This window comes from Pseudoxanthobacter soli DSM 19599, from assembly GCF_900148505.1.
GTDB lineage: Bacteria > Pseudomonadota > Alphaproteobacteria > Rhizobiales > Segnochrobactraceae > Pseudoxanthobacter > Pseudoxanthobacter soli.
The window spans coordinates 115,344-172,743 of sequence record NZ_FRXO01000001.1 but is presented as its reverse complement, the minus strand read 5'-3'; the positions used below and the strand labels follow the sequence as shown (position 1 = coordinate 172,743).

Below are 57,400 nucleotides of genomic sequence, written 5' to 3'. Positions count from 1 at the left end.
CGGGGAACGTGCGGCCTCTACGCGGCACCGCAGGCGCATGGTCCGCCGCACGACGGCGGACCCGGAAACAGCGTATCGTTGCACAAAAGATGCCGCTTTGCGCGGGTTGGGGAAAGCGTCACCGCGCCGCATGCCCGCTCACGGCCCGCGAAAGCTTGACCCGTGCGGCGGAATGGGCGGAAAAACCGGCATCTGGCTGCCTTTCCGATGTGCTTTGCCATCGCCTCGCCCCGTTCGGCAGCTTCCTTTGCGCGCCGTCATCGGCCAATGTCGGCGCAATCGCCGGGTTCGGTCCGCACCTGATTCGTATTCGTCGGGCGCCGGGACCGCGCCGGTCTCCCCGGAGGTGAGCTTTGTTTCGTCTGAAGTCCGCCGCGCGCCGTGCGCCGGCCGCCCTGCTCCGAAAGGTCCTGCCGATGAAGGCATCTCGGCCGCGTCGCGCCCCAGCCCTCGCCGTGGCGCTCCTCGCGGGCCTCTCGGCCTTCGCCGCCACGGACGCCGCCTTCGCGCAGGGCGTGGTGAAGTCGGTCTCCGGAGACTGGCAGCTGAGGTGCGACACCATGCCCGGTGCGCAGACCGAACAGTGCGCGATGACCCAGGCGGTCGCCGCCGCCGACAAGGAATATGTGGGCCTGTCGGTGTTCGTGCTGAAAACCGCCGACAAGCGCGCCAACATCCTGCGCGTGCTCGCCCCGCTCGGCGTGCTGCTGCCCTACGGGCTCGGCCTGCACATCGATAACGAGGATCTCGGCCGCGCCGCTTTCGTTCGCTGCCTGCCCAACGGCTGCATGGCGGAAGTCACGCTCGACGAGAACCTGCTGTCCAAGATGCGCGGCGGCAAGGAAGCGCTGTTCTCCATCTTCGAGACGCCCGAGGAAGGCATCGGCATCCCGGTTTCGCTGAAGGGCTTCGGCAAGGGCTTCGACTCGCTGCCCTGAGCGGCCGTGCGAATCGGCATCGGACGCGACCGGCACGGCCAGACGGGCACAGGCAAATGGCACGCATCACAACCACCGCCGAGTTGCGCCGGCTCTACGGCGAGCCGAGCCAGATGGTGCTCGACAAGGAGATCGACCGGCTCGACCGCCATTGCCGGACGCTGCTGTCGCTCGCCAGCTACTATGTGATCGCAAGCCGCGGCGCCGACGGCTATTGCGACGCCACACCCCGGGGCGATGCGGCGGGTGCGCTTCACATCGCCGACGACCGCACTCTCGTGCTGCCGGACTGGCCGGGCAACCGCCGCCTCGACACACTGACCAACCTGCTCGCCGATCCCGCCATCGGGCTTCTGTTCGTCATTCCCGGCCTGCGCGAGACGCTGCGCATCAACGGCTCGGCGGAAGTCCGCGACGACGAAGACCTCCGCGCGGTGTTCGAGACCAACGGCAAGCGACCGGCGACCGTCATCGTCGTTCATGTGCGCCAGGCCTACATCCAGTGCGGCAAGGCCAGCATCCGCGCCGGATTGTGGGATCCGTCGACGTGGCCGGACCGCTCCGCGATTCCGCCGATCACGGACGTTCTGCGCGATCACGCCCGGCTCAAGGAAGACGTGCTGACCGCCGAAGACCTCGAAGGCGCCTACCGCGACACGCTCTATTGAGCCGTCGAACGTTGAGGCCGAGCTACCGCACCCCTACCGTTCGGCGCAGAAAATCCTAAGTGTGGGCAAACGGCGGGACCGACCGGTCGCCTTCCCGTGCCCGTTGCGGCGCCCGCCCGGAGAATGATCATGACGGATGTTCTGACCACGGATCTCTTGAGCGAGGCCGGCCTCGACGCCGGCGAGGTGCGGACCATCGTCGCCGACGCGCTCGACGGCGCCGAGGACGGCGAGCTGTTCGTCGAAGCCCGCCAGACCGAGGCGCTGGTGTTCGACAACGGCCGGCTGAAATCGGCCTCGTTCGACGAAAGCCGGGGCTTCGGGCTGCGGACGGTCGTGGGCGAGGTGTCCGGGTTCGCCAATTCCGGCGAGTTGTCGGTCGCGGCGCTGAAGCGCGCGGCGGAGGCGACCTCCGCCGTGAAGCGCGGCCGCAGCGCCACCTATTCCGAACCGCCGCAGGGCACCAACGCGCAGCTCTACGGGCCCGAGAACCCGCTCACCAGCGAGGCGTTCGAGGACAAGGTGCGCCTCCTCGCCGAGATCGACGCCTATGCCCGCGCCCGCGATCCGCGCGTTCGTCAGGTGACGGCGTCGCTCGCGGGAACCTGGCAGCGCGTGGAAATCCTGCGCGCCGATGGTCACCGCATCACCGATTTTCGCCCGCTGGTTCGCTTCGGCGTCTCCGTGGTGGTGGGCGACGGCGACCGCCAGGAACAGGGTTCGTTCGGTGCCGGCGGCCGGGAAGGCTTCGCCCGCTTCATCGACGCGGCGCATTGGCAGTCGGGCGTCGACGAGGCGCTGCGGCAGGCGCTGGTCAATCTGGACGCGGTCCCGGCACCCGCTGGCACGTTCGACGTCGTGCTTGGTCCCGGCTGGCCGGGCATCCTCCTGCACGAGGCGATCGGCCACGGCCTCGAAGGCGACTTCAACCGCAAGAAGACCTCGGCCTTCGCCGGCCTGCTTGGCCAGCGCGTCGCCTCGCCCGGCGTCACCATCGTCGACGATGGCACGATTGCCGCCCGGCGCGGATCGCTGACGGTCGATGACGAAGGCACGCCGACGTCCTGCACGACCCTGATCGAGGACGGCATCCTCGTCGGCTACATGCAGGATCGCCAGAACGCCCGGCTGATGGGCGTTAAGCCGACCGGCAACGGAAGGCGCGAGTCCTATGCCCACCAGCCGATGCCGCGCATGACGAACACCTACATGCGCGCCGGTGACAAGGACCCGGCGGAGATCCTCGAAAGCGTGAAGGACGGCATCTACGCGGTGTCGTTCGGCGGCGGACAGGTGGACATCACCTCCGGCAAGTTCGTGTTCGGCTGCACCGAGGCCTACCGCATCCGCGACGGCAAGGTGGCCGAGCCGATCAAGGGCGCCATGCTGATCGGCAACGGACCGGATGCGCTGACCCGGGTGAAGATGATCGGCAACGACCTCGAACTCGATCCCGGCATCGGCACCTGCGGCAAGGCCGGCCAGGGCGTGCCGGTCGGCGTCGGCCAGCCGACGCTGCGGATCGATGCCCTCACCGTCGGCGGCACGCAGGCCTGAGAGGCTCCCTGCGAACGCCGCCCCGCGTCGGTATCTGGCTTGCCGAAAGGCAAGCCGGTTTCCGTAACGCGCGATCGCCGCTATGATCGACCATCAGATTTCTTGAGAACCGCGATGAACCGATACGAATCTCCCCGTTCCGCCGGAGAAGCGCGGGTGCGCTATCTAGACGGCGACTTCCAAGTGCTGTCGCCGGGCGGCTTCGTGCGCTGCGCAGTGACGGGCGTACCGATCCCGCTCGATGAACTGCGCTACTGGAACGTGGACCGCCAGGAAGCCTATGCAGACGCTGCGATCGCGCTGAGGCGCTTTCAGGAACTTTCCGCGGCCCGCTGACGGCCGGACAGCGCCGCCGGATTGACGGCACGGATACGCGACCGCGCATCGAGCGCCTGATCGATTAGCACGTCGAGCGCATCCGACCGGGCGCCCGGCGTGCTGTCGTGACGGTCGAGGATGAGATCGACGGCGACGACGACCGCGCTCGTCGCAAGCCTCCCCAGCGCCGACATACCCGGCCCGTCACGCTGCAGCAGGCGAACATGATCCTTCGCCGTCGTGGCGAGGACGGCGCCGGCTGCATCCGCCGCCGCCAGCAGCCCGGCGGCGTCGGCTTCCGTGAACGGATGATGGTCGGGAAAGGCATGGCGGCCGACGAGATCCGCGCCAGCCTGCTCCAACGTCTCGAAGAATTTGGCGGGCCGGCCGATCCCCGCAAAGCCGATCACGCGGCGGCCGGCAAGACCGTGCGCGTTCGAGGGCACGAGCCGCCCGGAGGCCGCCGGAATCCCGCGGGCGGCCGCGCTCGCCACCAGAACGCCCGCCGGTCCTGCGGCGACGTCCTCTGTCCCCCCGATGACGAGAACGAGATCCGTCTTTTCGAGTTGCGCGCCGAGGGGCGCGCGCAGCGGTCCGGCTGGCAGGCAAAGGCCGTTGCCGACGCCGACGCCACCGTCGACCACGACGACCGAGGCGTCCTTGGCCAGCGTCGGGTTCTGGAAGCCGTCGTCCATCAGGATCAGTCCGGCGCCGCGGTCCGCCGCAAATGCCGCACCCGCGGCGCGGTCCCGCGAGACCACCGTCGGCGCCGCGCGGGCCAGAAGCAGCGCCTCGTCGCCGACCGCCCGCGCATCGTGCATGGCAGGATCGACCAGTTCCGGACCGGCCAGCCGCCCGCCATATCCGCGCGTCAGCACGAACGGCGACAACCCGCGCGAGGCCGCGCGACGGGCGATGGCGATGACCGTCGGGGTCTTGCCCGCGCCGCCGGCGACGAAGTTGCCGACGCAGATCACCGGCACGGCGGCGCGAAACGATGGCGGACGGGCCATTCGGCGGGCCGCCGACGCGCCCACGAGCGCGCCGAAGGGAGACAGCAGGCGGGCCTGAAGACCGGCCGGCCTCCACCAGAAGGCCGGAGCCGTTCTCACGCGGCCCGCTCCGTGGCGGGGCCCAGGAAAGGCGTCAGCACATCGAGCGTGCGGCCGACGCTGCCGGAGTGCTGGTCGAGCACGGCCTTGGCGAGCGCGACGGAGGCCTGCGCGGACTTCGGATCGCTGAGAAGCCCGCCGACGGCATGGGCGAGCATGTCGCCATCCTCGACCGAGACGATGCCGCCGGCATTGCCGAGGTCGGCATAGATCGAGCGGAAATTGGCGACGTGGGGACCGGAGACGACGGCGGCATCGAGGCGGATCGGCTCGATGGGGTTGTGACCGCCGATATCGACCAGCGAGCCGCCGACGAACGCCACCGGCGACAGCCGGAAGAACAACCCGATCTCGCCGATGGAATCGGCGACGTAGAAACGGGTGTTCGGCGTGATCGGATCGCGGCGGGAGCGCAGCGCCACGCTGTCGCCCTGCCCGGCCGGATTGAGCCGCTGGGCGATGGCCGGCCCCCGCTCCGGATGGCGGGGAACGACGAAGGTGAGGAGATCGGGCCAGCGCGCCGAGAGCCGGGCATGGGCGAAGGCGACCATGTCCTCCTCACCGGCATGGGTGCTGGCGGCGACCCAGCAGGGCCGACCGTTGAGCGCCGCCTTGAGCGCGGCGAGTTCCGCCTCGTCGATCGGCAGCGGCGCGACGTCGAACTTGAGGTTCCCGGAGATGTGGACGTTCTTCACCCCGAGATCGGAAAAGCGCTCGGCGTCGGCCGAGGTCTGCGCGAGGCAGGCGGTGAGTTCCCCGAACAGCGCCCTGGCGGCACCCGGCCAGCGCCGCCAGCCGCCGTGGGAGCGTTCGGACATGCGTCCATTGACCACGATGCGCGGAATGCCGCGGCGCTCGAGTTCGCCGATGGTGGTCGGCCAGATCTCCGATTCCACGAAAAGCGCTGCCGACGGGCGCCAATAGTCCAGGAAACGGCTGAGATAGGGCACGATATCGAGCGGCACGAACTGGTGGACGGCACCGGCCGGAAGCCGTTCCGCCGCCACGCGGGCCGAGGTGACGGTGCCCGTGGTTGCCAGCACGTTGTGGCCGCGGGCAGTCAGCGCCTCGACGAGCGGCAGTGCGGCCGTGATCTCGCCCACGCTCGCGGCGTGGACCCAGACCAGATTGCCGGCGGGCCGGGGCGCGGAGGCACGTCCGAAGCGCTCGCCGCGGCGCGCCGGGTCTTCCTTGCCGTTCGCGGTGCGCACGGCAAGGACCAGCTTCAGCGCGGGACGGGCCACGAAGCCGGCATAGCGCCAGAGCGGCAGCAGGCCGCCGGCGGCATCAGCCATCTTTTCCATCCACGATCGCATAAGCCCGCGCCGTTACTGCATTGAGGCCCGCTTCCACGGCAAGCCTCACCGCCTCGCGTTCGCTCTCATCCTTCGGCGGCGCGATGGGGTCCCCGACGATGAAGGCTCCGCGCCCGAACGGCAGGTTTAGGGTCATCTTGTCCCACGTGTCGAGATCAATCCGGCGGCTCGAGGCGAAAGCCACCGGCAAGATCGGCCGGCCCGATCGCTCGGCGATCATCACGATGCCCTCGCCCGCCACGCGAGCCGGCCCCTTGGGGACATCGGCCGTCAGCGCAACCGTCACACCATCGCGCAGAAGGTGTAGCATTTCCACCGTACCCCGGATGCCGCCGCGCTTGCGGATCTCGCGCGGCGTGCGCCCCCCGGAGCCGCGGACGAGGCCCATGCCGAGCCGCTTCGCCGCCACGGCATTGATCTCGCCGTCGCCCGACATCGAGATCATCACCCGCATGTCCCAGTCCGGCTGGCGACCGAACGGAATCATGAAGTGCTGGCCGTGCCACATCGTCACGATCACCGGCAGTTCCGCCGAGACGCGCGGCACATAGTCTGCCGGCTCGAACACCACCTTGTTGGTGTGCCAGACGAGCTTGAGATACGCGGCCGCCATCTCGCCGAGGAAACGGCGCACCCATTGGGCGCGCATCAGGCGTTTCAGCATGATTCGACGGTCCCTTCACCCGCAGGGCGGGCGAAGGTCACCCCGCCGGTCCGATCGGGGATGCCGCTGTCGCGCGGGGCGTCGACGATGGGAAGGCGATCAGCCATGAGGCTCCGTGTCGGGATCGAGCAGGCGGTGCAGGTGCACCACGAAATAGCGCATGTGGGCATTGTCGACGGTCGCCTGCGCCTTGGCCTTCCAGGCCGTCTTGGCGCTCGCATAGTCCGGGAACACGCCGACGATGTCGAGCTTGGACAGATCGCGGAATTCCGTGCCGCCGAGCGACTTGAGTTCGCCGCCGAGCACGAGGTGAAGGAGCTGCTTGCCTTCTGGCATCGTCGCCTCGCCGTTGATCGTAACTGGTTGCAGTGCGGAATCGCCTTCGCAGGCGCCGCACGCAACGCTCTAGCAGCAACGTCCGCGTGCCGGAAGCCGCTCCCGTCGCCGCACCCGCTTCCGAAGCGCTGCGGCGACCGCGCCGATTACGAACGGGGCTGGCCGTCCGCCGCCATGTGTGTCGAGAAGAACGACAGCAGCGGGCCTGAAAGAGCCTCGCCGCTGGCGATCAGCGGCGCGTGGCGGACATCGGCCGCATTGTAGCGCACCGGCCCCCCCGAGAGTTCGACGAGACGGCCACCGGCTTCGGACACCAGGAGGTCCGCGGCCGCCAGGTCCCAATCGCACGCCCGCCCGCTCGCCGCAGCGCCATCGATGCGGCCGCACGCGACCAGCGCCAGCCTGTAGGCCAGCGAGTGCACGAACGGCACCGCCTCCATGCCGGCGCGCGCAAGCAGTTCGCGGCGCACGAAGCTCTTCGGCGCGGCGATGCGCGCGCCCTCGAGCGTGGCCGCACGGCCGGTCGAAAGCGGCACGCCGTTGAGGCGCGCGCCGAGGCCGCGGCCGGCGAGAAACATCTCGTCCCGCGGCGGGCAGAACAGCGCGGCAGCGACCGGTCGGCCGTTCTCGACCATGGCGAGGCTCACGGTCCAGTCCGGCAGGCCGGCGATGAACGCCCGGGTGCCGTCGATCGGGTCGACCACGAACAGCCGGTCGTGGGAAAGCCGGGAGCCGTCGTCGGCGGTCTCTTCGGAAAGCCAGCCGAGATCAGGCCGCTCGCCGAGCAGGCCGTTGCGCAGGAAGGCGTCGACGGCGAGATCGGCCTCGGTCACGGGCGAGGAATCGCCCTTGGTCCAGATCTGGGGGTCGGCCTGAAAATAGCCGAGCGCGATCCGGCCCGCCTCGCGGGCATAGGTGTCGAGCAGGTCCAGGTCGGCGGCGCGAGCGTTCTCGTCCTCAACGTCCGGCAACGGTCATTCCCTCGATGGCGACGGTGGGTGCGTTCGTCGCGAAGCGCAGTTCGAGGTCGTTCGCCGGCCGCGCGGCCACGAACATGTCGCCGAGCCGGCCCGCGATGGTGACCTCGCTCACCGGATACGCGATCTCGCCGTTCTCGATCCAGAATCCGGCAGCACCGCGGCTATAGTCGCCGGTGACGATGTTGGCACCATGGCCGATGAGGTCGGTGACGTAGAAGCCGGTGCCGATTTCCTTGATGAGGTCCTCGGGCGACACGCTTCCGGGCGACAGCGTGAGATTGGTGGTGCCCGGCGAGGGCGCACCGGCTCCACGCGCGGCGCGGCCGTTGGTGGCAAGGCCGAGTTCGCGGCCGGTGGCGGAATCGAGCAGCCAGCACTGCAGCACGCCGTCCTCGATGAGCGACAGCGGGCCACCGACGATGCCCTCGCCGTCGAACGGCCGCGAACCGAGGCCGCGCGGCCTCGTCGGATCGTCGGTGATGCGGATGCCGGCGGCGAACACCCGCTCGCCCATCCGTTCCTTCAGGAAGCTCGTGCCACGGGCGATCGAAGCCGCGTTGATCGCGCCGGCGAGGTGGCCGATCAGGCTGCCCGCGGCACGCGGCTCGTAGACGACGGTGGTGCGTGCCGTCGGCACCTTGCGCGGCGCGAGCCGGCGCACCGCGCGCTCGCCGGCGATGCGGCCGATGACATCCGCATTCTGGAGATCGGCCCCGTGGATCGCCGAGGCCGACCAGTAGTCGCGCTCCATGCCGGTGCCCTCGCCCGCGACCGCCGTGGCCGAGCGGCCGTGGCGCGTCGCGACATAAGAACCGGAAAAGCCGTCGGAGGTGACGAGCACGAGGCCACCGAGGCTCCAGGCCGCGCCGGCACCGCCGGACCGCGTTACGCCGGCGACGCCGAGCGCGGCGGCCTCGGCCTCGAGCGCGCTCTCCGTCAGCGCCTCCACGGCCGGAACAGCGGGATCGAACAGGTCGAGCGCCGCCGCGGCGGCCGAGACGGCTTCGCGAGACGCGATCAGCGCCCGGTCTGCAAGCCCGGCGAAACGATCCTCGGGGGCGACGCGCGCCATGGCGACAGCCCGCTCGGCGATCGCCTTGGGATCACCGAGAGCGTTGGTGGAAACGCTGGCGCTGCGGCGGCCGACGAACACGCGAAGCGCGAAATCGTCGCCCTCCGACCGCTCGCTGTCCTCCACCGCGCCGTCGCGCACCGAGACGGAGACGGACACGCCACGCACGACAACCGTGTCGGCGGCGTCGGCGCCGGCCTTGCGGGCGGCCTCCACGAGCGCGGCGGCGGCATCTTCAAGGCGCCTCGGATCGAGATAGTCGGTGCCGGTGCGGTCGAGTTCGGTTGCGGCGGCCATCGCGGAAGCAACTCCGGTTCGGCGCGGCGCCGCGGCCATGCGGCCGGGTGGCACCACGCGAGGAAAGCGCGGGACGGGCGAGCGGCAAGGCCAAGTCACCGGCCCAAGTCGCGAGGCGACCTGCCGGCCCGTTTCGCATGACCCGGGATTTACGGTTCCAAGCGCGGCGGAACAAGGCCCGCCGCCGCGATAATCCCGCTGGTTAAGAGGCTTTTGCCGGCAACGCCCGCAATTGGAAGCGGACAGGGAACCTTTTCCTAACCCTCCGGTTTGGAACCTTCGCGCGGCGGGCCGACGGGGGCCGCGCGTTAAGACCTGCAAAACTCTCCGGAGCCTAGCGTCGGCTCATCGAAAGCGCCCACAGGGGCATGGCGGGACAGCCGGTCACGCCAGGGGAAAATCGGCGCGCCGACCGGGTCTGCCGGTCGACCTGCCGGGGCGATGAAGTCGAGGAGAACGGCCATGAGCGGACACAGCCACGCGAGCGTGCCGCAGAGCGACCTGCAGGTCCGCAGCACGGAAGCCGAACGGCTGCTGCCGCGCGAGGGCGTGCGCGCCGCAGATGCCGGCCCGGTCTATCTCGGCGACACCGGCGCGGTGTTCAAGCGCCGGCTCTACGGCCTCACCACAACCGTCGTGGTGCCGTTCGAGAGCTTCACCGGCGTCGCCGTGCGCTTCGAGCCGGAGGGCGGCGTCGTCCACATCGAGTTGATCCATCCGGCGCCGGCGATGAACGTGCCGCTCGACACCGTCTACGATCTCGACCAGGCCGCCCGGCTGTGGCGCCGGTGGTCCCAGACGCTGGCGCTGCCGATGATGATGTTCGAATCCGACGGCAGCCTCATCCGCGCGCCGCTGGAAGACCGGCCCGACGACGTGCGCCCGCCGGCCCCGCGCCGCTTCGGCCGCCAGACGACCCGCCGCCGCCCCCGCAGCGTGTGGACCCGCGGCCGCTTCACCCCGGCCTCGTCCGCCGTTCACGCCGAGGAACGCGAGATCATCGCCCGGGACTGAAACGACGAACCGGAAGGCCGCGGGCCTTCCGCTGAGGCCGTCAAGCCACTACCCTCAAGGCCACTGGCGGGCGAGGCAATCGGCAACGAGCCCGAGAAACAAGAGCCAGCCCGCAAACGAATTCGACTTGAAGATCGCAAGGCACAGGTCCGGATCGTCGATATCGAGCCTGACCACCTGCCAGCCGAGCTGGACGCAGAACGCGGCGAATCCCACGAAGGCCGCGACGCCGGCCCCCGCGGTCCACAGCCCCGCCCCCATCAGCACCGCCGTCACTACGAACAGCATCGCAAGCGCCGGACGGGTCCTGCGCCCGAACAGAAGCGCGGTCGAACCGATGCCGACAAGGGCATCGTCCTCCCGGTCCTGATGGGCATAGATGGTGTCGTATCCGATGGTCCAGACCACGGCGCCGAGATAGAGCAGCACCGCCGGCAGGTCGAGGCGGCCGAACACCGCCGCCCATCCCATCAGCCCGCCCCATGAGAACGCGAGCCCCAGCACCGCCTGCGGCCAGTGCGTCACGCGCTTGGCGAACGGATAGGCCGCGACCACGAGAAGCGAGGCAAGACCGAGCCCGAACGTGAAACGGTTGAACTGCTGGAGCACCAGCGAGCCGACCAGGGCCTGGAGCACGAGGAACAGTCCCGCCTGCCGTGCGCTGACCTGCCCGCTCGGGATCGGGCGCGAACGCGTGCGCGCCACCTGGGCATCGATCTTGCGGTCGACGATGTCGTTGTAGGTGCAGCCGGCGCCGCGCATCGCGATGGCACCGACAAGGAACAGCACCAGATGCCACGGGTCCGGGAACCGCGCGCCCGATGCCCCCGCGGCGAGAGCGGCGGACCACCAGCACGGCCAGAGCAGCAGCCACCAGCCGATCGGCCTGTCCCACCGCGCGAGCCGCGCATAGGGCTTCACCGCCGCTGGCGCGAAACGGTCGACCCAATTGCCCCGCGGTGCGTCCGCCACCGCATCGTCGTTCGTGCGCACCATCGCGACGCCCTCTCCGGCTCCCGGATCCATCAACCGAACCGTGCTTAAACCCGTCCGTCCCGCCCTTGTCCATCAGCCTTTTCCGGACGGTCGCGCGGCGGCCGGGTTCCGTCGCGAACGAAGCAACGTCGAGGAAAGGCCTTCATGTTCCGATGGACGGACGCAGCGATCCCCGCAATCCGCAGTCATGCCGTCGGCGTGCGCACGCGAGGTCAAAATCCGATTGCAGAAGCCCCTCTGCGAAAGCTCCGCCGTGGCCTGGAAAGACTGACACGACTCGATCTTAAGTCGCATTTGCCAAGGAGCCGGTCGCATTTACCAACGACGGGCTGTTCCTCCGCGCATAGTTTGCGTGCGAATGTCATATGGCAGCGATACCATGAGGCTGTGCGGAGGAGACGATGAGAAAAGAACCGGGAAAGAGACGCCTTTATCCGGGAGAGAAGCTCGTCGCCGCCGCCGGCTATCCCGCGCTGACGAAGTTCGTGGACGGCGACGGCAGCCGCCCGCTCGTGGTGTTCATCACCGGCGGCGGCGTGCTGGCGCGTATCGCCTATGGAAGCCCGGAAGGCTGCCCGCGTGATTTCCTCGCCCATTGGCTTGCCGAGGCGGGCCACCCGTTCCTCGCCCTCTCCTATCCGCTCGACAACCCGGTGTTCGATTCAGTCCATCCGGCGTTCTCGGTCCGCGACTGGGGCGCGCAATCGGCCGAAATCATTGCGAAGACGGTGAAGGCGAACAGGTTGCCGGCGGATGTCGTCGTGCTCGCCTGGAGCATGGCGGGACGGATCGCCGAGCCGCTCGGCAGGGCACTCGGGCGGCACGGCATCGGGGTGGAACTGTTCGTCGCGATGGCCGCAGCCGCCCCGATGCCGGGCCTGCTGCCGGGCCTCGACCGCCTCCGGCCGACGGCGAACGGCCTCGGCGACCTCTCCGGCGGATTCAACGAGTGGCTCGTCGCGAACCTGGACGGCCAGCGTGGCGCAGACGGAATGCCCGTCGTGGCGGAGGACCAGTTCCGGGCGGAGTTCACCGGCAACGTCCCGGTCAATCTGTGCGCCACGACGCTGCGTTATGGCGAGAACGGCTTTGTCGCCGACGGGGCTGCCGACCTCGCCGACACCGGGGCCCTGAACTATGCGGGTTTCCCGCCGCTCGCAGCGATGACGCACCGCTCAGTCACGGATGCACGCCATGCGCTGGCCGACCGGGGCGCGTGGGGCTTCTACATCTCGCAGACGCTCTGCGAGCGCTTTCCGCTCGCCAAGGCCGGTTTGCTCGGCAAGTTGCCGGCGGAGACATGGAACCGGCTGACGGCCTTGATCGCGGTCGCGCCGGGCGAACTGACCGCGACGGTTTCCGGCAATCACCTGTTCTTCGTGGGAGAGCGCGGCGCAAAGGAAACCGTCGAGGCGCTTGGGCTGCTTCGCGCCCGCGCGCGGCGCCTGCACGACGCTCTCCGCGAGATCGCGGACATGGCCGAGAAGGGGCTGGAACGTCGCCCGGCCTATGCGCTCCACTGATCCTGCGCGGTCATCGAGTGCAGGCGATTCGCGACCGCCCGTAGCGACGAACCCCGGGGAAGCCCCTAGCGACACGGCCGTTTGACCGCGCGGTTGAGAGGCCGGGCCTCTTCCAGTTAGACTGCCGGAAACCGCAACGCCAACAATGGGGTACGCCATGTGGGCCATCGTCGTCGTCACCCTCGGTCTTCTGACCGGGCCGCAGACATTCGTCGTCACCGATGCCGGCACCTTTCCCGACAAGGCGAAGTGCGAAACCGCCATGTCTGAAGGGCTGCGCACCGGGCTCGACAACGATCCGGAACTGAAGGCGGCGTATCACGACGGCTACCGGCAATATGTCTGTGTCCGCGTCGAGGAAATCGGCGCGGCGCACGGAGCGAAGTGACCCCGGCCGCGGGCCGCCGCCATGTGCACCGGTGACGGCGCGCCGGCCCGCGTTTTCGCTGCCTCCGCCGTGCACGGCGGCGTCGCAATTGCACGATCCGCGTGATAAAGGCTCGCGACCGCCCGATGGCGGCAAACCGACCTGAAGCCCACGGATCTGAAGCCCGATGAACGTTCTCCTGATCGGCAGCGGTGGCCGCGAGCATGCACTCGCCTGGAAGCTCGCCCAGTCGGCCCGCCTCGACCGGCTCTATGCCGCGCCCGGTAATCCCGGCATCGCAGAGCACGCGACGCTCGTCTCGCTCGATCCGGCCGATCACCGGGCCGTCATCACCTTCTGCGAGGAGGCCGCCGTCGGCCTCGTCGTGATCGGGCCGGAAGTGCCCCTGGTGGCGGGACTGGCGGACGACCTCGCGGCCGCCGGCATCAACGTGTTCGGCCCAAGCCGCGCCGCCGCACGGCTCGAAGGCTCCAAGGGCTTTACCAAGGACCTTTGCGCCCGGGCCGGCATCCCGACCGCCGCCTATGGCCGGTTCTCGGACCTCGCCGCCGCCCGCGCCCATCTCGAAAAGGTGGGCGCCCCCGTGGTGGTGAAGGCGGACGGGCTTGCGGCAGGCAAGGGCGTGGTCGTCGCCGAGACGCTGGACGAGGCCGTTGCTGCGCTCGAGGCGTGCTTCGAGGGCGGGTTCGGCGCCGCGGGTGCGGAGGTGGTCATCGAGGAAAAGCTGACCGGCCCCGAAGTCAGCTTCTTCGCGCTCTCGGATGGCGAGACGGTCGTGCCGTTCGCCACCGCGCAGGACCACAAACGCGCCTATGACGGTGACCTCGGGCCCAATACCGGCGGCATGGGCGCCTATTCGCCGGCACCGATCCTGACGGCCGATCTCGCCGAGCGCACCATGGCCGAGATCGTGCGCCCGACTGTCGCGGCGATGGCCGCCGCCGGAACGCCCTTCAGCGGCGTGCTCTATGCCGGGCTGATGCTGACCGACACGGGTCCGCAGCTCATCGAATACAATGTCCGCTTCGGCGATCCCGAGTGCCAGGTGATGATGGCGCGGCTGCAGTCGGACCTTCTCGACGTGCTGCTCGCGGTCGCCGAGGGGCGCCTCGGCGAGATCGGCCCGCTCGAATGGAGCGACGATGCCGCGCTGACGGTGGTAATGGCCGCCAACGGCTATCCCGGAAAGGTTGAAGCCGGCACCGTGATCGCCGGCATCGAGGAGGCGGAAGCACTGCTTCCCGGCGGCGCGGTGTTCCACGCCGGCACCCGCAAGGTGGATGGCAAGCTGGTGGCCGCCGGAGGCCGCGTGCTCAACGTCACCGCCCTCGGCCACGACATCGCCGAGGCCCGGACCCGCGCCTATGCCGCCGTCGACAGCGTGGTGTGGCCGGGCGGCTTCTGCCGCCGCGACATCGGCGCCGCCGCGGCGAAGGCATAGGGCCGCTTTCGCCGTCCGCACGGCGCACGCAGTTCGGATAAGCCGCGGCGGCGGTCAGTCGCCGCCGGCAACGAACGCGTCGAACGCGGCCCAGAATTCGGCGCGCAGAGCGTCGCGCTCCATCATCAGCTCATGGCGCGCCCAAGGCACCAGCACGGTGCCGCCCGCCGGCAAGAGCCTGCCGAACCGCTCGATCGCATCGGGCGCCACCACCCGGTCCGCGCCGCAGGCGAACAGCAGCGTCGGGGTCGTCAGCCGAGCGATCAGGTCCGGCTTGTGCAGGATCAGCATCGCGTCCCGCGCCGCCTTGACCCATCCGAAGGTCGGCGGGCCGACGACGAGCCCGGGATCGGCCGAGAGATAAGCGCCGATGCGGGCGAACCGCACCGGATCGGACGTCAGCGGATTGCCGTCGAAGGCGAGTTGCGGCGGCTGCGGGCGGGCCCGTGAGGGCCGGCGGCCGAACCCGGCGAGACGCGCCGCGCCGATCACGAGACCGAGCATCCAGCCGGGCATGCCGATTCCCGAGAAGCCGATCAGCGGCGCGACGGCGACGATGCGGTCGATGTCGCGCTGGAGGCGGTAGGAGGCCATCAGCGCAACCGTGCCGCCCGCCGAGTGGCCGAGCAGCACATAGGGCTTCGGGAGCGGCAGGCCGTCCGTCGGGCGTTTGGCGACGCGGATGACCGTGTCGAGATCGGCGACATAGTCGTGGAAGCTCGCGACATGACCCCAGTTCTGGCCGCGGATCAGCCGGCCCGAGTGTCCCTGACCGCGCGGCTCGTGCACCACGACGGCATAGCCGCGGGCGCGCAGATCGGCCACGACTTCGAGATATTTCTCGATGAAGTCGGCGCGGCCGAGCAGCACGAACACGGTGCCGCGCGGGGTGGTTCCGGGGTCTGCCCGCCAGCGCGCCAGCCGGAGCGGCACGCCGCGACGACCCTGCACCATCTCGACGACGCCGCCGGAAGGCACTGGCGCACCCTCGAGCGCAAGCAGGCTCGCCTTGCCCGCAATGCCGGCCTTGGCGAGATCGGCCGCCGTCGAGGCGACGGGCGCCGCCCCCTCTTCTTCCCGGCCTTCCGCATCCGGCGCGGCCACGGTCAAGCCCCCTCTCCGGCGCGGCAGCCAGCCGCGGATGGCTTCGCTCCGGCGATCGCATGCACGCCGTCGACGAGGGTCTTGAAGCCTTCGGAGGGCATTCCTATCTCCCGTTTGCGGACGCCAGACGGGTCCGCACCGATGCCGACCTCCCGGCCATGATGGCGGGAAATCCGGCAATCAAATCGCACTCGTTGCTCCAAAGGAGGACATCATGCGTCACTTCGATCTCAGCCCGCTCTACCGTTCCACCGTCGGATTCGACCGCCTGTTCCAGGCGATCGACCAGTTCGCCGGTGCCGATAATGCCGCGCCTGCCTACCCGCCCTACAATATCGAGCGCACCGGCGACAACGCCTATCGCATCACCATGGCGATCGCCGGCTTCTCCGACAAGGACCTCACCATCGAGGTTCGCGAGAACACGCTCAACGTGAAGGGCGAGAAGGCGGAGGCGGCCGAGGAAGGCCGCGCGGTTCTCTATCGCGGTATCGCCTCGCGCGCTTTCGAGCGCCGGTTCCAGCTCGCCGACTACGTGGTCGTGAAGGGCGCCAGCCTTGAGAACGGCCTCCTGCATATCGACCTCGCGCGGGAGATTCCCGAGGCGCTGAAGCCGCGGACCATCGCGATCTCCACGCCGGCGGCGAACGCCCGGCAGATCGAGACCGCGGTCGAACAGGCCGCCTGAGCGGAAGACGGAAGACGGGCGGGGCTCTCGGGCCCCGCTTTCGTCGCCAGCGGCGCTCCCGCGGGCGACTGCAAGCCCCGGCCTCGACCGGGGCTTTTTGTTTGCCGCACCGCCGCTTCAGCCACTCGCCGCCGCCAGGAACGCGTCGACGTCCGCCTCTGTGGTGGCAAAGCTCGTCACCAGACGAACACGGGTACGCTCCGGCCCGGCGGTGTCGCCGAAGCTGGCGTCGGGCCATTCGTAGAACGCGGCACCGGCCGCGAACAGGCGCGCCACCATGTCCCGCGGCAGAGCCGGAAACAGCTCGTTCGCCTCGGGCACGAACGGAAACGTGACGCCCGGCACAGCTGCAAGACCCGCGTGGAGGCGCCGCGCCATCGCGTTGGCGTGGCCGGCAAGGGAGAGCCACCGGCCGCCCTCCAGCAGCGCGGCGAACTGCGCCGACACGAACCGGCTCTTGGAGAAGAGATGGCCGGCGCGCTTGCGCAGATAGGGAAGGTCGTCGACGCCGTCCGGCGTGAACAGTACGACGGCTTCCGCCGACCAGGCGCCCGTCTTGGTGAGGCCGAACGACAGCGCGTCGACGCCGGCCCGCCATGTCAGATCCGCGGGCGAGACGCCCAGCGTCGCCAGCGCATTGCCGAGCCGCGCGCCATCCATGTGCAGCTTCAGGCCGCGGCTGTGGACGACCTCTCCGATGGCTGCGACGTCCGCCGGCGAATAGACGGTGCCGAGCTCGGTCGCGTTGGTGATGGTGACGGCAGCGGCACGGCCGTGATGCACGTTCGGCGGGCCGAACCGGTCGAGCGCATGCGTCAGTTCGCCGGCATCAAGGCGGCCATGGTGCCCGGGAACGCCGATAAAGCGCGTGCCGGGCGACAGGAACGCCGGGGCGTTGCATTCGTCGGTCATGACATGGGCTGTCTCGTGGGCGAACACCACGCCACCCGGCGGCGAGAACGCAGCAAGCGACAGCGAATTCGCTGCCGAGCCCGTCGCCACGTAGAACACGGCGACCTCGTGCTCGAACACCTCGGCGATCTTCGCGGTCACCGCCGCCGTGCCGCCGTCGTCGCCATAGGCCGGAGCGGCACCCGAGGCCGCCTCCGCCAGCGCACGGGAAACGGCGTCTGGCACACCGGCCCAATTGTCGGATGCAAAGTGCATATCGATATCCTTCCGGTGCGGCACCGCGCCGGCCATGGTCGGCCCGGCAGAACCGCCCGCCTTCGCAACTGAGACTGCGCCGCGGGAGAGATCGGCGACGCGGGCGACCCTACCCCTTTCGCGGCGGCGCCGGAAGTCGAAGGCGGCGACGCGTGCGCGAAAGCGCCACCGCACGGTTGCGCCCGGACGGCCGCCGTCGCCACCTTTGGCACCGGGCGCGCGCCGGACGTCGCCCTGCAAAAAACGCCCGTCTGGTGCGACATTACGGAAGGAGCTTGATTTAGGACATGGACTTGCTTGGCGGCGCCAAATCTGGCAATTATGCGCCACTAAAAAGGACAGGATTACTGTCCCATTTTTCTCCGCACCCCAACGGTGCGAACGTCCGGGAAGGCGCCCAGCCGGCGACAGGCTGGGAAGGCTCTCCGACCGCGACCGGCAAGGCGATGCACCCGGCGGATGGCCGGCCGCGCGGTCCCGAATGCCCGGCACGCCGCTTGCATCGACCACGGCGGCAACGCCGGGCCGAATGGTCGCGGACGCGCCGGCGATGAGTTTTTGATCTGTTCAAAGGGCTGGATGCCGCCCACAATCCGGCGTCCGCCCGCGTGCCCGCCTCCCCCCGCCCGGCACCGGCCTCGATGGTCGACCCGATCGCGGGATGAGCGGACACGGACGAACCGCTGACTTCGAAACTGGCCCGGCGCCTGCCGCCGGCGCTGGAAAGATGGGCAAGGCCCTGGATCCCCGGGGCCGCTAGTGTAGGGAGCTCGCGACGATGAGCGAGGGTTTGAGCGCGATGGAGAGGGTGGTGTCGGTTCATGGGGCTGGCGCCGCCACGAAACCGAATACGGCCCTGGACCACCGGCTGCAAACGCCTGGCGGCTCGCGAGCCAATGGCCTGCAGGCCTCCGGCGGCGGCCTCTACCGGCCGGACCGCGAGCATGATTCCTGCGGCGTCGGCTTCGTCGTCGACATGAAGGGCCGCAAGAGCCACCGCATCGTGCGGCAGGGTCTGGAAATTCTCGCCAACCTCGAGCACCGCGGCGCGGTCGGCGCCGATCCGCTCATGGGCGACGGCGCCGGCATCCTGATCCAGATCCCCCACGGCTTCTTCGCCTCGGAGGCGGAGAAGCTCGGCTTCGATCTGCCCGCGCCGGGCGATTATGCCGTCGGCTGCGTGTTCCTCCCCAAGGAGGAGGCGAACCGCCGGCATTGCGAGGAGGTGTTCCGCCGCGTCGTGGAGGAGGAAGGCCAGATCTTCCTCGGCTGGCGTGATGTGCCGGTCGAGCAGTCGTGCCTGCCGCCGAGCGTCCTGGCGACGGAACCCGTGATTCGCCAGGTCATCATCGGCCGTGGCACCAACTGCCCGGATGCCGCGAGCTTCGAGCGCAAGCTGTTCGTGCTGCGCAAGGTGATCTCCAATATCATCTACCGCGATCTCGGCGCGTCCCAGGGCGAAGCCGAGGGCTTCTACGTCGTGTCGCTGTCGTCGCGCACGCTCGTCTACAAGGGCATGTTCCTGTCCTGGCAGCTCGGCGCCTATTACAAGGACCTGAGCGACGAGCGCGTGGAATCGGCCATCGGCCTCGTCCACCAGCGCTTCTCGACCAACACCTTCCCCTCCTGGAAGCTCGCCCATCCCTACCGGATGGTCGCCCACAACGGCGAGATCAACACCCAGCGCGGCAACGTCAACTGGATGGCGGCGCGGCAGGCGTCGGTCGATTCCGAGCTGTTCGGCAACGACATCTCCAAGCTGTGGCCGATCTCCTACGAGGGGCAGTCCGACACGGCCTGCTTCGACAACGCGCTCGAGTTCCTGGTGCAGGGCGGCTACTCGTTGCCCCACGCCGTGATGATGCTCGTGCCCGAGGCGTGGGCCGGCAACCCGCTGATGAACGAAGAGCGCCGCGCGTTCTACGAGTACCATGCCTCGATCATGGAGCCGTGGGACGGACCGGCCGCGATCGCGTTCACCGACGGCCGGCAGATCGGCGCGACCCTCGACCGCAACGGCCTGCGGCCGGCGCGCTATTTCGTCACCGACGACGGCCTCGTGGTGATGGCGTCGGAGATGGGCGTGCTGCCGATCCCCGAGGACCGCATCGTCACCAAGTGGCGCCTCCAGCCCGGCAAGATGCTGCTGATCGACACCGTCGAGGGCCGCATCATCTCCGACGAGGAGATCAAGACCACGCTCGCCCGCGCCAACCCCTACAAGGCGTGGCTGAACCGCACGCAGATGGTGCTGGAGGACCTGCCCTCGGTTCCCGGCCGGCCCGCGCGTGCCGACGTGTCGCTGCTCGATCGCCAGCAGGCGTTCGGCTACACCCAGGAAGACCTCAAGCTTCTGATGGCGCCGATGGCGGTGATCGGTCAGGAGGCGATCGGCTCCATGGGGACGGACACGCCGATCTCCGCCCTCTCCGACAGGCCGAAGCTGCTCTACACCTATTTCAAGCAGAACTTCGCCCAGGTCACGAACCCGCCGATCGATCCGATCCGCGAGGAACTGGTGATGAGCCTCGTCTCGTTCATCGGTCCGCGGCCGAACCTGTTCGACCTGAAGGGGACCTCCAAGCGCAAGCGCCTTGAAGTGCGCCAGCCGATCCTCACCAACGAGGATCTGGAGAAGATCCGCGCGATCGACGACATCGACGACAACCACTTCCAGTCCAAGACGCTGGACATCACCTATGGCACCGAGCGCGGCGCGGCCGGTCTCGGCGATGCGCTCGCGCGCCTTTGCGAGCGGGCGGAGGCGGCGGTCCACGGCGGCTACAACATCATCATCCTGTCCGACCGCATGGTCGGGCCGGACCGGATCCCGATTCCGGCGCTGCTCGCCACCGCCGGCGTGCACCACCACCTGATCCGCAAGGGCCTGCGCACGTCGGTCGGTCTCGTCGTCGAATCCGGCGAGCCGCGCGAGGTGCACCATTTCTGCGTGCTCGCCGGCTATGGCGCGGAAGCGATCAATCCCTATCTCGCCTTCGAGACGCTGGTTGCCATGCGCTCCGGCTTCCCGACCGAGGTCGATGAGAAGGAAGTCGTCTACCGCTACATCAAGTCGATCGACAAAGGCATCCTGAAGGTCATGTCCAAGATGGGCATCTCGACCTATCAGTCCTATTGCGGCGCGCAGATCTTCGACGCCGTCGGCCTGAACTCCGATTTCGTCGACACCTACTTCTTCGGCACCGCGACCACCATCGAGGGCGCCGGGCTGGAGGAGATAGCCGGCGAGACCGTGCTTCGCCATCAGTCGGCGTTCAGCGACGATCCGGTGCTGCGCCGGGCGCTGGAGGTCGGCGGCGAATACGCCTATCGCCTGCGCGGCGAAGCGCACATGTGGCAGCCCGACGTGGTGGCGACGCTCCAGCACGCCGTGCGCACGGACTCGCTCGAGCGCTTCCGCCAGTTCTCCCGCCTCGTCGACGAGGAAACCGGGCGCTACACCGTGCGCGGCCTGTTCCGTGTGCGCACCGCCGGCGAAGTCGGCCACAACCGCGTCGATCTTTCCGAGGTCGAGCCGGCCTCGGCGATCGTGCGCCGGTTCGCCACCGGTGCCATGTCGTTCGGCTCCATCAGCCGCGAGGCGCACACCACGCTCGCGATCGCGATGAACCGGATCGGTGGCCGCTCGAACACCGGCGAAGGCGGCGAGGAGGCGGAGCGCTTCAAGCCGCTGTCCAACGGCGACACCATGCGCTCGGCGATCAAGCAGGTCGCCTCAGGCCGGTTCGGCGTGACGACGGAATATCTGGTCAATGCCGACCAGATCCAGATCAAGATGGCGCAGGGTGCCAAGCCCGGCGAAGGCGGCCAGTTGCCCGGCCACAAGGTGGACGCGACCATCGCGAAGGTGCGCCACTCGACCCCGGGCGTCGGCCTGATCTCGCCGCCGCCGCATCACGACATCTATTCGATCGAGGATCTGGCGCAGCTGATCTTCGACCTGAAGAACGTCAACCCGTCGGCCGACATCTCGGTCAAGCTGGTGTCCGAGGTGGGCGTCGGCACGGTGGCGGCCGGCGTGGCCAAGGCGCGCGCCGATCACATCACCATCTCCGGCTATGAAGGCGGCACCGGTGCCTCGCCGCTGACGTCGCTGAAGCATGCCGGATCGCCCTGGGAAATGGGTCTCGCCGAGGCGCACCAGACCCTGGTGCGCAACGGCCTGCGCTCGCGCGTCGCGCTCCAGGTCGACGGCGGCCTCCGGACCGGCCGCGACGTGGTCATTGGCGCCCTGCTCGGTGCCGACGAATTCGGCTTCGCCACCGCGCCCCTGATCGCGGCGGGCTGCCTGATGATGCGCAAGTGCCATCTCAACACCTGCCCGGTCGGCATCGCCACCCAGGACCCGGTGCTGCGCAAGCGCTTCAAGGGCACCCCGGAGCACGTCATCAACTACTTCTTCTTCATCGCGGAGGAAGTGCGCGAGCTGATGGCGGCGATGGGATATCGCAAGTTCGACGAGATGGTCGGCCAGAGCCAGATGCTCGACCAGACCCCGCTCATCGCGCACTGGAAGGCGAAGAAGCTCGACGTGTCCGGTCTGTTCTACAAGCCGGATGCGCCGCCGGAAGCCATCCGCCACACCGAGCGGCAGAACCACCCGATCGCCGAGGTGCTCGACCGCAAGCTGATCGCGGAGGCCATGCCGGCGCTGGAGCGCGAGGAGCCGGTGCGGATCGAGACCGCGATCACCTCCGTCGACCGCTCGGCCGGGGCGATGCTCTCGGGCGAGGTGGCGCGCCGCTACGGCAACGCGGGCCTGCCTGACGATACCATCAAGGTGACGCTGCGCGGGACGGCCGGTCAGGCCTTCGGCGCGTGGCTCGCTCAGGGCGTGACGTTCGAGCTGATCGGCGAAGGCAACGACTATGTCGGCAAGGGCCTTTCCGGCGGCAAGATCATCGTCCGTCCGCCGGAGGTGAGCCGCATCGTGCCGGAGGAGTCCATCATCGTCGGCAACACGGTGCTCTACGGCGCGACAGAGGGCGAGGCCTATTTCCACGGCGTCGCCGGCGAGCGCTTCGCGGTGCGCAATTCCGGCGCGGTCGCGGTGGTCGAAGGCGTGGGCGACCACGGCTGCGAGTACATGACCGGCGGCGTGGTCGTCGTGCTCGGCCAGACCGGGCGCAACTTCGCGGCGGGCATGTCCGGCGGTGTGGCCTACGTTCTCGACGAGGACGGTTCGTTCAGCCAGCGCTGCAACATGGCGATGGTCGATCTCGAACCCGTGGCCGAGGAGGACGAGCTTCTCGAACGCCTCCATCACCACGGTGGCGACATGGAGTACAAGGGCCGCGTCGACATCACCGGCGACATGACCGGTCACGACGACGAGCGGCTCTACCAGATGGTGTCGAACCACCTCGCCGCCACCGGTTCCGCCCGTGCCAAGACGATCCTGGACAACTGGGAGACCTACCGTCCCAAGTTCGTCAAGGTCATGCCGGTCGAGTACCGCCGTGCACTGATCGAGATGGAGCGCGCGCGCCTCGGCATCGCGGCGGAATGATCCGGCGCGCCGCCCCTTTGCGGGGCGGCGTCCAATCCCCGATATCGTCCGATGGGCCTGCCGGCGCCTGAGCGCCGCGCCTATCGCTTCGGCTGGGGCACGATCGGCAGGAACGAGGGCTCGTCCTGCCGCCTCGCGTCCGAGCGCACGAGACAAGACCTCAGAAAGAGCGGGTTTTCATGGGCAAGGTCACTGGCTTTCTCGAGATCGACCGGCAGGATCAGAAGTACCAGCCGGCGGCCGACCGCATCCGCCACTATCGCGAGTTCACGGTTCCCCTGCCGACGGCCGAGGTCGAGCGCCAGGCGGCGCGCTGCATGGATTGCGGCATTCCGTTCTGCCATGGGCCGACTGGCTGCCCGGTGCACAACCAGATCCCCGACTGGAACGATCTGGTGTTCTCCGGCGAGTGGGAAGAGGCGATCCGCAACCTCCACACCACCAACAACTTCCCCGAATTCACCGGCCGCATCTGCCCGGCACCGTGCGAGGAGGCCTGCACGCTCAACCTCGAGAACGTGCCGGTCGCCATCAAGACGGTCGAGCAGGCCATCGTCGACAACGCGTGGACGAACGGCTGGATAAAGCCGGAGATTGCCGCGGCAAAGACGGGCAAGCGCGTTGCGGTCGTCGGCTCCGGTCCGGCGGGGCTCGCAGCGGCCCAGCAGCTCGCACGCGTCGGCCATGATGTCCACGTCTACGAGAAGCAGGCGAAGGCCGGCGGCCTGCTGCGCTACGGCATCCCCGACTTCAAGATGGAGAAGCACCACATCGACCGCCGCGTGAAGCAGATGGAGGCGGAAGGCGTGGTGTTCCACTACGGCGTCAACATCGGCGTGACCCGCACCCTCGACAGCCTGATCGAGGAACACGACGCGGTTCTCCTCTGCGCCGGTGCCGAGCGTCCGCGCGAGGCCGGCATTCCCGGTTCGGACCTGAAGGGCGTGCACCACGCCATGCCCTACCTGATCCAGCAGAACCGGCGGGTCGGCGGCGAATCCATCGGCGCCGAGGCCCCCATTGTGGCGGCGGGCAAGCATGTGGTGGTCGTCGGTGGCGGCGACACCGCCTCGGACTGTGTCGGCACCTCGTTCCGCCAGGGCGCGGTGCGGGTGACCCAGCTCGACATCCGCCCGACGCCGCCGGTGATGGAAGACAAGCTCAAGGTGTGGCCCTACTGGCCGACCAAGTTCCGCACCTCGTCCAGCCAGGCCGAGGGCGCGGAACGTGAATTCTCCGCGGCGACCCTCGGCTTCAAGGGCGACCGCAACGGCAACGTCACCCATGTGCAGTGCGCGCGGGTGGACGAGCGCCGGCGGCCGATTCCCGGGACGGAGTTCGAGATCCGCGCCGACCTCGTCATGATCGCCATCGGCTTCGCCGGCCCGACGCTCGATACCTTCGTCGCCGAGGCGAACGACCGGCTCGAGCTCGACGCCCGCACCAACGTCAAGGCGGATACCGAGAGCTATCGCACCTCGGTCGAAAAGCTGTTCGCGGCCGGCGACGTGCGCCGAGGCCAGTCCCTGGTTGTGTGGGCGATCCGCGAGGGCCGTCAGGCTGCCCGCGCCATCGACCTGCACCTGATGGGTGAGACCACCCTGCCCCGCTGACGGCCATCGCCGCAGCAACAAACGAACAGGGCGCCGGATCCTCGGGATCCGGCGCCCTTTCGATTCACTGCGGGCGATTCATGGCGGGCAATTCATGGCTGGCGGTTCGCGACGACCGTCCTCGCCGCTCCACCGTGTCTGGCCTCAGCGGACATAGACCTCCGCGGAAATCGGGATCTCGATCACGTTCGGCAGTTCCGACGCGATGCCGGCCTCCACCAGCGCGGCGATGTCGGAGACGCGCTCCGCCCGGCGCGCCGGCAGGCCGAAGGCGTGCGCCAGCGCCATGTAGTCGACCGGTGGATCGACGATATCCATCGCGATGAAACGGTTTGAGCGCGTCGAGTTGTAATGCGACTGGCCGCGCTGGAAGTTCTTCAGCACGTTGTATTCGCGATTGTTCATCACGACGAACGTCACCGGAAGCTTCTCGTGGGCCGCAGTCCAGAGCGCCTGAGGCGAATAGAGCGCGGCGCCGTCGCCGACGAGGCACACCACCGGCGCGCGGCCGTAGCCGAGCGAAAACCCGACGGACGCCGGCATGCCCCAGCCGAGCACGCCACCGCGCAGGAAGGAATATTGCCGCGCCGAATCCGAATGCAGCAGGCTGCGGACGTGGGACGAGGTCGCGACCGCCTCGTCGACGATGGCGACCCGGGAGCCGATCGCCCGCACCACCTCGTGGGCGGCGACGAGTGGCGTCGTCACCGGCGCGTCCATTTCGCTGCGCGCCTGCGCCTCGATCCCCCGCCGGCGTCCCTCCCGATCCTCCCGCGCGGCGTCGAGACGCTTGCGGCGTTCCGCGGCTGTCGGGGCGACCTTCCGGCGTAAGAGCGGGTTCAGCACCTGCAACGAGGCCTTGATGTCGCCCCAGACCGACAGCCGCGTCTCGTAGGTCCGGCCGAGGTCGCGCACGTCGGAGGAGAGCTGCAGAACCTCGCAGGTCTCCGGCACCGCCGGGCCTTCGGTATAGAGAATGGTGATCAGCGACTTGCCGCCGAGGGCGAACACGCAGTCATAGTCCGACAGCCGCTTGTTGATGTCCGTCGCCTTGGTCGGCATGTTGCCGGCCCACAGCGGATGGGAGGTCGGGAAGGGAATCCGCGCTGGCCAGGACGAGCCATAGACCGGCACGCCCAGGATCTCCGCGATCTCCACCGCCTCCGCGGCGGCATCGCTGGTGTCGATCTCGTCGCCGGCGATCATGACGAGCCGGCCCACCGGCACGGCGGCGAGGATATCGGCCAGCTCCTCCAGCGAGCCCGCCACCGCACGACGGTCGATGCGCGACTGGCGGAGCGTGCTGACGGTCGTCTTCTCCTCCATCACGTCCATCGGCAGCGACAGGAACACCCCGCCCGCCGGCGCGGCATTGCAGTCGTGGAACGCACGGCGCACCAGCACCGGAATCTGCGCCGCGCTCGCCACCTCCTGCGCCCATTTGACATTGGGGCGGGCGATGGCGACGAGGTCGCCGAACAGCAGCGGATCGGTGACGGTGTGGCGGGAGTCCTGCTGGCCGGCCGTGATCACCAGCGGGGTGTTGGCGACGCCGGCATTTATGATGCAGCCGAGCGCATGACCGAGACCGCCGGCGGTATGGAGATTGACGAAGCCCGGCCGGCGCGCGGCCTGGGCATAACCGTCGGCCATGGCGACGACGCTCGCCTCCTGCAGGCCCCAGATGTACTGGATCTGCGGCTTCGAAAGCAGTGCATCCATCAGCGGCAGTTCGGTCGTGCCGGGATTGCCGAACACGTACTCCACGCCTTCGCTATCGAGCACCTCGAGCAGAACGTCGGCGCCGCGGCGCTCCGCCAGCGCGTCCGGGGTCGATATGTCGACGGCGGGAACTCCGCTCGTGCGCTGCGTGCCGGAAGAGCCGTTCTGCGTCATTTCCCGTCCCCTGCTTGGACCCCGCATGGATGATAACGGGCCTAGCGCCACCATGCGTGCAAATTGCGACGCCAGCCGGTGATTGCCGCGCGGGCAGGAGGACGAAACGGCGCCGCCGCGGACAGGTTCGTCCGCGGCGGCTTCGATACGTTTGTCAGCTTAAGAGCGCGCCGGGCCCATCAGCCGCCGAGGCGCGCGAGCAGTTCCACGGTGGGATAGCCATCCGGCGGCAGGCCTGCGGAAAGCTGGTAGGCGCGCACCGCGTCGCGGGTGCCGGGGCCGATCTTGCCGTCGATCGCGCCCACCGGGAAGCCGCGTGCCGTCAGCACCTGCTGGAGCTTCACGATCTGGTCACGGGACAGCGGGTGGGCATCGACCGGCCAGGGCGTGCGGAACGGCGGCACGCCCACGATTCGGTCGGCGAGGTAGCCGACGGCGATCGCGTAGGACGTCGAGTTGTTGTAGCGCTTGATGACGTCGAAATTGATCAGCGTCAGGAACGCGGGGCCGCGCGCGCCGGCGGGCAGGATCAGCTTGGCCTTGTCGGTACCGCGCGGGAACGGCCGCGCGCCGGTGCGGCGCACGCCGAGCTTCGCCCAGTCTGAGATCGGCCGCCACGTCTTCTCGTCGGCAAGCGCAAGGTTGAAGCCACGCGGCAACTCCACCTCGTAACCCCATGTTTCTCCGGGCCGCCAGCCATTCTTGGCCAGCAGGTTCGCCGCCGTTGCGAGCGCATCGGGAACGGACGTCCAGATGTTGCGCTTGCCGTCACCGTCCATGTCGACGGCGTATTGGAGGAAGCTCGTCGGAATGAACTGCGTGTGGCCCATGGCGCCTGCCCACGACCCGGTGAGACCGCGCGGGGCGACGTCGTGATCCTGCAGAATGGTCAGAGCGGCGATCAGCTGGGTCCGGCCGAAGTCGGTGCGCGGTCCTCCGGCATAGGCAAGCGTCGCGAGCGAACGGACCACGCTGCGAACGATCTTCGGGTTCTCCAGAACGGCGCCATACGAGGTTTCCACGCCCCAGATCGCCACCAGGATCTGCGGTTCGACGCCGAATCGCGTCGAGATCCGATCGAGCCAGGGCTTCCACTGCGCGAACTTGCGGCGACCTTCGTTGACGCGGGCGTCGCTGACCGCGCTCGCAAGATATTCGCCGACCGACTTGGTGAACTCGGGCTGCTTGGCGTTGAGCCGCAGCACGTCCGGGTCCGGACGGTCCACGCCGGCGAAGGCGGCGTTGTAGGTTGCGGCAGAAATGCCGTTCGCCTTAGCTGTCGGCCAGAACTGCTTGATCCAGTTCACGAAGCCGGGGTCGGCGGCCGCTGACGCTGGCTGTGGCGCGGCAACGGCCAGAACCAGGACCGCGAGCGCCGCGACAAGAAGACCGGCGAAGCCGCGCCGAGCCGCCTCGCGGGAGCGCAACGCGGCATGGTCAGGATCGCGAACGGTGATCGCGGCGGCGGTCATGGCGGCTCTCCTCAATTCGTCTTCATCCGGCCTGGCACGGCAACCATGCTTTAGGCGGTCATGGTTAACGGAGCCTTGCCCGGCCGGCTTCACAACGGCGCGAGCCACGGCGATGCCCGCGCGATATCCGGGCAATCGCCCGCCCGGGGAACGCGGGGGGCATGCCGGCGGCGGGCCAACCGGGGCGACCGGGGGCGCATTTTTCTTGTCCCTCACCGTCCTGCGGGAGTAAACCGCGACCCACGGATCGCGGCGACGGCCTTTCCAGGCCCGTCGCTCCGTCGCAGGGAACGAACACGATGAACGACGGTCGAACCACCGCGGCCCGCCTGGAACCGGTTTCCAAGCCCGATGCTCCCGCCGCGTGCGCGCTGCGCACGGTCGAGACCGAGATCGCGGGGCTGGAGGCCCTGAGGGCGGCGCTCGCCAACGGAATGGCGACCACGTTCGACGATGTCGCCCTTCTGCTGTCCTCGATCCGGGGCCGCGTGGTCGTCACCGGCATGGGCAAGAGCGGCCATATCGGCACCAAGATCGCCGCGACCATGGCCTCGACCGGCACGCCCGCTTTCTTCGTGCATCCCGCCGAGGCGAGCCACGGCGATCTCGGCATGATCACGGACCAGGACGCCGTGCTCGCCCTGTCGTGGTCCGGCGAAACCGTGGAACTCGCGAGCATCATCTCCTACGCGAAGCGCTTCCGGGTTCCCCTGGTCGCCATCACCTCGAAGCGCGGTTCCAGCCTCGGCCGCGCGGCGGACTTCGTCCTTGAACTGCCGCAGGCGGCGGAGGCGTGTCCTCACGGGCTCGCGCCGACGACCTCGACGATGCTGCAGCTCGCCCTCGGGGATGCCATCGCCATCGCGCTTCTCGAAATGCGCGGCTTCACCGAGCTCGATTTCCGCGTGTTCCACCCGGGCGGCAAGCTCGGCGCGAACCTGCGTCATGCCCGCGACCTGATGCATTCCGGCGACCGGCTGCCGCTCGCCCCGCTCGGCACGACGATGAGCGAGGCGATTCTCACCATCAGCTCGAAGGGGTTCGGTTGCCTCGGCGTCACCGACAGCGAAGGCCGGCTGATCGGCGTGATCACCGACGGCGACCTGCGCCGCAATCTGTCGAGCGACCTGCTGGGCCGGCATGTCGAGGAGGTGATGAGCCGCAAGCCGCGCACCATTGCGCCGGAAACTCTGGCCGCGAGCGCGCTGGAGACGCTGAATGCGTCCTCCATCACCGCGCTGTTCGTGGTGGAGGAGACCGGCCGTCCGGTCGGCATCCTTCACCTGCACGATCTCCTGCGCGTCGGCGCGGCCTGAAGGCCGCCTGCCCCGCGCCGACCGACATCAGACCCAGCCTTCGAGTTCCCGCCGCACGACGCGCTCCAGCACCGCGATGCCGCCGGCACTGTCGTTGAGGCAGGGAATCGCCGAGAAATCCTCGCCGCCGTTTTCGTGGAAGATCTCGGCGTTCTCCTCGCCGATCTCCTCGAGCGTCTCGAGGCAGTCGGCCGCGAAGCCGGGCATCACCACGGCCATACGCTTCACACCGGACTTCGCCAGCGCCTCCACCGTCTTGTCGGTATAGGGCTGGAGCCATTCCGCCTTGCCGAAACGGGACTGGAACGTCAGCCGCAGCCGTTCCTCGCTCCAGCCGAGCCGCGCGCGCAGCAGCCGCACCGTCTCGCGGCACTGGTCGGCGTAGGGATCGCCCTTCTGGACGTACTCGACGGGAACCCCGTGGAACGACGCGAGCACCACCTCCGGCTCGAAGTCGAGCGTGGCGAGATGGTCGATAATCGAGGTGGCGAGCGCGTCGATATAGACCGGGTCGTCGTGCCAGTTCGGCGCCGTCCGCAGCGCCGGCTGGCGCCGCATCGTCTTCAGCGCGTCGAAGGCCACGTCGTTGACGGTCGCGGTCGTCGCCGCCGCATATTGCGGATAAAGCGGCACCACCAGCACGCGGTCGCAGCCGGCATCCACCATCGCCTTCAGCCGCTCGGCGACAGGCGGCTTGCCGTATCGCATCGCCCAGTCGACCGTTACGGGCAGATCCTGAAGCGCTGTCGCGAGTTTCTCGGACTGGGCCCGGGTGATGGTCTTCAGCGGGGCCTCGTCGAGCGCGGTGTTCCAGATCGAGGCATAGGCCTTGCCCGATTTCTGCGGCCGCACCGACAGAATGACGAGATTGAGCAGCGGCAGCCAGAGCGCGCGCGGCACCTCGATCACGCGCCTGTCAGAGAGAAACTCGCCGAGATAGCGGCGCATCGGCCAATAGCTGGTGCCATCCGGCGAACCGAGATTGACGATCAGCACACCGATCCGCCGCGCCCGTGCGGCGGCGCCTTCGCTGCCGGGCGTCAAGGTGTCGCTACCGGCCAGATCTCCCGCCGCCATGTCATGCTCCCTGCTTGTCGGCCGCAAATCGCCGCGAACGCACGGGATCTATTCGCTCGCGGCGCGACGGCAAGGACCGGCGACAATTGGTCCGGTCAGTAATAGCGGTTCAGGTTCGGCCGCCGCGCGAGGATCGCGGCAAGCGCCAGCCCGCCGACGATCGCAAGACGATCGCCGGCCGCGAGCAGCAGGCCGCCGGAGGCGCCGCCCGTCAGCGTCCAGAAGGCATGCGCGATCGGAATCATGACCAGCGTATAAAGCGCCAGCACCGCCGCGCCGAGCCACGCGAGCGGCGGCACGAACATCACCAGCGCGGCGCCGCCGAGTTGAATGATGATGGAGATGGCGTTGAACACGCCGCCGGGCGCGAGACCGAAGCCGGCCATCTCGGCGCTGCCGCCGTTGAAGTCGATCAGCTTGACGAGACCGCCCAGCCAGAACGGCAGGCACAGCACCACGCGGGCGCCCATCGAAACCCAGCCATTATCCAGAAATTTCGCGACGACCTTCGGTGTCATCCGTGCGCTCCTGCCCTGCGATCCCGTTGCTTCAAAGGCTTACACGGCGATCCTGCGGCGGTCGAGAGCGGCGTCTCACCATTCCGCATCCGGGGGCAGGCCCTGGACGATCTCGGCAATGCGGCGGCGCGTCGCCGCGGTGGTGCCCTCCGGCAGTGCATCGGGAACGAAGAACCCGGCCTCGCGAATCTCCCGATTCGGCGTGATGGGAGCGGTCTGCCGTGCGCCCCGCACGACATAGAGCGCGACATGGTCGACCTTCAGCCGCCGCTGGAAATAGAACCCGGCAAGAACCGGCCGCCCGGCGAGCACGAGGTTGCCTTCCTCTCCGAGCTCCCGGACGATCGCAGCTTCAGCGCTCTCGCCCCGATCGACCGCCCCACCCGGCAGATGATAGCCCGGAACGTAGCCGTGGCGGACAAGGAATACCCGTCCATCCTGGTCGAACGCCACGGCACGGACGCCAAGCGTCATGCCCCGCGTCAGCCGGCCAGCGAGGTTGATCGCCCGCCAGGCCATGGGGCCGACGAGGCGAACCCAGCGGCTGTCCGTCATAGATGCGCCCTCCTCCACGTCGGTTCAGCCCCGCCGCGCTCTGGCCGCCGGCCGTTGCCTCGGATATAGCCTGTCGGGAACGGGAGGACAGAGCTCCGGTTTATCGCCGAACCGCTTTGCCGGCCGGACGACGTTCGCCGGCCGTGGTCCGATGCCATCGGGAATGCGGGCGAGAGTGTCGCCGCTGCACTCCGGGCGACAGCGCAAGATGGGGTTTCATGTTCCGGCTCGCCCACCTTTCCGATCCTCATCTCGGCCCGCTTCCGGACGTGCGCTACCGCCAACTCGCCTCCAAGCGGGCGATCGGCTACGTCAACTGGCGCCGCAACCGCGCCGTGAAGCTCGGCAGCGATTCGCTCGACATTCTCCTGGCCGATCTGGAAATGACGGCGCCCGACCATCTCGCCGTCACCGGCGATCTCGTGAATCTGGCACTGCCGGAGGAGATCAAGCTGGCGGCCGCCTGGCTCGACACCCTCGGCTCTCCGACGGGCGTCACCGTCGTGCCGGGCAACCACGACGCCTACGTCCCCGGCGCCGTCGGCCGCGCCGGCCGGCATTGGGCGGCTTTCATGCAGGGCGATCCCGACCGCGCGGTGTCGGACGAGCCGGATCCCGGCGGTGTGCTCGGCGCGCGCTTTCCGTTCGTCCGCCGCCGCGGCCCCATCGCCATCGTCGGCACGTCGAGCGCCCGCGCCTCCGCCCCGTTCATGGCGACCGGACATTTCGGGACGACGCAGAGCCTGATTCTCACCGAAATTCTGGAAGCGCTGCGCCACGAGGGCCTGTTCCGCGTCGTGCTGATCCATCATCCGCCGGTGCGCGGCTCCACCCCGTGGCACAAGCGGCTGATCGGCGGCTCGCGCTTCCGCGCGGCGATCCGCGAGGCCGGCGCCGAACTCGTCCTGCACGGCCACAATCATCGCGCCGGCGTGCTGCACATCAAGGGGCGCGACGGCCGGGTGCCGGTCGTGGGCGTGCCCTCGGCCTCGGCCACCCCCGACGAACGCCATGAAGGCGCGCGCTACAACCTGTTCGAGATCGACGGCGGGCCGGGGGCCTGGCACTGCCGCATGATCGAGCGCGGCCTGACCCCGGAAGCGCCGGAAACGGTCGAGGAAATTTCGTCCCGCCTGCTCATGCGCCCGCGCAGTCGCGCGACGAGGACGCAGCTCAGTTAAGCGACATCGCGAACTGAGGACGGGCCGCATTGCGGCGGTCGATCGAGCGCGACACCAGGCAGATCGCGAGCGCGACCAGCGCCATCGCCATGCCGACCCACGGAAGGTGATCGTACGGCACGCCAGCGGAGAGGGCCGCACCGCCGATCCACGCCCCGGCCGCATTGCCGAGATTGAAGGCGCCCTGGTTGAGGCTGGACGCGAGATTCGGGGCGCCGCGCGCACCGTCGAGCACGCGAATCTGCAGCGGCGGCACGATGGCGAAGGACAGCACGCCCCAGATCACGATCGTGACGATCATGGGCACCAGAGAGTGGCTGGTGAACACCAGCGCCACGAACACCAGCGCCAGCACCGCGAACGAGCCGATCAGCGTCGGCATCACCTTCCAGTCCGCGAGGCGGCCGCCGATGATGTTGCCGAACGTGATGCCGACCCCGAACAGCACGAGGATCCACGTGACGCCATGAGGCGAGACGCCGGTGACCTCGCGCAGCAGCGGCGCGATGTAGGTGAACACCGCAAACAGCGCTGACGATCCCGCCACGCTCGTCGCCATCGCCAGCAGCACCTGGGTATTGGCGAGGACCCTCACCTCCTGCCTGAGATTGCCGCGGGAGACCGGGATTTCTTTCGGCACCCAGAGCACGACCGCCGTCGTGGCAATGGCGCCGATGGCGACCACGGCCCAGAATGTCGAGCGCCAGCCGAGCCACTGGCCGAGCGCGGTGCCGGCCGGAACGCCGAGGATGTTGGCGACCGTCAGGCCGGCGAACATCAGCGCCATCGCCCGCGCGCGTTGGTTCTGCGGCACGAGGCCCGCCGCCACCACGCCGCCGATGCCGAAATAGGCGCCGTGGCAGAAGGCGGTCACCACCCGTGCGCCCATCAGGAACCAGTAGTTCGGGGCGATCGCGCAGAGGAAGTTGCCGAGGATGAACATGCCGGTCAGGCCGACCAGCGTCGCCTTGCGCGGCAGACCGTTGGTCGCCGCCGCGACGATGGGCGCACCGACCACCACACCCATGGCGTAGCCGGTGATCAGCAGGCCCGCCGTGGGGATGCTCACGCCGAGATCGGCTGCAACCTCCGGCAGAAGCCCCATGATGACGAATTCGGTCGTCCCGATCCCAAAGGATGCGAGAGCCAAGGCGAAAAGCGGCAACGACATCGTCGCGGATCCCGAAAAGAATCGGCCTGGAGCACGGAGGATTTGAGCTGGCCGTTCAGGATCGGCGAATTCGGGCGTACCCACCACGTCGGCAGGCTCATAGCAGCCATGCGACAATGAGGATGCCCCGCATCCGCGGCTTGAATTGTCGAAGACAAGCGGCGACGGCGGGCAAAGCCGCCGCGTCGCCGGGAGCGGACGCTGGGAAGAAACCGGCACCGGAGAAAATGTCGACGGCTCGGGCACGGCGGTGCCCGGGCGTCCGGAACAGGTCGCGGCAGCAGACGTCCGCGATGCCTCAGCCGCGATATGGAGGCCTTAGAGCATAACCCGTTCAGATCGTATCGATCTGAACGACAAGGTTATGCGCAAGCTTTTGAATCTGGAGCGATTTCTTGTCGATCTGATGATTCCATCAGATCGACAAGCGCTCTAGCCGCGATATTCCTGGATGCGCGTGGCGCGCAGTCCGGCGAGGCCGTGACGGTCGATCAAGGCCTGCCAGGACAGGAATTCATCGACGGTTAAAGTATAGCGGCGGCATGCCTCTTCGAGGGACAAGAGTCCGCCGCGAACGGCCGCAACGACTTCTGCCTTGCGCCGGATCACCCAGCGTTGGGTGTTCCCGGGAGGCAGATCGGCAACCGTCAACGGACTTCCGTCCGGACCAATGACATAACGCACGCGGGGTCGAACCTGATCGGTCATCGAACTCTCACAACGCCACCCGACCTTTTGACGGTGACCCTACAGCCCGAGATTTAAAAATCGGCAAATGTTCCCGCCTGATGTGACCCTGCGTTCAGGTGGCGTTCATCGCGCCCATGATCGACAGACCGGACGGAGCTCACGGCGCCAAGAGACCCCGGAAACAAGAGACCCGGGAAACAAGAGACCCGGGAAAGATGCCCTCTCGACCTCCACCGCCTTGCAGAGCGCCCGCCCGCGCGCCATCTAACGGGAGCCCGGGTGCGGACCCGGGCCGAGGCAGCCGGAACGATCGCAGGTCGAACGGGTTGCCTTTCCGAAGCCTCGACGGACCCCGTCAGCCGCCGCGCAGCCGGCTCGTCGCGGGAAGCCGCGCGCCGATCTTGGACGGCATCGATGCGTTCGGATATAATACGCACATACCGGTTCGGCGCTGGACGTCAGCGCCGTCCGTTCGAACAGCCGGCTATCCCTTCCGGTGACGTCGTCCTATGTTTGCCGTGCGGGTCCGGGTCGCGACCGGCCTCGCGTGCGATCAGTTCTGCGGTCGTGGTGCGACGGTCGCGTCGTACCGTCCGCCGGAGCCGCGCCGCGCGGCGCCCGTCGGGGCCCGCTTTTGGAAAAGTCATGTCCGAGAACGCCATGCGGATCGATCTTGACCTTCCGGGTCGCCCACAGGACCACCGTGTCGTCGTCGCCATGTCCGGCGGCGTCGATTCGTCGCTGGTCGCGGCTCTGGTCAAGCAGGCCGGCTACGATGTCGTCGGCGTCACGCTTCAGCTCTACGATCACGGCGAAGCGAGCCATCGGCCGGGCGCGTGCTGCGCCGGGCGCGACATCCGCGATGCGCGCCGCGTCGCCGAGACGCTCGGCATCCCCCACTACGTGCTCGACATGGAGGAGCGGTTCCGCGACGCCGTGATCGAGGGCTTCGCCGACAGCTATCTCGCGGGCGAGACGCCGGTGCCGTGCGTCGCCTGCAACCAAACCGTCAAGTTCTCCGATCTTCTCGAAACCGCCCGCGATCTCGGGGCAACCGCGCTCGCCACGGGCCATTATGTCTCGACCCGCGGCACGCCGTCCGGGCGTGGCCTTTTCAGGCCCGCGGATGCGGAGCGCGATCAAAGCTATTTCCTGTTCGCCACCACCCGCGCGCAGCTCGATTTCGTCCGGTTCCCGCTCGGCGAGATTCCGAAGAGCGAAACGCGGCGGCTCGCGCGCGACCTCGGCCTCGTCGTCGCCGACAAGCCGGACAGTCAGGACATCTGCTTCGTGCCCACCGGCCGGTATGCCGAGATGATCGAGCGGCTGCGCCCCGGTGCCGCCGAGCCGGGTGAGATCGTGCATACCGACGGCCGGGTGCTCGGCCGGCATCGCGGCATCATCCACTTCACCATCGGCCAGCGTCGGGGCCTCGGCCTTTCCATCGGCGAGCCGCTCTATGTGGTCTCGCTCGACCCCGAAAGCCGCCGGGTGGTGGTGGGGCCGCGCGAGGCCCTCGTGACGCGGCGGGTTCCGCTGCGCGACGTCAACTGGATCGGCGACGGCACCCTCGAGGAGGCCGCAGCCGCCGGTCTCGAAATCCACGCCCGCGTCCGCTCCACCCGCGATCCGGCGCCCGCCCTTCTTCACATCGAAGACGGCGCCGTGTTCGTCGATCTGGTGGGAGGCGAGAGCGGTGTTGCGCCGGGGCAGGCCTGCGTGCTCTACGAGGGGCCGGAGCCTCGCGCCCGCGTGCTCGGCGGCGGGTTCATCGCCCGCGGTCCCCACACCATGAACGCCTCGCCCGAGGCCGCCCGCAGCCCCGTTCCTCCCCAAGACCAGGCGGCCCCGGGCTCGCCCACCCTCCAAACGTCCGGGCTCCACGGCCTGCGTCTGGCTGGCTGACCACTCACGGACAACGGATCATGTCGCGTAGCACGGTTGCACCCAAAAGGCAGGCCGCCCGCCACAAGCATGGGTCGACCCCGCTGACCTCCGGCGGTCTGCAGTCCGCCTATGCGACGTGGGCCCCGGTTTACGACACGGTGTTCGACCTGCCGATGTCGCGGGGCCGCAACATGGCGGTGCGCCGCCTGAACCGGCTCGGCGGCCGAGTGCTGGAAGCCGGCGTCGGCACCGGCCTGTCGCTTCCGCTCTACCGGCCGGACGTGAAGGTCACCGGCATCGACTTCTCGGCCGAGATGCTGCGCCGTGCCGGTGAGCGCGTCCGCCGTCGCGGCCTGCAGAACATCGAGGCGCTGATCGAGATGGACGCGATGGAGCTTGCGTTCGAAGACGGCAGCTTCGATTGCACCGTCGGCATGTACCTGATGAGTGCCGTGCCGGATCCGGAGCGCGTCTTCAGCGAGCTCGTGCGCGTCACCCGCCCGGGCGGCACGGTGATCGTGGTCAATCACTTCCGCTCGCGGAAGGGCGCATGGGCGCCGGTGGAGCGCTGCCTGTCGCCGCTGTCGCCCAAGCTCGGCTGGGACCTCGAGATGCCGGTCGAGCGCCTGCTCGGACGTGCCGACGTGACGCTGGTGGAGAACCGGCTGGTTCCCCCGCTCGGGCTGTTCACCCTGCTCCAGTTCAAGAAGCACTGACAGGCCGGCCGGATCTCCCGTTCGAACGCATCTCCCGTTCGATCGTTGCGATCAGGCCGGGGATTGAACCCGGAGCCTGAAGCCGTTCGTGACAGCCCGCGGGAGCTTTATTGCCCCCCGGGGACTAGGGCGCGCATTCGGCATTCGCGCACGATGGCGTCCACCAGCGATTGCTCCGACGACCCCGGCCGCGCGGCAGCGAGGTTGCTCCAGAGATCGGCGCGGCCGAATCCCTCCGCGGTGCAACTGCAATAGGTGGTGCAGCTCGCCTCGCCGGTGCCGGTCGCACGGCAGCTTTCCATGCAGCTCGACCGATAGTCGCTGACCCGCACCGCGGGCGTCGCGCCGAACAGCAGCGACAGCTCGATCAGGGCGAAGAACACCGGCTGGTGGATCAGATAGACCGGCAGGCTGTGACGCCCCGCAAAGCCGAGAGCGCGCAGGAGACGCGAGCGCGGCTCGATGCGGGCGAGGCCGCGCAGGAGATCGCGGTCGAGCGCGAAGCGGCCGGCGGCGATGCCGACGAGCACCGCGGAGAACCAGGGCAGCAGCGGAACGTAGTCCATCGAAGATGGCGGGTCCGCCGCGAGACCGAGCCAGACGAGCCACACCGAATCGAGTGCCGGCGTTCGAGCGAACTGAGGGATCGCGAACACGACGACGGCGACGGCGAGCGTCGCCAGTGGCGGCAGCCGCACGAAGGCGAGGCCGAGCACCGTGGTCACAGCGATGCAGTGCAGGATGCCGAAGCGCACCACGTCGTCCGGAACGACCGCCCAGGTGCCGAGGCTGACGAGCACGGCCGCGCCGCCGACGACGGCGACGCGCCTTGCGATCTTCAACGGTGCGATGCCGCGCCGCGTCATCAGCACCAGGGAGAAGCCGCTGAGCATCAGGAAGGTGGCCGCGATCGAGCGGGCGTAGGCGACCCACTCAACCCCCGTCGTGACCGGCCACGACACGAAGCCGTAGAAGCTGAGGTCGAACGACAGGTGGTAGGATGCCATGGCGACGAGCGCGATACCCCGCGCGATGTCGATCACGGCAATGCGGCCGGAGCCGGCACGGCCGCCCCGCCCCCCACCGGGCGCATCCGGCGCGGTGTGCACGGCTCCGCGCCGCGCTTCCCGGTCCCGCATCCGCATTGCTTCGCTCATGCGCCCGTCACCTGCTGCCCACCGTCACGTCTCGTCGTTGGTGGCGCTGGCCAGGACCTTGTCGATGCGCCGACCGTCGAGATCGACCACCTCGAACCGCCAGCCTCTCCAGACGAAACTCTCGCCGGCGGAGGGAATGCGACGCATCTCGTTCAGTACGAATCCGGCAAGCGTGGTGAAGTCCTCGTCCTCGTTCATGTCCTTGAGGCCGAGCGTGCGCTCCACGTCGTCGATCGCCATGCGCCCGTCGAGCAGCCACGAACCGTCATGACGTCGCACGGCCTCCGAATCGGCTTCGCCTTCCTCAGGCAGGATGCCGGCGATGGCGGCCAGGATGTCGGACGGCGTGACGATGCCCTCGAAACTGCCGTGCTCGTCGACGACGACGACGAGATGAACGTTGCCGGAGCGGAACTGATCGAGGAGCTTGAGGATCGGCGTGCGGTCGGACACGAACACGGGAGGCCGGGCCGCCGCCTCGAGATCGACCGCGCCGGTGCTGCGCTGCTGTTCCAGGAGGTCCTTGGCGTGCACGACGCCGAACACGGCCTCGATGTCGCCGTGGGCGACCGGATAGCGCGAATGGCCGCTGGTGCTGATCTCGTCGAGTACGGCATCGGTCGGATCGTCGACATCGAGCCAGATCACGTCCGGGCGCGCCACCATGATCGAGCGCACCGAGCGGTCGGCGACGCGCAGCACACCCTCGATCATCTCGCGTTCGGCCGGCTGGAACACGCCCGCCTCGGTGCCCTCGGCGATCAGCGTCTTGACCTCTTCTTCCGTCACGCGGGATTCGGTGTCCTCGCGCACGCCGATCAGCCGCAGCACGGCCTCTGTCGAGCGGCGCAGCAGCCATACGATCGGCCGGCCGATAATCGCGACGATCGTCATCGGGCCGGCGACGACGCAGGCGAACCGCTCGGGATTGGTCAGCGCGACCCGCTTCGGGACGAGTTCGCCCACGATGAGCGAGACATAGGCCAGCAGGAAAACCACGATCGTCGACGCAATCGCGCTCGCGTGCGGTGCAATTGCCGGGATGGTCGCGAGTTCGTGGGACAGCGGGTCGGCGAACGCCGATTCGCCATAGGCGCCGGACAGGATCGCGACGAGCGTGATGCCGACCTGCACGGCCGACAAGAAGCCGGTCGGATCCTCGGCGAGCTTGAGGGCCGCGGCCGCGCCGCGCCTCCCGTCGCCCATCATCTGCTGAAGACGTGCGCGCCGGGAAGAGACCACGGCGAGTTCAGACATCGCGAAGAAGGCGTTGAGCAGCAACAGCCCGAGCACGACGATGAGTTGACCCCAGGGCATCGCCGCTCACCCGACCGCGTGGAAGAGATGCGCGCCGGCGATGTCCGGCCGGCGGGGCCCGCCAAAGGCGGGCCGTGCGGCAGCCGCGGTCCGTTGTCGCCCGGGCAGGCAAGGTCGGCCGGGATCGTCGCCGGAACCGTCTTCGCGAGAGGGCACGTCAGGAGAGGGCATGGATCCTCACAACTGGAAAAGATAGGCGATGAGCAGCAGCGTGCCCTTGATGATCGCGTAGAGCACGCCGGAGACGATCACGATCGATCCGATCGCCGTGGCAAGGCCGGACAGCATGGCGATGCCGTCGCGCTCGAACAGCGCGAGCGCGAACAAAGCCACCGCGGCGCCGGGAAGCGCGTTGCCGAGCGGAATCGGCAGGAAGATCAGCACCGACAGCAGGAAGCAGATGAAGCCGATGAGCCGGTCGGCCGCCCGCCCCGTCAGGAACAGAATGCGGGGCCGCAACAGCCGTTCGGCCCTCATGATCCAGGGCCGCACGCGCTTGTTGATGGCGGCGAAATCGGCCGTGGAGATCGACCGGTCGGCGATCACGCCAGGAAGCCAAAGCGTCGAGCGGCCGAGCATCAGCTGGAAGGTCACGAACAGCAGCGGCGCGCCCAGCACGCTCGAAATGCCCGGCAGTCCGGTCGGGATGGCGTTGAGGAAGCCGAACACGAACATGATCGCGGCGAACGCGCGGTCGCCCATCATCACGGCGATCTCGCGCAGCGTCAGCCGCTCCACCGGAGCGCTGGCGACGGCGTCGAGCAGATCCGACAGGCGGCGCGGCGCCCCGTCCGTGCGGGGCGGCGGAACAGATTCGGCCTGTTCCTCGGGATCGACCGGTTCGGAGGGCAAAGGTCGCTCGGGCAAGATCACGGGCTCTCGAAACATCGGGCGCATCGGTTCCGTTGCGTCAGTCGGCGGATCGCGCCGGCGAACGAGACGGCTGCCCGCATTGCGGGTGCCGCCATTGAGGCGGAGAAGGAGAGCACGATCGAGCCGAATTCGTTGCGACGATCGTCAGTCTAGAGGATCAGTTCGGGGTTTGTCACGAACCGAGCGGCGTGGAGGGAAGAAACAACACGCTTTCCGTGCCGTCCTTGCCGCGCGGTGCCTGCCGGCGCGCGACGCACGCCCCTGTGGCGCTCGCGCAACTTGGTCGCAAAACCGCGCGGTTGAGCCCGCGAATTGCCGCCACGGCGCAAACGGCATCTTGCGTGACGGGCAGGTTTGAGGACGATCTTCCCCGTCGCCGACGACGCGCATCGTGCGCCGGACGGCGCTGCCAGCCCCTGTCTGCCACGCAAGGATTCGGCCCTCCACGATGGGTCCGGAGGCCACGCTGGGCGGGCGGGCAAATTCGAACCGCCTCCTCCCCTGATGCCCAGCCGTTCCCGCGTGCCGCCCCGACACGCGGGCCTCAGACAGAATCCTGGAGTAAAGATGGGTTCCTCGCTCATCAAAGCCGCCCTTGGCGGCACCAAAGCCCGCACGGACGCCGAGCCCGCCGGCTTCTCGATGACCCGGCGCACGCTGATCATCGGCGCCCCGTTCGCGCTCGCCGCCTGCACGACGATCCCGACCCCCGCCCCGACCTTCGCGTGGCAGAGCCAGACGCCCGAGCAGATGTACGGTCCGCTCAAGGACGGCGACATCACGATTCCGCCGGTCAACCTGAAGAAGATCGACCCGCAGTTCTACCGGCAGGTGGTGGCCTATTCCGGCAAGGAGAAGCCCGGCACGATCATCGTCGATCCGGCCGCGCATTTCCTCTACCAGGTCCAGCCGGGCGGCTGGGCGGTGCGCTACGGCATCGGCGTCGGCCGCGCGGGCTTCGCCTGGCACGGCGATGCCATCATCCGCTTCAAGAACGCCTGGCCGAAGTGGACGCCCCCGGCGGAAATGATCGACCGCGAGCCGCGGCTCGAAAAGTACCGCAAGGGCATGCCCGGCGGCCTCGACAACCCGCTCGGCGCCCGCGCGCTCTATCTCTACCAGGGCTGGCAGGACACGCTCTACCGCATCCACGGCACCAACAAGCCGGAGACCATCGGCCATTCGGTGTCGTCCGGCTGCATCCGCATGATCAATCAGGACGTGGTCGACCTCTATTCCCGCGTGCCCGTCGGCACCCACGTCGTCGTTCTCGGCGACGCGGTTCCGACATCGCAGGCGAAGGCCGAGGCCACCCCCAAGACCAAAACCCCGGCGGCGAAGCCGGCCGCGGCTGCGCCGGCCAAGACCTGATCGCCGCCTCCTGACGGTCAGCTCCTGACGGTCGTTTCCCGACCAATGCATCCCGTCGGCCGGATCGCTCCGGCCGGCGGGTGCCACGTCCGCCGGCACCAGCCGAGGTCAGGCCGCTTCGGTGCCGATGGCCGTGCCGCCCGTAACGCGCTATCAACGAGGGGTGCCGGCCCGGCCGAATCCGTCGTCCATCCGCCGCCGGTGCCTTCGACCACTCCGACCCGCCCGGCGGGTCCCGACACGGGCGAGCGCGACCGGCCTTGAACTCCCTCGTCACCGACCTTGGCCCCCTCGATCCCGTCGAGACGCTGCTCCGGTTCCAGGACCAGCCGGGGCTGTCGTTCCTCGACAGCGCGATGGCGCATCCCGAGCTCGGCCGCTTCTCCTTCGTCTCCGCGGACCCCTTCGCCGAGATCGCCGTGCGCGACGGCCGCCTCTTTCTCGACGGCATCGCGCGGCCGGGCCATCCGCTCGACGCCCTGGGCGCCGTGCTGGCGCCCTTCCGCACCGATACCCTTCCCGGCCTGCCGCCGTTCCAGGGCGGTGCGCTCGGATTCTTTTCCTATGAGTTCGGCCATTGCCTCGAACGGCTGCCGGAACCCACCGTCGGCGCCGGTTCGGTGCCGCAGGCAGCCTTCCATCTGTTCGACTGGACCATCGCGTTCGACCATCGGGCAGACCGGGCCTGGTTGATCTCGACCGGCTTTCCCGATTCCGGGCCAGCGTGCGCCGACCGTGCCGCCACGCGACGCGACGCGGTGCTCTCGCGCCTTCGCGCGCCGTTGCCGGTGCGCCCGACCGCCCCGCGGCTTCCATGGCGCGCCGACACCGGGCGCGATGCTCATGAGGCCGCGGTCGCGCGCACCATCGAACTGGTGCTTGCCGGCGACATCTTCCAGGCCAACATCGCCCGCCGGTTCTCGGCGCCGCTGCCGACGGGCTTTCCGCCGCTGGCGTTCTATCTCGACCTCAGGGCGCGCAATCCCGCGACCTTCGCCGCCTACCTCGATTTCGCCCCGGTGTTCGTCGCCTCCAGCTCGCCGGAACGCTTCCTGAAGCTTGCCGGACGGCAGGTCGAGACCCGGCCTATCAAGGGCACAGCACCGCGCGCTTCCGATCCGGATGAGGACGCCGCGGCGGCAGCCGCCCTCGCCGCCTCGGTCAAGGACCGGGCGGAGAACGTCATGATCGTCGACCTGATGCGCAACGACCTCTCGCGCGTCGCCGAGCCGGGCAGCGTCGCCGTGCCCGTGCTGTGCGGCGTCGAATCCTATGCCGGCCTGCACCATCTGGTTTCGGTGGTCCGCGCGACATTGAGTCCGGACCGCGACGGCCTCAACCTCGTCGCCGCGGCCTTCCCCGGCGGCTCGATCACCGGCGCGCCGAAGGTTCGGGCCATGGAGATCATCGGCGCGCTCGAAGGCCGCGCCCGCGGTGTCTATTGCGGCTCCATCGGCTATCTCGGCTTCGACGGCGCCATGGACCTCAACATCGCGATCCGCACCGTGACGTTCGCGGACGGCGAGGCGAGCTTCCAGACCGGCGGCGGCATCACCGCCCTGTCGGATCCGGCGGCGGAGTTCGCGGAGACGCTGACGAAGGCGAGCCGGATGCTGGCGCAGGCGGATTTGGCCGGGATCGGCGCGCCATGACGGCAAACCGCATCGGCGCCGGCGCCCGATCCTCCAGGCCTCGCATCCTCATCGTCGACAACTACGATTCGTTCGTCTTCAACATCGCGCGCTATTTCACCGAGCTCGGCGCGCACGCGCTCGTGGTGCGAAACGATACCGTGACGGTCGACGAGATCGCGAACGATCTGCCCGACGCCATCGTGCTTTCGCCCGGGCCCTGCACCCCCGACGAGGCGGGGATTTCGCTCGACGTCGTCGCGCGGCTGAGCGGGCGTGTGCCGATCCTCGGCATCTGCCTCGGCCATCAGGCCATCGGCCAGGCGTTCGGCGGCCGTGTCGTGCGTGCGCGGCGGCCGCTCCACGGCCAGTCCGCCCCGATCCGGCACCACGGCGGCGGGCTGTTCAGCGGCCTGCCGTCGCCGCTCGCCGTCGGCCGCTATCATTCCCTGATCGTGGACCTGCCGGCGGGCTCTCCCCTCACGGTGACCGCGCGCTCGTCGGAAGACGAGATCATGGCGCTGGCCCATCATTCCCATCCGACGTTCGGGGTGCAGTTCCATCCGGAATCGATCGTGACCGAGCACGGCTACGACCTCCTCGCCAATTTTCTCCGCCATGTTCCGTTCAACCCGGCGCCCCCCGGCGCATAGCCGCTGCTTCCACGGATAAAGCGATCACGGTCATGATCTGGTTCGACGGCGCGCTCCACGCCGCACCCACCCAACCCTTCGACCTCTCCGACCGCGGCTTGACACTGGCGGACGGCCTGTTCGAGACGATCGCCGTGTTCGGCGGCGTGCCGTTCCGGTTGGCCGATCATCTGGCGCGCCTCGATGCGGCGGCAGCCGTCCTCGGCTTCGCCGCGCCCGGCGTGGAAGCCCGGCAGGCGATCGACGCGCTTGCGGGCCATGCAGAAGGCGGGCGCGGCGTCATCCGGCTCACGGTCACGCGGGGCAGCGGCCCGCGTGGCCTGAAGCCGCCAGCCGAGCCGGCGCCGCGCGTGTTCGCGAGCCTCGCGCCGTGGAGCCGAACGATGGCGTTCGTTCCGGCGCGGCTCGCCATCGCCGCGATCCGCCGCAACGAGACTTCGCCGGTGTCGCAGCTGAAATCGCTCGCCTATCTCGACAATGTGCTGGCCTTCACGGCGGCGCAGGCGGCCGGGGCCGACGACGCGCTGATGCTCAACACCGCCGGGCGGCCGGCCTCGTCCACCATGGCGAACCTGTTCGTGGTCCTGAACGGCACGGTGCTGACGCCGCCGCGCTCGGAAGGGGTTCTCGACGGCATCATGCGCGGCCTCCTGCTCGCACACGGCCCGGCCGCCGGCCTCGACTGCCACGAGGAGCCCGTCACGCCGGAGATGATCGCCGCCGCCGACGAGATTTTCCTCACCAACAGCGTGCGCCTCGTGCTGCCGGTGACGACGCTGGACGGACGCCCGCTCGAAACCGGACCGATGGCGGAAGCCGCGTTCGCGCTGTTCCAGCGCCTGATCGGCGAGGAATGCGGCGCACTGCTCTGACGCCCTCCTCAAGACAGCGTGATCTTCGGACGCTCGCAGCGGTCGCCACGAGGGATTAGGCTCATCCTTTCGAACGACGGGGGAGGCCCATGACCCACGCGCGTCTCGATCCAGGCCAGTCCAGAAGCAGACCCGTCCGGCGCCACGCCGGTCTCGGAGCGCTTGTGCCCCTTGCGCTCGCCCTGCTGCTCGGCGATACCGCCGATGCCGCGGCCGAGACCGTCGATCTCGAACTGGTCCTGGCCGCCGACGGCTCGGGCTCCATCGATCCGGAAGAACTCAAGCTGCAGCGGGAGGGATACGCCTCCGCTCTCACCAGCCCGGAGGTGATGTCGGCGATCGCAAGCAATCTCCACGGCGCGATCGCGGTGCTCTATCTCGAATGGGGGGCGCCGAGCAGCCAGGACATCGTCGTGGACTGGATGACCATCCGCACCCCCGCCGACGCGGATGCCTTCGCTGATCGGCTCCGCGCCGCGCCGCGGCGCAGCTACGGCTACAACTCGATTTCCAATGCCATCCTGTTCGCCGACAGGCTGATGCGCGAGAACGCCGCCGAAGGCCTGAAGCGGGTGATCGACGTCTCCGGCGACGGCCCGAACATCGGCGGTGCGCCGATCCGGGAGGCGCGCGATCAGGTCGTGGCCGGCGGCACCGTGATCAATGCGCTCTCCGTGCGCCGGGCGGGCAGCCAGACGGCTGGAAGCATGGCGTGGACCGGCCAGCCACTCGAGGACTATTACCGCGACAACGTCATCGGCGGCCCCGGTGCCTTCGTCGAGATCGCAGACGAGACGCGGCGCTTCACCGACGCCGTCCGCTCAAAGCTCGTTCAGGAAATCGCCGGGATCGATGCCGCACGGCGCATTTTCGCCGCGGCCACCCCGGCGACGCCCTCAGACGAGCCAGCCGTGCCCTGAGGCACTGGTGAAATCGAGCTGCACGACGAGATCGTTGTAATCGTGATCGCCGCCGCCATAGAGGTCTTCCCAGCCCCAGGTGTTGAGGCCGTAGTTCCAGAGGTGGGTGACGTTCTGGTCGTTTACCGTCTCGTTCGCCTGCGAGAACGCCCAGTAGGTGTTGTCGCCTACCGACAGCTTCATCGCGACGAGGTCGCCAGCGTTCACGCCGGTGATCTGCGTCTGGGCATAATCGCCGAATCCGGGTCCGTCGATCATCGTGGCGCCGGTCACCGTGTGGTAGGCACGGGAATCCGCCGCGGCGGCATAGCCCTGCGCACCGGGCGCCACGCCGTTGATGGTGCCGGAATAGTCGTCGACCTTGTAGAGCGTCAGGCCGACATCGTTCACGCCGCTCTGGCGGATGCGCACCACGGCATCCTGGTTGTCGGCACCGCCGGCAGTTTCGGCGACCGCGACGGGACGCGCGACCTCGACGGCGTCCCGGCCGCTGGCCCCCACATAGTCGACGAACCCATAAGGTGACGACAGCGAGGCCTGCGGCGCCGTGCTCTGGCCGCCGCCGATGCCGACCGAAAGCGACCAGTTGGCGCCGAGCGAAATCTGCGTCGGCGCTGACTGCGACTGACCGTCGAACATCGTGACGAGGCTCGGCGTGAAATCGGATTGCAGCGCCTGCTGGGCGAACTGGCTTGTCCAGGCGTAGGCCGAACTGCCGGACGCGTTGAAGGCAGTCGTGCCGCCCGAGGTGTTGAGCGAAATCGTCGAATCCGCCGACATGATCGGCTGCACCAGCAGGCTTTGGGACAGCGTGCTGGTGAGGGTGCTGTCGCCGCTGTGCCCGGACAGGACCTCCGGCGTATCGAACCACATCTGGGTATGGGCGATGCTGGAGAGGGCGCGGGCGAGCAGCACACCGTTCGGCGAGCCGAGGCCGGTCGTCAGGTCGTAGCCCGGGGTGGCGTAATAGCCGTGCCCGGTCGGCGTGATGTTGTAGAGCGTGCCGTCGTATGAGGCCTCGACATTACCGCCATAGGTGAAGGTCGAGATGTTGTTTCCGAGCATGACGTCGTTGAACGAGCCGGGCGCAACGATCGCCGCCGTGTAGAGCAGGTCGTTCATGTAGCCGAGCTGGGGCAGGCCCTGATCGGCGAATATGGCATCGATCTGCGTCGTCAGCGACGCCCACAGAGGCGTGGCGGCGCTGGTTCCGCCGCCATATTGATCAAGGCCGGCCATGTCGCCGAACGGGGTGATGTAATACATGTTTCCGCCGGCAAGGGCGGAAACGTCGGGCACGCCGCGGCCGAGCTCCGCGCCCGGATTGACCGAGGTCGGAAAGATCCCCGAGTCCAGCTGATAGTGCGGAATGCCTTGCGTGGTATCGACACCGCCCGAGGTCGCGAAGTTCTCGAGATAGGTGGGCCAGAGCGTGCCGCCGTTACCGTCGCTGTTGGGAGTGTAGTAATATTGGTTCCAGACGGCCTCGACCAGCTTCGCGCTCAGGCTGTCGCTTCCTGGAAGCGTCGTAAGCCCGCCAGCGATCAGGACCTTGAGGGTGCCGAGGTCGTGCGCCGCGGCGGCCGCGACGATCTCATTGAGCGATACGTCCGTCGCCGCCGCCGAGTTGGTGCTGATCGACGTGCCGCCGACGGTGACGTTGAACGGGCTCATGTTCGTTGCGGCGAGCGAGGCCAGCCCCGTCCCGTTCTCGTTGCTTGAGCCGCCGTCGAAGGCGTCGGTGAAGACGGTGACGTTGCGCAGGGCGGCGTCGACGAACAGCTCCCGGTAAGCTTTCAGGAACGGCGAGTCCGGCGACGGCATATTATCGTCGTTCCACGACGAACTGATGGTGCTGAGGTCGTGGCCCGTATCCCAGATCGCCCCCTGATAGGCCGTGAACACGGTGCCGTTCGGGCCAGCACCGGCGTAGAGCCCGAACGTGCTCGACGGATTGATCGCCGTCACGACGCCCACGTCGAGCGATCGCTCGCCTTCCTGGGCATGAGTCTGACCGGCGTTGGCGACGGTGTAATAGCTCCCCGACGTCGTGATGCCGGCTGAGTTCCGATAGGCGTCGAGAAGCTGCTGGAACGTCTGGGTCGACGAACTCGGCAGCGCCGAGCCGATACCGGGCTCGACAAGGCCGACGGTGCCCGTCTGGGTGCTGATGTTGGCAAGCGGAAAGTTGTAAAGTGCCGCCACGTCCTGGGGAAACAGCGACACCTGACCGCTTGTCGTCGCACCATTGCCGACGCTCTGCGAACCGGGATTCAACGCGGTCGAGCCGCCGAGCAGGGTCTCCGCGATCGGCGACGTGCCCTCATCGACCCACAGGCTGCTCACGACGCTGTTCAGTTGGTCGGAAAGGGAAAGATTGCCGTTCCAGTAGAGCAGCTGGACCTTGGAGGGGTCGGTTTGCGCATGGCTGTCCGTCGACGCGGCCATCAGAGGCGTGCCGAACAGGGTCCCGAACTGGGCGGCCGAAAGCGACAGCCAGATGGTGCGCGAAGCCGCCGAGCTGATGTAGCCGTCGCTCGCGGCGCTGTCGCCGATCACGGTGTAGCCGGCGTTGGTCAGGCTCTGTTTGGTATCGTTGTAGACGGTCGGATCGGTGCCGTACGTCGTCCAGAGCGAATTGCTCGCATTGAGGCTCGCCAGCGTCTTCTGACGGTCGCCCCAGTCGAGCGAAAGGAGGGAACTCGGGTCGCTCGCCCGGTTCAGGACCAGTGCGACATTGATGGTGGAACCGGCGGGCGCCGCGAAGGCCTGCGAGGGCGTGTAGCCGTAGGCGGTCGGCACATCCGTTACGTTGGTGAGCTGATAACCCGTGAAATCGAGAAAGCTCGAATGCGCTATTTCCGACATGTGCCCCCCGGCCACCCCAATGGCGGCGAAGGTCCGCCGCCGAAACTACACCTTCGGTCGCGGCCCCAGATCCGCTGCGCCCCGGCTCCGCCGCCAGCCCGCGCGCTCGCAGCGGGCGCCTGCATTATAGCAGCTCGCCGCGCGCGCGGAGAACCCTCCTACTCAGGACGGGTAGCAACATCCAATCTATCGAGCGACCGCACCGCGTCGACGCCGAGCAGGCGGAGAACGTCGCCGAAACCCTCGAGCCTACTGTGCGACACCGGTCCTGGCTGGAGCACGGACGGCACGCGGACGATCCTGAGCCCGGCGCCCGCTGCGGAGGCCGCGCCGGTCGCGCTGTCCTCCACGGCGATGACCTCCTGGGGAACGATTCCGAGGCGCTCGCACCCGAGCCGGTAGGGCGCCGGGTCGGGCTTGCCGGCGGGAACGTCGTCGCGGCTGAGGCTGAAGCCGATCAGCGGCGCGATGCCGAGCGCGGCGATGTTGGCGTCGACCACGACACGCTCGGAATTGGAAACGCAGCCCTGCGGAATGCCGGCCGCCGCGATCGCGGCCATGGTCTCCCGGGCACCGACGAACGGGACGGCCTCGGCATCGACGCGGGCGATGTAGGTGGCGACGATGTCCTGCTTCCAGGCCTCGAAGGTCGTCGGCCGCGTCAGGCGGGGTGCGATGGCGGCGAATACGGCGGCATGGTCGAGGCCGAGATAACGGTCCTCCGGCTCGGTCGTCATGTCGAATCCGAGCGCGGCCGTGACGCCGCGGATGCACGCGAGGTGCAGGGGTTCGCTGTCGATCAGGGTGCCATCGACATCCCACAGCACGGCACGGTATCTCGTCATCGGTTCCTCGTTTGGCGCGGGCGCGCGAGCGGCGCCGGGCCGCCCTCGCACGGCGCCGTGCGCCTCATGCCGTCTCGCGGCGATAGACGATGATGGAAAGGTACGTCATCGGCCGGACGAGCAGTTGCTCCGGCCCATGGGCGGCCGCCGAATCGAACATCAGCGTGTCGCCCGGGCGAAGATGGTAGAGCCGGTCGGCATGTCGATAAAGCACTTCGCCGGTCAGCATGTAGATGAGTTCCGTGCCCTCGTGACGGAACGCGGTATAGGGCTCGGCCTCCTCGGAGAGCTCGATCAGATAGGGCTCCACCACCATGTCGCCGCCCAGCGCGTGGCCGAGCAGTTCGTAGCGGTGGCCGACCTTGGTGCCGCGCCGGTCGATGATCACGCCCTGGCCGGCACGCACGAACGAACAGCCCCGCTTCTCCTCGAACGCCGAGAACAGGGCGGTAATCGGCACGTTGAGCGCCGTCGCGAGGCCCTGAAGGGTGGAGAGTGAGGGCGAAATCTGGCCGTTCTCGATCTTGGACAGTGTGCCGACCGAGATGCCGGCCGCGCCGGCGAGATCGGAGACGGTCAGGTCGAGCGTCCGGCGAAAGGCGCGGACCTGCACCCCGATCGCCTGTTCCAGCGTCCGACCCTCGACGGCCGGAGCACTCGATCCAGTCGTCAGGTCTCCGCCGTCCGGCTCGGACACACCGCCGTTGCCGCCCGGCCGCAGATCGCCGTTCCTGCTCAAACCCAAACCCCTCCGGACCGGTCGCCTGCCAGATCGTCCATGGACGACTACCATAAAGACGATCTTTGCCGCAGGAAATCGCCCCGGAGCGCTTTCCCGCCAGGCGATATCATCTGATCGACAGGAAATCCGCCCGGATTCAAAAGCTTGCGCATTTCCCGCTCGGATCGCTTCGATCCAGGCGGGATATGCTCTAATGGAAACCTTCCCGAAGGGGCTCGGAGCGGCGCGCGACATCGCGCGGCTGGTCCGGCGGCAGAGGCCATCCGCGACACCGATGTTGTGCAATGAACTGATCTACCGGCCGGACAACGACGTCCTGATGTTCATCCACATCCCGAAGACCGGCGGCACGTCGCTGGCGGCGGGTCTGGAAGACATGGTCGGCGCGGAGCGTTATCTGCCGCTGCGCCAGCACCTGATCGGCAAGGTTCGTGAAAAGCGCCGGCACGCGGCGGGATACGCCGCCTCCGTCGCCTGGCGGCGTCTGAAGGCGCGGGTCGGCGGCCGGCACTGGCTGCTGCCGTCCGGGTTCGACGCGGCGCGTCTCGACGACATGGCGCTCGTCTCTGGCCACGTCGGGCTCGCCGACATGCCGTCGACCCGCCGCCGCCCGGTGGTGGTGACGCTGCTGCGCGATCCGGTGGAGCGGTTCGTCTCCAGCTTCCACTTCTTCCGCTCGGTGGCGCTCGCGGAGAGCCCGCCACCGATGCAAAAGTCGCCCCGGCTGCTGACGTGGTCGATCGACGACTATGTCGCGTGGCTCGCCGACCGCGGCGAAGTCGATGCCTTCAACGTTCAGTGCCTCTTTCTCGGCGACAGCCCCTCGTTCGAACCGGCGCGCCGCGCGATCGACGAGACCGTGTTCATGGCGGCGACGCTCGACCGGATCGACGATTTCCGCACCGCGCTGGGCGCAGCCCTCGGCGTCGGGTCGATCCCGGCGCGGCGCGAGAAGGTCGGCGCGGCCCGCATGTCCGCCGCTCCGCCCCGCCCGGAAACGCTGGAAACGATCCGCCGGCTGAGTAGCGGCGACGTACGCCTCGTCGAGCACGTCCGCGCGGCCTTCGCCGCCCACTGGGACGCCACCACTCCGGGCGCCGTCCTTAAGCGGGATTAAGACGCCCCTATCCCCGCGCAGGAATCCGTGCCCCCGTCAGGCGTGCGCGGCTGCGGCAGGCTTGGCGCAGGGGCCGGCTTCGTCGCCCGTTTCGTCGGCGCAGGCGCCAGGCAGTTCGACTTCCACCGTGGCGTGGGAGATGCCGAACTCGGTCCTGAGCCGCTCCTTGACCTGCGTCACGACCGGGGTCGATGGCGTGCCTTCCGCCACGACGACATGCAGGGTCGCATGCAGCCGCTCCTCGCTCAGGAGCCAGGAATGAACGTGGTGGACGTCCACCACCGGCGGCACGTTGGCGACGAGATCCGCGGCGATGAGGGCGCCTTCGCGACCCTCCGGGGCGCCTTCCAGCAGGATGTGCGCCGAATCGCGCATCAGCGAGATCGTCGCGCGCAGCAGCAGGAAACCCACCAGCAGCGACAGGATCGGATCGATCGGCACCCAGCCGGTGAAATAGATCACGCCGGCCGCCGCGATCGCTGCGACAGAGCCCAGCATGTCGCTCGCGACGTGCAGGAGCGCCCCGCGGATGTTGAGATTGCGCTCGCCCATGGAGAGCACCAGGAAAGCGGCGATGTTGGCGCCGAGGCCCGCGACCGCGATGGCCGCCATCGGGCCGGCCGAGATGTGCACCGGTTCCATCAGGCGCTCGATCGCCTCAACCGCGATCCAGAGCGTCAGCAGGATCAGCGCGACGGCGTTGGCGAAGGCCACGAGCACCGGCATCCGGTGATGACCGAAGCTCATGCGATCGGTGACCGGCTGGCGCAGCTGCCGGAACGCCCACCAGGCAAGACCGAGCGACACGGCATCGGTCGCCATGTGGGCCGCATCGGCCATCAGCGCCAGCGAGCCGGACCAGAGGCCGCCGACGAACTCCAGCACCATGAAGCTCAGCGTGATGATCGCCGCGATGGCGGTACGGGTCTCGCTCGAACTGGCGTGGGAATGACCGGCGTGGGAGTGACCGCCGTGCGAGTGACCGGCATGGGAGTGCCCCCCGCCTGCCCGCTTCGCCCCGTGGCCGTGGCCGGCGTGGCCGTGATCCGCGTGCGGCGCATGATCGTGGCCTTCGCCGCCGTGATCGTGGCCGGAATGGTCGTGATCGTCGTGTTCGTGGTCGCCGTGGTCGTGGGCCTCCGGGCCATGATGGTGGGCACCGCTCGGCCCATCCGGCCTGGGCATCGTCTGGGAAGATTTCTCGCGCTCGGCCATGATGTCCGTCCCTTTCAGACCGCCGGATGCTTTTCCTGCCGCAACGAACGTCAGTCGCACCGAAGCCGCCCGGACCCACATTCCGGCGCGATTGCTTGCCAGCAGGCGAAAACGGCCTGCAACGACGACGCTCCGGACGGCCGGGGACCCCACCCGGCGAGAAATGTCTTATCTCATTCGGACGTCATGCGGGAGGGGGGAACAATATTACATCCGCACCGGCTTTTATTGCTTGGAACGGCTAAAGAACAGCTTGGCCGCGATATCCGGACGCATCATGCAGCGCGGTCGTGCCTGGACCATGGCGGTCAAACGGCGCCGGCGCGCGTGGCACACGACGGGCTTCTCCGGAGAGGCTCAGCCGCTCCGAAGCTGTCGTCCCATGGCCGCGCGGCGTGCCGGCCGCCTATTTGCGCGGAAGCACCACTTCGGCCGGATTGGCGCGGCCCGAAGGCGGGCGGGCATCCGGCGCGCGCGAGGCGTCGAACCCGATGGGATATCCCACCTCCAGCGTGCGCTTGTGGGGCAGGTTGAAGCGGTCGGCGGCACGTGCCGCATTGCGCATCAGCACCACAAACACGAACGACAGCACGTCGCGCACCGAGCGGATGCGCTTCGGCGGCAGCGGCCGTTCGTGGCCGACGACATAGATCACGGAGCCCGGGTCGACGCCGATCTCGCGCAGCGCGGGCGCGATCAGAGCCGGAAGGTTGACGGACTGCATGTAGCCGACGACCAGCGACACGCGCGACATGCGCTTCGACACGGTATCGACGAACAGCCGCTCGCTCGGGCCGATGCGCGGCCGCCCCGCCACCTTGACCGAGACGAACACGAAGCGATCGAAGCTGACGTCGAGAAGCTGGTTGAGGCGGCTCAGCGCCACCGGCACCCGCACGCTCGAACGCGACAGCACCACCGCGGTCCGATGCACCACAGTCGATGTGCGTAGCGAGCCTTCCAGTTCCTCGATCTCGACATAGCCGCGGCGGGTCAGGATCTCCGACATCCGCCTGGTGCCGACGCGCCAGGAGATCATCACCAGCAGCGCGAACCCGGCGAGCGCGAGCGGAAGCTCACCGCCGGTCGGAATCTTGCCGAGGTTCGGCAGGAAGAACACCATATCGATGGAGAGGATGACGATGCCGACGAGAGCGGTGAGCGGGCGCGGCCAGCGCCTCAACCGGAACTGCGCGCTGACATAGAGCACCGTCGTGGTGATCATCGCCGTCGCGACCGCGATGCCGTAGGCGTGGGACAGCGCATCCGACGAGCGGAACACGAACACCGTCGAGATCGACAGGATCGCCAGCAGCACGTTGATGGTGCCGATATAGACGTGGCTCTCGTATTCCTCGGCGGTGTGCTTGACGGCGAGCGGCACGAGGAAGCTCGTCTCGATAGCCTGCTTGGCGAGGCTGAACACGCCCGTGATGATCGCCTGCGAGGCGATCACCGTCGCCAAGGCCGACAGGATGACGAGCGGCAGCAGCAGGAAGTTCGGTGCGAGCAGGAAGAACGGGTTGCGCAACGCAGTCGGGTCGGCGAGCACGAGCGCGCCCTGACCGAAATAATTGAGCACGAGCCCCGGCATCGCGAAGCAGTACCAAGCTCGCGTGATCACCTTGCGGCCGAACTGGCCGAGGTCGGCATAGAGCGCCTCGCCGCCGGTGATGGTCAGGAACACGGCGGCGAGCACGAAGATCGCCTTCTCCGGCGCCGACCAGATCAGTTCCACGCCATAGAGCGGGTTGATCGCGGTGAACACGATCGGGTTCTTGACCGCCGCAATGAGGCCCAGCACGCCCAGCACCACGAACCAGAGCGTCATCACCGGTCCGAACAGGACGCCGATGCGGTGGGTTCCGGCCCGTTGCGCCGCATAGAGCACAAGCAGAATCGCGACCGTGATCGGCACCACGAATTCCGTCAGGCTCGGCGCGACGAGCTCCAGCCCCTCCACGGCGCTGAGAACCGAGATCGCGGGCGTGATGACACCGTCGCCGAACAGCATCGCCGCGCCGACCAGGGCGACGAGCAGCAGCAATCCGCGGTGACCCGGCGTGAAATGCTGCAGGTCGAGCAGGGTCGCCAGCGCCAGAATGCCGCCTTCGCCGTCGTTGTCGAGGCGCAGCACCAGCGTGACATATTTCAGGCTCACCGACAGGATAATCGCCCACAGCATGAGCGACAGCACGCCCAGAACGGCGAAGTCGGTTGCGGCTTCGGCGGCCCTGGCCGCCTCGCGGAAAGCATAGAGCGGGCTCGTGCCGATATCGCCGAACACGATGCCCAGAGCACCGATGGTAAGAGGCATGCGCCTCGCTGACATGGATAAAGCCCCTTTTCGGTACTCTGGAACCGACCGCCGCTGCTACACCCCCGAGTCAGCGGCTCCCCTATTCCATCTCTACTCCGTGCCACGACACGGGTCGCGCGACAATCCGCTGCGGGTTCAATTCACGCCCTAAAACGGGCGGCGACCGCCGACGGATCACCGAAGCGTGCGGCGCAGGCCTGCCGCGCAGCGGCCACGACCGACGCCGCATCCATGCTGGCATCGATACGCGTCCATTTTATTTCACCTGTGGAGTGTGTCGCCTGCGCCCGCACCACGGTCGCATCGGCATCCGACGGATCGCCGGAGCGATGCTCGACGCGATCGATGAGAACGGCCTCCGGGGCATCCAGCCAGAGCCCGAGGAACGGCACGCCGGCGGCGTGCGCCGCCGCCTCGACGGCGTCGCGGTCTTCCGCACGGTCGAACACCGCGTTCACGACGACGGAGTGCCCCGCCCTGGCAACTGTCGCGGCTTCCTTGAACAGACGGGAATAGACGGTGCGCGACACGCCGGGCCGGTAGGCCTCCGGTGGCAGCTTCGTCACGGCGGGAACGCCGAACAGCCGTTTGCGGGTGCGATCGCTCGAAAGCTCGCGCGCCCCGGGTGCCGCGCCGACATGCGGCGCGAGGCCGCGGGCGACCGTCGACTTGCCGGATCCGCTGAGCCCGCCGATCGCGACCAGCACGGCAGGGCGCTCCACCAGAAACGCGGCCGCGAGGTCGAGATAGGCCGCGGCATCCGCGCGCGGCCGCACAGCGTCCCCGGCACGCGCCTCCGCGGCCACCGTCGCGGCGATGTGACCGCGCACGGTGGCACGCATCGCGAGGAAAAGCGGCATCAGCGGCACGCCGTCGTCGGCTCGCGCGAGGTCGAGATAACGGTTGAACACGACGTTCGCTTCGCCGGAGAGCCCGCGGTGGATCAGGTCCATCACCAGAAAGGCGACGTCGTAGAGCACGTCCGTTGTCGCCATGTCCTCGTCGAACTCGAGGCAGTCGAACAGGACGGGCGCCCCGTCGATGAAGACGATATTGCGCAAGTGAAGGTCGCCGTGGCAGCGGCGCACCCATCCCTGCCGCTGGCGGAGGTCGGCAAGATCGGCATGGCGGTCGAGAAGGCGGGCGCTTGCCGCGACGAGACCCTCGACCGGCCCCTCGCCGAACAGGCCGCGGGCGGGTTCGAGCGCCCGGCGGTTGATGTCGAGCACCGCGGCGATGCGCGCTGCACCGCCGGGCCCGCCTCCGTCGGCGACCGGCGCGGCCTCGGCATGGAAGGCCGCCACCGCCGCCGCCATCGCCTCCACGAGCGGCGGCGACAGCCACCCTTCTTCCGCGAGGCGGTCGGCGAGGCCCGCATCGTCGAAGCGCGCCATCTCGACCACGGCGTCCACCGTTTCACCCTCGCCGTCTAACACGAGCCGGCCGACGGCGTCCCGGGTGATGCGGCGGACGCTGCGGTAGAGGGCGGGCGCGGTGCGCCGGTTGAGTTCAAGCTCGCGCCGGCAGCAGGCAAGGCGGCGGTCGACGGTCGAGAGGTCGACATAGGGCAGCCGCACGGCCTTCTTCAGCTTGAACACGGTGTCGGCGCCGAGAAACAGGACCGAAATGTGGGTCTCGATCACACGAATGCCGGGAAGACAGCCGGCGAGAAAGGCCGCGGTTTCCGTCTGGTCTTCGATCTGCATCGCTGCCTCGCTCAGCACGCCCGCCGCCCGGCCGCGCGCGGCCCGACCTGGGAGGAAGGCCTGAAACCGGCCCCGGGTTCCGCACCGTTGCCGGCTCGGTTGAATGGCGTGACGTGTCGGCCCGGTACGACGGATTTCACCGCCGCCAGCGCGATGCCCCATGAACACGCACAGGTCCCTCCTGCAAGGCGGTCCCGCACCGTGACCGGTCGCCCGCCTCACCCCGCAATTGTACGAGGAAGGGCAGCCTGTTGAACCTCAAGGCAGAGACCGGCCCGGCGCGTTGATCGAAATCAACGGGAAAAGCACGTCCCTTGAACCGAACTGTCATCTCCTTGATGGCACAGGGGTTGCATTCTGGACGAGGGGCGGCATTACGACCCGGCGCCCGATGCAAACGCAGTCCTTTCCCGCCCCGGCGTTTGCAATCACTCTGTCCAGATTGCACTCTGCCCGTCCTTCCGTTCCTTCGTCCGACAGTCGCGGTCCGAGCCCGCCCATCGTCGATCCAGTGGAGAAACCCCAGTCATGACGGTCGAATCCCCGGCGAACCAAGAGCATCTCGAAACCGTTTCCGTCGAAAGCCCCGGGG

At 68.5% G+C, this 57,400-nt stretch carries 47 protein-coding genes (1 of these 47 running past the window's edge); 22 read left to right on the top strand and 25 right to left on the bottom strand.

Features of this window, described 5'->3' with window-relative positions; all coding sequences use genetic code 11:
* Positions 1-416: 416 nt before the first annotated feature.
* From BUF17_RS00675 to BUF17_RS00660, 4 genes are all read left to right on the top strand, one after another.
* Positions 417-938: an invasion associated locus B family protein gene (locus tag BUF17_RS00675; protein WP_073625937.1), complete on the top strand. Its 522-nt coding sequence runs from the start codon at positions 417-419 to the stop codon at positions 936-938.
* Positions 939-994: 56 nt separating this feature from the next.
* Positions 995-1,606 carry an MSMEG_1061 family FMN-dependent PPOX-type flavoprotein gene (locus BUF17_RS00670; protein ID WP_073625302.1) on the top strand — a complete coding sequence of 204 codons (612 nt, stop codon included), beginning with the start codon at positions 995-997 and terminating at the stop codon, positions 1,604-1,606.
* Between the two features lie 129 nt (positions 1,607-1,735).
* The gene (tldD, locus tag BUF17_RS00665; RefSeq protein ID WP_073625301.1) at positions 1,736-3,163 is read left to right on the top strand and encodes a metalloprotease TldD; all 1,428 of its coding nucleotides are present in this window, start codon (positions 1,736-1,738) and stop codon (positions 3,161-3,163) included.
* A gap of 114 nt (positions 3,164-3,277) precedes the next feature.
* On the top strand, positions 3,278-3,499 hold the full coding sequence (locus tag BUF17_RS00660; protein WP_073625300.1) for a DUF2093 domain-containing protein: 222 nt from the start codon (positions 3,278-3,280) through the stop codon (positions 3,497-3,499).
* Here BUF17_RS00660 and lpxK read toward each other — a convergent pair.
* The 6 genes from lpxK to BUF17_RS00630 form a co-directional block, all read right to left on the bottom strand.
* Complete coding sequence (lpxK, locus tag BUF17_RS00655; RefSeq protein WP_073625299.1) at positions 3,475-4,593, bottom strand: tetraacyldisaccharide 4'-kinase; 1,119 nt, start codon at positions 4,591-4,593, stop codon at positions 3,475-3,477. The genes BUF17_RS00660 and lpxK overlap by 25 nt on opposite strands.
* Positions 4,590-5,888, bottom strand: coding sequence for a 3-deoxy-D-manno-octulosonic acid transferase (locus tag BUF17_RS00650; RefSeq protein WP_073625298.1), 1,299 nt, complete (start codon positions 5,886-5,888; stop codon positions 4,590-4,592). Before BUF17_RS00650 ends, lpxK begins: the two co-directional genes overlap by 4 nt.
* A complete protein-coding gene (locus tag BUF17_RS00645; protein ID WP_073625297.1) occupies positions 5,881-6,573 on the bottom strand; it encodes a lysophospholipid acyltransferase family protein in 693 nt (230 codons plus the stop codon). The genes BUF17_RS00650 and BUF17_RS00645 overlap by 8 nt, the downstream gene beginning before the upstream one ends.
* A 99-nt stretch (positions 6,574-6,672) precedes the next feature.
* Positions 6,673-6,909, bottom strand: coding sequence for a DUF4170 domain-containing protein (locus tag BUF17_RS00640; RefSeq protein ID WP_073625296.1), 237 nt, complete (start codon positions 6,907-6,909; stop codon positions 6,673-6,675).
* A 146-nt stretch (positions 6,910-7,055) separates the two neighbouring features.
* Positions 7,056-7,880 carry a 3'(2'),5'-bisphosphate nucleotidase CysQ gene (locus BUF17_RS00635; RefSeq protein WP_073625295.1) on the bottom strand — a complete coding sequence of 275 codons (825 nt, stop codon included), beginning with the start codon at positions 7,878-7,880 and terminating at the stop codon, positions 7,056-7,058.
* Positions 7,867-9,258 carry a TldD/PmbA family protein gene (locus tag BUF17_RS00630; protein ID WP_073625294.1) on the bottom strand — a complete coding sequence of 464 codons (1,392 nt, stop codon included), beginning with the start codon at positions 9,256-9,258 and terminating at the stop codon, positions 7,867-7,869. Before BUF17_RS00630 ends, BUF17_RS00635 begins: the two co-directional genes overlap by 14 nt.
* A 462-nt stretch (positions 9,259-9,720) precedes the next feature.
* Between BUF17_RS00630 and BUF17_RS00625 the strand changes: the two genes are divergently transcribed.
* Positions 9,721-10,272, top strand: coding sequence for a DUF6101 family protein (locus BUF17_RS00625; protein WP_073625293.1), 552 nt, complete (start codon positions 9,721-9,723; stop codon positions 10,270-10,272).
* Positions 10,273-10,326: 54 nt separating this feature from the next.
* On the opposite strand, the gene ubiA is transcribed toward BUF17_RS00625, so the two are convergent.
* Positions 10,327-11,298 (bottom strand): 4-hydroxybenzoate octaprenyltransferase, encoded by a 972-nt coding sequence (gene ubiA, locus BUF17_RS00620; RefSeq protein WP_210215371.1) that lies wholly within the window; start codon positions 11,296-11,298, stop codon positions 10,327-10,329.
* A gap of 371 nt (positions 11,299-11,669) precedes the next feature.
* Between ubiA and BUF17_RS00615 the strand changes: the two genes are divergently transcribed.
* From BUF17_RS00615 to purD, 3 genes are all read left to right on the top strand, one after another.
* Positions 11,670-12,791, top strand: a complete 1,122-nt coding sequence (locus tag BUF17_RS00615) for a hypothetical protein (RefSeq protein ID WP_073625291.1) — start codon at positions 11,670-11,672, stop codon at positions 12,789-12,791.
* A gap of 145 nt (positions 12,792-12,936) precedes the next feature.
* Positions 12,937-13,179, top strand: a complete 243-nt coding sequence (locus tag BUF17_RS00610; protein ID WP_139282359.1) for a hypothetical protein — start codon at positions 12,937-12,939, stop codon at positions 13,177-13,179.
* Between the two features lie 166 nt (positions 13,180-13,345).
* Positions 13,346-14,620: a phosphoribosylamine--glycine ligase gene (gene purD / locus BUF17_RS00605; protein ID WP_073625289.1), complete on the top strand. Its 1,275-nt coding sequence runs from the start codon at positions 13,346-13,348 to the stop codon at positions 14,618-14,620.
* 54 nt (positions 14,621-14,674) lie between these two features.
* Here the strand turns inward: purD and BUF17_RS00600 are convergent, their stop codons facing one another.
* Positions 14,675-15,724 (bottom strand): alpha/beta fold hydrolase, encoded by a 1,050-nt coding sequence (locus tag BUF17_RS00600; protein ID WP_244530751.1) that lies wholly within the window; start codon positions 15,722-15,724, stop codon positions 14,675-14,677.
* Positions 15,725-15,938: 214 nt separating this feature from the next.
* Here BUF17_RS00600 and BUF17_RS00595 point away from each other — a divergent pair, with 214 nt between their 5' ends.
* Positions 15,939-16,412, top strand: a complete 474-nt coding sequence (locus BUF17_RS00595) for an Hsp20 family protein (RefSeq protein WP_073625288.1) — start codon at positions 15,939-15,941, stop codon at positions 16,410-16,412.
* Between the two features lie 117 nt (positions 16,413-16,529).
* On the opposite strand, the gene BUF17_RS00590 is transcribed toward BUF17_RS00595, so the two are convergent.
* Complete coding sequence (locus tag BUF17_RS00590) at positions 16,530-17,579, bottom strand: threonine aldolase family protein (protein ID WP_073625935.1); 1,050 nt, start codon at positions 17,577-17,579, stop codon at positions 16,530-16,532.
* A gap of 778 nt (positions 17,580-18,357) precedes the next feature.
* Between BUF17_RS00590 and gltB the strand changes: the two genes are divergently transcribed.
* The gene (gene gltB, locus BUF17_RS00585; RefSeq protein ID WP_073625287.1) at positions 18,358-23,109 is read left to right on the top strand and encodes a glutamate synthase large subunit; all 4,752 of its coding nucleotides are present in this window, start codon (positions 18,358-18,360) and stop codon (positions 23,107-23,109) included.
* 179 nt (positions 23,110-23,288) lie between these two features.
* Complete coding sequence (locus BUF17_RS00580) at positions 23,289-24,722, top strand: glutamate synthase subunit beta (protein ID WP_073625286.1); 1,434 nt, start codon at positions 23,289-23,291, stop codon at positions 24,720-24,722.
* Positions 24,723-24,866: 144 nt separating this feature from the next.
* Here the strand turns inward: BUF17_RS00580 and BUF17_RS00575 are convergent, their stop codons facing one another.
* Both BUF17_RS00575 and BUF17_RS00570 read right to left on the bottom strand, forming a co-directional pair.
* Positions 24,867-26,618, bottom strand: a complete 1,752-nt coding sequence (locus BUF17_RS00575; protein ID WP_073625285.1) for a thiamine pyrophosphate-binding protein — start codon at positions 26,616-26,618, stop codon at positions 24,867-24,869.
* Between the two features lie 179 nt (positions 26,619-26,797).
* Entirely contained in the window at positions 26,798-28,090 is a 1,293-nt protein-coding gene (locus BUF17_RS00570) for a lytic murein transglycosylase (protein ID WP_084563722.1), read from the bottom strand.
* A gap of 299 nt (positions 28,091-28,389) precedes the next feature.
* Between BUF17_RS00570 and BUF17_RS00565 the strand changes: the two genes are divergently transcribed.
* Positions 28,390-29,406, top strand: coding sequence for a KpsF/GutQ family sugar-phosphate isomerase (locus BUF17_RS00565; protein ID WP_084563720.1), 1,017 nt, complete (start codon positions 28,390-28,392; stop codon positions 29,404-29,406).
* A 27-nt stretch (positions 29,407-29,433) separates the two neighbouring features.
* Here the strand turns inward: BUF17_RS00565 and hemH are convergent, their stop codons facing one another.
* From hemH to BUF17_RS00550, 3 genes are all read right to left on the bottom strand, one after another.
* A complete protein-coding gene (gene hemH, locus BUF17_RS00560; protein WP_073625284.1) occupies positions 29,434-30,483 on the bottom strand; it encodes a ferrochelatase in 1,050 nt (349 codons plus the stop codon).
* Between the two features lie 95 nt (positions 30,484-30,578).
* Positions 30,579-31,001 (bottom strand): DoxX family protein, encoded by a 423-nt coding sequence (locus BUF17_RS00555; protein ID WP_073625283.1) that lies wholly within the window; start codon positions 30,999-31,001, stop codon positions 30,579-30,581.
* Between the two features lie 75 nt (positions 31,002-31,076).
* On the bottom strand, positions 31,077-31,556 hold the full coding sequence (locus BUF17_RS00550; protein WP_073625282.1) for an NUDIX domain-containing protein: 480 nt from the start codon (positions 31,554-31,556) through the stop codon (positions 31,077-31,079).
* A gap of 218 nt (positions 31,557-31,774) precedes the next feature.
* On the opposite strand from BUF17_RS00550, the gene BUF17_RS00545 reads away from it, so the two are divergent.
* On the top strand, positions 31,775-32,737 hold the full coding sequence (locus BUF17_RS00545) for a metallophosphoesterase family protein (RefSeq protein WP_073625281.1): 963 nt from the start codon (positions 31,775-31,777) through the stop codon (positions 32,735-32,737).
* Here the strand turns inward: BUF17_RS00545 and BUF17_RS00540 are convergent.
* Both BUF17_RS00540 and sciP read right to left on the bottom strand, forming a co-directional pair.
* Positions 32,730-33,908 carry an MFS transporter gene (locus tag BUF17_RS00540; RefSeq protein ID WP_073625280.1) on the bottom strand — a complete coding sequence of 393 codons (1,179 nt, stop codon included), beginning with the start codon at positions 33,906-33,908 and terminating at the stop codon, positions 32,730-32,732. The genes BUF17_RS00545 and BUF17_RS00540 overlap by 8 nt on opposite strands.
* Positions 33,909-34,340: 432 nt before the next feature.
* The gene (sciP, locus tag BUF17_RS00535; RefSeq protein ID WP_073625279.1) at positions 34,341-34,616 is read right to left on the bottom strand and encodes a CtrA inhibitor SciP; all 276 of its coding nucleotides are present in this window, start codon (positions 34,614-34,616) and stop codon (positions 34,341-34,343) included.
* 627 nt (positions 34,617-35,243) lie between these two features.
* Here sciP and mnmA point away from each other — a divergent pair.
* Together mnmA and BUF17_RS00525 are read left to right on the top strand one after the other, a co-directional pair.
* Positions 35,244-36,503, top strand: coding sequence for a tRNA 2-thiouridine(34) synthase MnmA (gene mnmA / locus BUF17_RS00530; protein WP_244530716.1), 1,260 nt, complete (start codon positions 35,244-35,246; stop codon positions 36,501-36,503).
* 20 nt (positions 36,504-36,523) lie between these two features.
* Positions 36,524-37,201 carry a class I SAM-dependent methyltransferase gene (locus BUF17_RS00525; RefSeq protein WP_084563718.1) on the top strand — a complete coding sequence of 226 codons (678 nt, stop codon included), beginning with the start codon at positions 36,524-36,526 and terminating at the stop codon, positions 37,199-37,201.
* 107 nt (positions 37,202-37,308) lie between these two features.
* On the opposite strand, the gene BUF17_RS00520 is transcribed toward BUF17_RS00525, so the two are convergent.
* The 3 genes from BUF17_RS00520 to BUF17_RS00510 all read right to left on the bottom strand — a co-directional run bounded on the left by BUF17_RS00520 (position 37,309) and on the right by BUF17_RS00510 (position 40,527).
* The gene (locus BUF17_RS00520; protein WP_084563716.1) at positions 37,309-38,358 is read right to left on the bottom strand and encodes a heparan-alpha-glucosaminide N-acetyltransferase; all 1,050 of its coding nucleotides are present in this window, start codon (positions 38,356-38,358) and stop codon (positions 37,309-37,311) included.
* A 24-nt stretch (positions 38,359-38,382) separates the two neighbouring features.
* Positions 38,383-39,675, bottom strand: coding sequence for a hemolysin family protein (locus BUF17_RS00515; protein ID WP_073625278.1), 1,293 nt, complete (start codon positions 39,673-39,675; stop codon positions 38,383-38,385).
* A gap of 177 nt (positions 39,676-39,852) precedes the next feature.
* Positions 39,853-40,527 (bottom strand): exopolysaccharide biosynthesis protein, encoded by a 675-nt coding sequence (locus tag BUF17_RS00510; RefSeq protein WP_073625277.1) that lies wholly within the window; start codon positions 40,525-40,527, stop codon positions 39,853-39,855.
* A gap of 588 nt (positions 40,528-41,115) precedes the next feature.
* Here BUF17_RS00510 and BUF17_RS00505 point away from each other — a divergent pair.
* From BUF17_RS00505 to BUF17_RS00485, 5 genes are all read left to right on the top strand, one after another.
* Complete coding sequence (locus tag BUF17_RS00505; RefSeq protein WP_073625276.1) at positions 41,116-41,919, top strand: L,D-transpeptidase; 804 nt, start codon at positions 41,116-41,118, stop codon at positions 41,917-41,919.
* A gap of 260 nt (positions 41,920-42,179) precedes the next feature.
* Positions 42,180-43,571 (top strand): aminodeoxychorismate synthase component I, encoded by a 1,392-nt coding sequence (gene pabB, locus BUF17_RS00500; protein ID WP_073625275.1) that lies wholly within the window; start codon positions 42,180-42,182, stop codon positions 43,569-43,571.
* On the top strand, positions 43,568-44,203 hold the full coding sequence (locus tag BUF17_RS00495; RefSeq protein ID WP_073625274.1) for an anthranilate synthase component II: 636 nt from the start codon (positions 43,568-43,570) through the stop codon (positions 44,201-44,203). The genes pabB and BUF17_RS00495 overlap by 4 nt, the downstream gene beginning before the upstream one ends.
* A 32-nt stretch (positions 44,204-44,235) precedes the next feature.
* Positions 44,236-45,075: an aminotransferase class IV gene (locus tag BUF17_RS00490; protein WP_073625273.1), complete on the top strand. Its 840-nt coding sequence runs from the start codon at positions 44,236-44,238 to the stop codon at positions 45,073-45,075.
* Positions 45,076-45,164: 89 nt separating this feature from the next.
* Positions 45,165-45,995, top strand: coding sequence for a DUF1194 domain-containing protein (locus BUF17_RS00485; protein ID WP_084563709.1), 831 nt, complete (start codon positions 45,165-45,167; stop codon positions 45,993-45,995).
* Here BUF17_RS00485 and BUF17_RS00480 read toward each other — a convergent pair.
* The 3 genes from BUF17_RS00480 to BUF17_RS00470 all read right to left on the bottom strand — a co-directional run bounded on the left by BUF17_RS00480 (position 45,972) and on the right by BUF17_RS00470 (position 50,429).
* Positions 45,972-48,863, bottom strand: coding sequence for a DUF4114 domain-containing protein (locus BUF17_RS00480; RefSeq protein ID WP_073625271.1), 2,892 nt, complete (start codon positions 48,861-48,863; stop codon positions 45,972-45,974). The two genes, BUF17_RS00485 and BUF17_RS00480, sit on opposite strands and share 24 nt — an antisense overlap.
* A 158-nt stretch (positions 48,864-49,021) precedes the next feature.
* Complete coding sequence (locus BUF17_RS00475; protein WP_073625270.1) at positions 49,022-49,708, bottom strand: HAD family hydrolase; 687 nt, start codon at positions 49,706-49,708, stop codon at positions 49,022-49,024.
* Positions 49,709-49,772: 64 nt separating this feature from the next.
* Positions 49,773-50,429, bottom strand: a complete 657-nt coding sequence (locus tag BUF17_RS00470) for a helix-turn-helix domain-containing protein (protein WP_073625930.1) — start codon at positions 50,427-50,429, stop codon at positions 49,773-49,775.
* Between the two features lie 214 nt (positions 50,430-50,643).
* Here BUF17_RS00470 and BUF17_RS00465 point away from each other — a divergent pair, with 214 nt between their 5' ends.
* Positions 50,644-51,567 carry a sulfotransferase family protein gene (locus BUF17_RS00465; RefSeq protein WP_073625269.1) on the top strand — a complete coding sequence of 308 codons (924 nt, stop codon included), beginning with the start codon at positions 50,644-50,646 and terminating at the stop codon, positions 51,565-51,567.
* A gap of 36 nt (positions 51,568-51,603) precedes the next feature.
* On the opposite strand, the gene BUF17_RS00460 is transcribed toward BUF17_RS00465, so the two are convergent.
* From BUF17_RS00460 to BUF17_RS00450, 3 genes are all read right to left on the bottom strand, one after another.
* Positions 51,604-52,782, bottom strand: a complete 1,179-nt coding sequence (locus BUF17_RS00460; protein WP_244530715.1) for a cation diffusion facilitator family transporter — start codon at positions 52,780-52,782, stop codon at positions 51,604-51,606.
* Between the two features lie 406 nt (positions 52,783-53,188).
* Positions 53,189-55,099 (bottom strand): KUP/HAK/KT family potassium transporter, encoded by a 1,911-nt coding sequence (locus tag BUF17_RS00455; RefSeq protein ID WP_073625268.1) that lies wholly within the window; start codon positions 55,097-55,099, stop codon positions 53,189-53,191.
* 143 nt (positions 55,100-55,242) lie between these two features.
* Positions 55,243-56,808 (bottom strand): bifunctional aminoglycoside phosphotransferase/ATP-binding protein, encoded by a 1,566-nt coding sequence (locus BUF17_RS00450; RefSeq protein ID WP_073625267.1) that lies wholly within the window; start codon positions 56,806-56,808, stop codon positions 55,243-55,245.
* A 528-nt stretch (positions 56,809-57,336) separates the two neighbouring features.
* Between BUF17_RS00450 and BUF17_RS00445 the strand changes: the two genes are divergently transcribed.
* Positions 57,337-57,400, top strand: partial view of a glycogen/starch/alpha-glucan phosphorylase gene (locus BUF17_RS00445; RefSeq protein WP_073625266.1) — the beginning only. 2,438 nt of this gene lie beyond the right edge of the window; the window shows 64 of its 2,502 coding nt (coding positions 1-64); its start codon is at positions 57,337-57,339; its stop codon lies beyond the right edge, outside the window.

Bases quoted from the DNA above. Each gene is read 5' to 3' on its own strand.
- BUF17_RS00675 (WP_073625937.1), top strand. From the start codon at position 417: ATGAAGGCATCTCGGCCGCGTCGCGCCCCAGCCCTCGCCGTGGCGCTC.
- BUF17_RS00670 (WP_073625302.1), top strand. From the start codon at position 995: ATGGCACGCATCACAACCACCGCCGAGTTGCGCCGGCTCTACGGCGAG.
- tldD (WP_073625301.1), top strand. From the start codon at position 1,736: ATGACGGATGTTCTGACCACGGATCTCTTGAGCGAGGCCGGCCTCGAC.
- BUF17_RS00660 (WP_073625300.1), top strand. From the start codon at position 3,278: ATGAACCGATACGAATCTCCCCGTTCCGCCGGAGAAGCGCGGGTGCGC.
- BUF17_RS00650 (WP_073625298.1), bottom strand. From the start codon at position 5,888: ATGGCTGATGCCGCCGGCGGCCTGCTGCCGCTCTGGCGCTATGCCGGC.
- BUF17_RS00645 (WP_073625297.1), bottom strand. From the start codon at position 6,573: ATGCTGAAACGCCTGATGCGCGCCCAATGGGTGCGCCGTTTCCTCGGC.
- BUF17_RS00640 (WP_073625296.1), bottom strand. From the start codon at position 6,909: ATGCCAGAAGGCAAGCAGCTCCTTCACCTCGTGCTCGGCGGCGAACTC.
- BUF17_RS00630 (WP_073625294.1), bottom strand. From the start codon at position 9,258: ATGGCCGCCGCAACCGAACTCGACCGCACCGGCACCGACTATCTCGAT.
- BUF17_RS00625 (WP_073625293.1), top strand. From the start codon at position 9,721: ATGAGCGGACACAGCCACGCGAGCGTGCCGCAGAGCGACCTGCAGGTC.
- ubiA (WP_210215371.1), bottom strand. From the start codon at position 11,298: ATGGATCCGGGAGCCGGAGAGGGCGTCGCGATGGTGCGCACGAACGAC.
- BUF17_RS00615 (WP_073625291.1), top strand. From the start codon at position 11,670: ATGAGAAAAGAACCGGGAAAGAGACGCCTTTATCCGGGAGAGAAGCTC.
- BUF17_RS00610 (WP_139282359.1), top strand. From the start codon at position 12,937: ATGGGGTACGCCATGTGGGCCATCGTCGTCGTCACCCTCGGTCTTCTG.
- purD (WP_073625289.1), top strand. From the start codon at position 13,346: ATGAACGTTCTCCTGATCGGCAGCGGTGGCCGCGAGCATGCACTCGCC.
- BUF17_RS00595 (WP_073625288.1), top strand. From the start codon at position 15,939: ATGCGTCACTTCGATCTCAGCCCGCTCTACCGTTCCACCGTCGGATTC.
- BUF17_RS00590 (WP_073625935.1), bottom strand. From the start codon at position 17,579: ATGCACTTTGCATCCGACAATTGGGCCGGTGTGCCAGACGCCGTTTCC.
- gltB (WP_073625287.1), top strand. From the start codon at position 18,358: ATGAGCGAGGGTTTGAGCGCGATGGAGAGGGTGGTGTCGGTTCATGGG.
- BUF17_RS00580 (WP_073625286.1), top strand. From the start codon at position 23,289: ATGGGCAAGGTCACTGGCTTTCTCGAGATCGACCGGCAGGATCAGAAG.
- BUF17_RS00575 (WP_073625285.1), bottom strand. From the start codon at position 26,618: ATGACGCAGAACGGCTCTTCCGGCACGCAGCGCACGAGCGGAGTTCCC.
- BUF17_RS00570 (WP_084563722.1), bottom strand. From the start codon at position 28,090: ATGACCGCCGCCGCGATCACCGTTCGCGATCCTGACCATGCCGCGTTG.
- BUF17_RS00565 (WP_084563720.1), top strand. From the start codon at position 28,390: ATGAACGACGGTCGAACCACCGCGGCCCGCCTGGAACCGGTTTCCAAG.
- hemH (WP_073625284.1), bottom strand. From the start codon at position 30,483: ATGGCGGCGGGAGATCTGGCCGGTAGCGACACCTTGACGCCCGGCAGC.
- BUF17_RS00555 (WP_073625283.1), bottom strand. From the start codon at position 31,001: ATGACACCGAAGGTCGTCGCGAAATTTCTGGATAATGGCTGGGTTTCG.
- BUF17_RS00550 (WP_073625282.1), bottom strand. From the start codon at position 31,556: ATGACGGACAGCCGCTGGGTTCGCCTCGTCGGCCCCATGGCCTGGCGG.
- BUF17_RS00545 (WP_073625281.1), top strand. From the start codon at position 31,775: ATGTTCCGGCTCGCCCACCTTTCCGATCCTCATCTCGGCCCGCTTCCG.
- BUF17_RS00540 (WP_073625280.1), bottom strand. From the start codon at position 33,908: ATGTCGTTGCCGCTTTTCGCCTTGGCTCTCGCATCCTTTGGGATCGGG.
- sciP (WP_073625279.1), bottom strand. From the start codon at position 34,616: ATGACCGATCAGGTTCGACCCCGCGTGCGTTATGTCATTGGTCCGGAC.
- mnmA (WP_244530716.1), top strand. From the start codon at position 35,244: ATGTCCGAGAACGCCATGCGGATCGATCTTGACCTTCCGGGTCGCCCA.
- BUF17_RS00525 (WP_084563718.1), top strand. From the start codon at position 36,524: ATGTCGCGTAGCACGGTTGCACCCAAAAGGCAGGCCGCCCGCCACAAG.
- BUF17_RS00520 (WP_084563716.1), bottom strand. From the start codon at position 38,358: ATGAGCGAAGCAATGCGGATGCGGGACCGGGAAGCGCGGCGCGGAGCC.
- BUF17_RS00515 (WP_073625278.1), bottom strand. From the start codon at position 39,675: ATGCCCTGGGGTCAACTCATCGTCGTGCTCGGGCTGTTGCTGCTCAAC.
- BUF17_RS00505 (WP_073625276.1), top strand. From the start codon at position 41,116: ATGGGTTCCTCGCTCATCAAAGCCGCCCTTGGCGGCACCAAAGCCCGC.
- BUF17_RS00495 (WP_073625274.1), top strand. From the start codon at position 43,568: ATGACGGCAAACCGCATCGGCGCCGGCGCCCGATCCTCCAGGCCTCGC.
- BUF17_RS00490 (WP_073625273.1), top strand. From the start codon at position 44,236: ATGATCTGGTTCGACGGCGCGCTCCACGCCGCACCCACCCAACCCTTC.
- BUF17_RS00485 (WP_084563709.1), top strand. From the start codon at position 45,165: ATGACCCACGCGCGTCTCGATCCAGGCCAGTCCAGAAGCAGACCCGTC.
- BUF17_RS00480 (WP_073625271.1), bottom strand. From the start codon at position 48,863: ATGTCGGAAATAGCGCATTCGAGCTTTCTCGATTTCACGGGTTATCAG.
- BUF17_RS00475 (WP_073625270.1), bottom strand. From the start codon at position 49,708: ATGACGAGATACCGTGCCGTGCTGTGGGATGTCGATGGCACCCTGATC.
- BUF17_RS00465 (WP_073625269.1), top strand. From the start codon at position 50,644: ATGGAAACCTTCCCGAAGGGGCTCGGAGCGGCGCGCGACATCGCGCGG.
- BUF17_RS00460 (WP_244530715.1), bottom strand. From the start codon at position 52,782: ATGGCCGAGCGCGAGAAATCTTCCCAGACGATGCCCAGGCCGGATGGG.
- BUF17_RS00455 (WP_073625268.1), bottom strand. From the start codon at position 55,099: ATGCCTCTTACCATCGGTGCTCTGGGCATCGTGTTCGGCGATATCGGC.
- BUF17_RS00450 (WP_073625267.1), bottom strand. From the start codon at position 56,808: ATGCAGATCGAAGACCAGACGGAAACCGCGGCCTTTCTCGCCGGCTGT.